This is a genomic window from Prevotella sp. P5-126 (assembly GCF_002251185.1).
In the GTDB taxonomy this organism is placed as follows: Bacteria; Bacteroidota; Bacteroidia; order Bacteroidales; family Bacteroidaceae; genus Prevotella.
Map to the genome: position 1 here is coordinate 1 of NZ_NPIZ01000054.1, position 57,671 is coordinate 57,671.

Annotated in this window: 42 protein-coding genes and 1 pseudogene; 21 read left to right on the forward strand and 22 right to left on the reverse strand. The window is 48.9% G+C overall.

Annotated features, from left to right (window positions below):
* Window positions 1-534: 534 nt before the first annotated feature.
* A pseudogene (locus CIK90_RS06225) lies at window positions 535-1,661 on the reverse strand (tryptophanase); the annotation flags it as partial.
* Window positions 1,662-1,819: 158 nt separating this feature from the next.
* On the opposite strand from CIK90_RS06225, the gene CIK90_RS06230 reads away from it, so the two are divergent.
* On the forward strand, window positions 1,820-2,413 hold the full coding sequence (locus CIK90_RS06230; RefSeq protein WP_094464644.1) for a uracil-DNA glycosylase family protein: 594 nt from the start codon (window positions 1,820-1,822) through the stop codon (window positions 2,411-2,413).
* A gap of 14 nt (window positions 2,414-2,427) precedes the next feature.
* On the opposite strand, the gene CIK90_RS06235 is transcribed toward CIK90_RS06230, so the two are convergent.
* The 4 genes from CIK90_RS06235 to CIK90_RS06250 all read right to left on the reverse strand — a co-directional run bounded on the left by CIK90_RS06235 (window position 2,428) and on the right by CIK90_RS06250 (window position 6,288).
* A complete protein-coding gene (locus CIK90_RS06235) occupies window positions 2,428-3,894 on the reverse strand; it encodes a PD40 domain-containing protein (RefSeq protein ID WP_094434308.1) in 1,467 nt (488 codons plus the stop codon).
* A gap of 18 nt (window positions 3,895-3,912) precedes the next feature.
* Window positions 3,913-4,500 (reverse strand): DUF6057 family protein, encoded by a 588-nt coding sequence (locus CIK90_RS06240; RefSeq protein WP_144007232.1) that lies wholly within the window; start codon window positions 4,498-4,500, stop codon window positions 3,913-3,915.
* On the reverse strand, window positions 4,445-5,137 hold the full coding sequence (locus CIK90_RS06245; RefSeq protein WP_094464609.1) for a DUF6057 family protein: 693 nt from the start codon (window positions 5,135-5,137) through the stop codon (window positions 4,445-4,447). The genes CIK90_RS06240 and CIK90_RS06245 overlap by 56 nt, the downstream gene beginning before the upstream one ends.
* Before the next feature lie 137 nt (window positions 5,138-5,274).
* Complete coding sequence (locus CIK90_RS06250; RefSeq protein ID WP_094464610.1) at window positions 5,275-6,288, reverse strand: aspartate-semialdehyde dehydrogenase; 1,014 nt, start codon at window positions 6,286-6,288, stop codon at window positions 5,275-5,277.
* A gap of 377 nt (window positions 6,289-6,665) precedes the next feature.
* Here CIK90_RS06250 and CIK90_RS06255 point away from each other — a divergent pair, with 377 nt between their 5' ends.
* From CIK90_RS06255 to CIK90_RS06265, 3 genes are read left to right on the forward strand one after another with little or no spacing between them, the layout of a single operon-like run.
* On the forward strand, window positions 6,666-8,810 hold the full coding sequence (locus CIK90_RS06255; RefSeq protein WP_094464611.1) for a cation:proton antiporter: 2,145 nt from the start codon (window positions 6,666-6,668) through the stop codon (window positions 8,808-8,810).
* Window positions 8,807-9,586, forward strand: a complete 780-nt coding sequence (locus tag CIK90_RS06260) for an ABC transporter ATP-binding protein (RefSeq protein ID WP_094440250.1) — start codon at window positions 8,807-8,809, stop codon at window positions 9,584-9,586. Before CIK90_RS06255 ends, CIK90_RS06260 begins: the two co-directional genes overlap by 4 nt.
* Window positions 9,567-10,424 (forward strand): S1 RNA-binding domain-containing protein, encoded by an 858-nt coding sequence (locus CIK90_RS06265; RefSeq protein ID WP_094464612.1) that lies wholly within the window; start codon window positions 9,567-9,569, stop codon window positions 10,422-10,424. The genes CIK90_RS06260 and CIK90_RS06265 overlap by 20 nt, the downstream gene beginning before the upstream one ends.
* Window positions 10,425-10,526: 102 nt before the next feature.
* Here CIK90_RS06265 and CIK90_RS06270 read toward each other — a convergent pair whose 3' ends face one another.
* Window positions 10,527-11,348 carry a hypothetical protein gene (locus tag CIK90_RS06270; protein ID WP_094391393.1) on the reverse strand — a complete coding sequence of 274 codons (822 nt, stop codon included), beginning with the start codon at window positions 11,346-11,348 and terminating at the stop codon, window positions 10,527-10,529.
* A gap of 113 nt (window positions 11,349-11,461) precedes the next feature.
* Here CIK90_RS06270 and CIK90_RS06275 point away from each other — a divergent pair, with 113 nt between their 5' ends.
* Window positions 11,462-12,427: an aldo/keto reductase gene (locus tag CIK90_RS06275; protein WP_094464645.1), complete on the forward strand. Its 966-nt coding sequence runs from the start codon at window positions 11,462-11,464 to the stop codon at window positions 12,425-12,427.
* A gap of 693 nt (window positions 12,428-13,120) precedes the next feature.
* Here CIK90_RS06275 and asnS read toward each other — a convergent pair.
* The 7 genes from asnS to CIK90_RS06315 all read right to left on the reverse strand — a co-directional run bounded on the left by asnS (window position 13,121) and on the right by CIK90_RS06315 (window position 21,035).
* Window positions 13,121-14,524, reverse strand: a complete 1,404-nt coding sequence (asnS, locus tag CIK90_RS06285) for an asparagine--tRNA ligase (RefSeq protein ID WP_094440247.1) — start codon at window positions 14,522-14,524, stop codon at window positions 13,121-13,123.
* A gap of 33 nt (window positions 14,525-14,557) precedes the next feature.
* Complete coding sequence (locus tag CIK90_RS06290; protein ID WP_094464614.1) at window positions 14,558-16,042, reverse strand: pseudouridine synthase; 1,485 nt, start codon at window positions 16,040-16,042, stop codon at window positions 14,558-14,560.
* Between the two features lie 58 nt (window positions 16,043-16,100).
* On the reverse strand, window positions 16,101-17,447 hold the full coding sequence (gene purB, locus CIK90_RS06295) for an adenylosuccinate lyase (protein ID WP_094391390.1): 1,347 nt from the start codon (window positions 17,445-17,447) through the stop codon (window positions 16,101-16,103).
* 259 nt (window positions 17,448-17,706) lie between these two features.
* Window positions 17,707-19,131 (reverse strand): glycoside hydrolase family 28 protein, encoded by a 1,425-nt coding sequence (locus tag CIK90_RS06300; RefSeq protein WP_094464615.1) that lies wholly within the window; start codon window positions 19,129-19,131, stop codon window positions 17,707-17,709.
* A gap of 27 nt (window positions 19,132-19,158) precedes the next feature.
* The gene (locus tag CIK90_RS06305) at window positions 19,159-19,485 is read right to left on the reverse strand and encodes an ATP-binding protein (protein ID WP_256387352.1); all 327 of its coding nucleotides are present in this window, start codon (window positions 19,483-19,485) and stop codon (window positions 19,159-19,161) included.
* 133 nt (window positions 19,486-19,618) lie between these two features.
* On the reverse strand, window positions 19,619-20,050 hold the full coding sequence (locus CIK90_RS06310) for a Fur family transcriptional regulator (protein ID WP_094391387.1): 432 nt from the start codon (window positions 20,048-20,050) through the stop codon (window positions 19,619-19,621).
* 85 nt (window positions 20,051-20,135) lie between these two features.
* A complete protein-coding gene (locus CIK90_RS06315) occupies window positions 20,136-21,035 on the reverse strand; it encodes a diaminopimelate dehydrogenase (RefSeq protein ID WP_094391386.1) in 900 nt (299 codons plus the stop codon).
* Between the two features lie 199 nt (window positions 21,036-21,234).
* Here CIK90_RS06315 and ruvA point away from each other — a divergent pair, with 199 nt between their 5' ends.
* Both ruvA and sprA read left to right on the forward strand, forming a co-directional pair.
* Entirely contained in the window at window positions 21,235-21,837 is a 603-nt protein-coding gene (gene ruvA / locus CIK90_RS06320; RefSeq protein ID WP_094464617.1) for a Holliday junction branch migration protein RuvA, read from the forward strand.
* Window positions 21,838-21,886: 49 nt separating this feature from the next.
* Window positions 21,887-29,200: a cell surface protein SprA gene (sprA, locus tag CIK90_RS06325; protein ID WP_371595954.1), complete on the forward strand. Its 7,314-nt coding sequence runs from the start codon at window positions 21,887-21,889 to the stop codon at window positions 29,198-29,200.
* A gap of 819 nt (window positions 29,201-30,019) precedes the next feature.
* On the opposite strand, the gene dacB is transcribed toward sprA, so the two are convergent.
* Entirely contained in the window at window positions 30,020-31,237 is a 1,218-nt protein-coding gene (gene dacB, locus CIK90_RS06330; RefSeq protein ID WP_094464619.1) for a D-alanyl-D-alanine carboxypeptidase/D-alanyl-D-alanine-endopeptidase, read from the reverse strand.
* A 92-nt stretch (window positions 31,238-31,329) separates the two neighbouring features.
* Between dacB and nadB the strand changes: the two genes are divergently transcribed.
* From nadB to CIK90_RS06365, 7 genes are all read left to right on the forward strand, one after another.
* The gene (gene nadB, locus CIK90_RS06335) at window positions 31,330-32,916 is read left to right on the forward strand and encodes an L-aspartate oxidase (RefSeq protein ID WP_094464620.1); all 1,587 of its coding nucleotides are present in this window, start codon (window positions 31,330-31,332) and stop codon (window positions 32,914-32,916) included.
* Window positions 32,917-32,989: 73 nt separating this feature from the next.
* A complete protein-coding gene (locus CIK90_RS06340) occupies window positions 32,990-33,961 on the forward strand; it encodes a lipoate protein ligase C-terminal domain-containing protein (RefSeq protein ID WP_094464621.1) in 972 nt (323 codons plus the stop codon).
* A 51-nt stretch (window positions 33,962-34,012) separates the two neighbouring features.
* Window positions 34,013-35,089 carry a glycine cleavage system aminomethyltransferase GcvT gene (gcvT, locus tag CIK90_RS06345; RefSeq protein WP_094391380.1) on the forward strand — a complete coding sequence of 359 codons (1,077 nt, stop codon included), beginning with the start codon at window positions 34,013-34,015 and terminating at the stop codon, window positions 35,087-35,089.
* Between the two features lie 37 nt (window positions 35,090-35,126).
* Window positions 35,127-35,507 (forward strand): glycine cleavage system protein GcvH, encoded by a 381-nt coding sequence (gene gcvH, locus CIK90_RS06350; protein ID WP_094391379.1) that lies wholly within the window; start codon window positions 35,127-35,129, stop codon window positions 35,505-35,507.
* Window positions 35,508-35,531: 24 nt separating this feature from the next.
* Window positions 35,532-36,851, forward strand: coding sequence for an aminomethyl-transferring glycine dehydrogenase subunit GcvPA (gene gcvPA, locus CIK90_RS06355; RefSeq protein WP_094464646.1), 1,320 nt, complete (start codon window positions 35,532-35,534; stop codon window positions 36,849-36,851).
* A 16-nt stretch (window positions 36,852-36,867) separates the two neighbouring features.
* Complete coding sequence (gene gcvPB, locus CIK90_RS06360) at window positions 36,868-38,280, forward strand: aminomethyl-transferring glycine dehydrogenase subunit GcvPB (protein WP_094464622.1); 1,413 nt, start codon at window positions 36,868-36,870, stop codon at window positions 38,278-38,280.
* The gene (locus CIK90_RS06365) at window positions 38,267-39,502 is read left to right on the forward strand and encodes an NAD(P)/FAD-dependent oxidoreductase (RefSeq protein ID WP_094464623.1); all 1,236 of its coding nucleotides are present in this window, start codon (window positions 38,267-38,269) and stop codon (window positions 39,500-39,502) included. The genes gcvPB and CIK90_RS06365 overlap by 14 nt, the downstream gene beginning before the upstream one ends.
* 121 nt (window positions 39,503-39,623) lie before the next feature.
* Here the strand turns inward: CIK90_RS06365 and kduI are convergent, their stop codons facing one another.
* A complete protein-coding gene (gene kduI, locus CIK90_RS06370) occupies window positions 39,624-40,592 on the reverse strand; it encodes a 5-dehydro-4-deoxy-D-glucuronate isomerase (protein ID WP_094391376.1) in 969 nt (322 codons plus the stop codon).
* Window positions 40,593-40,607: 15 nt separating this feature from the next.
* The gene (locus tag CIK90_RS06375) at window positions 40,608-42,050 is read right to left on the reverse strand and encodes a PTS galactitol transporter subunit IIC (RefSeq protein ID WP_094391375.1); all 1,443 of its coding nucleotides are present in this window, start codon (window positions 42,048-42,050) and stop codon (window positions 40,608-40,610) included.
* A gap of 514 nt (window positions 42,051-42,564) precedes the next feature.
* Between CIK90_RS06375 and CIK90_RS06380 the strand changes: the two genes are divergently transcribed.
* The 6 genes from CIK90_RS06380 (at window position 42,565) to CIK90_RS06405 (ending at window position 48,626) form a co-directional block, all read left to right on the forward strand.
* Window positions 42,565-43,365 (forward strand): GIN domain-containing protein, encoded by an 801-nt coding sequence (locus tag CIK90_RS06380; RefSeq protein ID WP_094464624.1) that lies wholly within the window; start codon window positions 42,565-42,567, stop codon window positions 43,363-43,365.
* Between the two features lie 35 nt (window positions 43,366-43,400).
* Window positions 43,401-43,913: an RNA polymerase sigma factor gene (locus CIK90_RS06385; protein ID WP_158216038.1), complete on the forward strand. Its 513-nt coding sequence runs from the start codon at window positions 43,401-43,403 to the stop codon at window positions 43,911-43,913.
* Window positions 43,910-44,605 carry a hypothetical protein gene (locus CIK90_RS06390; RefSeq protein ID WP_094391372.1) on the forward strand — a complete coding sequence of 232 codons (696 nt, stop codon included), beginning with the start codon at window positions 43,910-43,912 and terminating at the stop codon, window positions 44,603-44,605. Before CIK90_RS06385 ends, CIK90_RS06390 begins: the two co-directional genes overlap by 4 nt.
* Window positions 44,606-44,623: 18 nt before the next feature.
* Window positions 44,624-45,598 carry a hypothetical protein gene (locus CIK90_RS06395; protein ID WP_094464626.1) on the forward strand — a complete coding sequence of 325 codons (975 nt, stop codon included), beginning with the start codon at window positions 44,624-44,626 and terminating at the stop codon, window positions 45,596-45,598.
* A gap of 25 nt (window positions 45,599-45,623) precedes the next feature.
* Window positions 45,624-47,804 carry a TonB-dependent receptor domain-containing protein gene (locus CIK90_RS06400; protein WP_094464627.1) on the forward strand — a complete coding sequence of 727 codons (2,181 nt, stop codon included), beginning with the start codon at window positions 45,624-45,626 and terminating at the stop codon, window positions 47,802-47,804.
* 210 nt (window positions 47,805-48,014) lie between these two features.
* Window positions 48,015-48,626, forward strand: coding sequence for a hypothetical protein (locus CIK90_RS06405; protein ID WP_371595953.1), 612 nt, complete (start codon window positions 48,015-48,017; stop codon window positions 48,624-48,626).
* A gap of 127 nt (window positions 48,627-48,753) precedes the next feature.
* Here the strand turns inward: CIK90_RS06405 and CIK90_RS06410 are convergent, their stop codons facing one another.
* From CIK90_RS06410 to CIK90_RS06435, 6 genes are all read right to left on the reverse strand, one after another.
* Window positions 48,754-50,520 carry a hypothetical protein gene (locus CIK90_RS06410; protein ID WP_094464628.1) on the reverse strand — a complete coding sequence of 589 codons (1,767 nt, stop codon included), beginning with the start codon at window positions 50,518-50,520 and terminating at the stop codon, window positions 48,754-48,756.
* 106 nt (window positions 50,521-50,626) lie between these two features.
* The gene (locus CIK90_RS06415; RefSeq protein ID WP_094434271.1) at window positions 50,627-51,253 is read right to left on the reverse strand and encodes a hypothetical protein; all 627 of its coding nucleotides are present in this window, start codon (window positions 51,251-51,253) and stop codon (window positions 50,627-50,629) included.
* A 51-nt stretch (window positions 51,254-51,304) separates the two neighbouring features.
* Window positions 51,305-52,621: a plethodontid receptivity factor PRF gene (locus CIK90_RS06420; protein ID WP_094464629.1), complete on the reverse strand. Its 1,317-nt coding sequence runs from the start codon at window positions 52,619-52,621 to the stop codon at window positions 51,305-51,307.
* Between the two features lie 29 nt (window positions 52,622-52,650).
* The gene (locus CIK90_RS06425) at window positions 52,651-53,769 is read right to left on the reverse strand and encodes a hypothetical protein (protein WP_094391366.1); all 1,119 of its coding nucleotides are present in this window, start codon (window positions 53,767-53,769) and stop codon (window positions 52,651-52,653) included.
* Window positions 53,770-53,807: 38 nt separating this feature from the next.
* A complete protein-coding gene (locus CIK90_RS06430) occupies window positions 53,808-55,100 on the reverse strand; it encodes a DUF6175 family protein (protein WP_094464630.1) in 1,293 nt (430 codons plus the stop codon).
* 93 nt (window positions 55,101-55,193) lie between these two features.
* Window positions 55,194-56,084, reverse strand: a complete 891-nt coding sequence (locus CIK90_RS06435; protein ID WP_094464631.1) for a hypothetical protein — start codon at window positions 56,082-56,084, stop codon at window positions 55,194-55,196.
* A 446-nt stretch (window positions 56,085-56,530) separates the two neighbouring features.
* On the opposite strand from CIK90_RS06435, the gene CIK90_RS06440 reads away from it, so the two are divergent.
* Entirely contained in the window at window positions 56,531-57,211 is a 681-nt protein-coding gene (locus tag CIK90_RS06440) for an outer membrane beta-barrel protein (RefSeq protein ID WP_158216039.1), read from the forward strand.
* The last annotated feature ends 460 nt before the right edge of the window (window positions 57,212-57,671 follow it).

The following is a 57,671-nucleotide window of genomic DNA, read 5'->3' on the forward strand; positions in this document are numbered from 1 at the left end:
ACGGGGGGTGTGATATTGTATCTTTGCACGCGAACCCAAGGTTGATTTCCAAAACAAGGATGAGGCCTTTGCAATAAACCACAAGTCTTATCAATTAAAAATTCTCAATTATATTTACAAATGCAACTCTAAACACCTCAAACTGGTTACAACAGAAGGACCATGGTTCTTCGATTTACACCCGACCAGTTCTCGATAGTTTTTCGTTCGGTTCTCGTTGGGTTCTCGTTAGGTCCTCGTTCGTCTCTCGTTCGTCTCTCGTTGCTTATTCGTTAGTCTATCGAAGACCGAACGAGGACCGAACGAGGATCGGACGAATTTCGAACGAGAGAAGAACGAGAGAAGGACGAAAGAAGATCGAGAAAATGACGAGAAACTATCGAAGGCGCAACGAGAAACTGCCAAACCTGATGGGGAAATGGCAGCCTTCTGTTTTCGTTAAGCCAAATGAGCAGGATTGAACTTTCCGAACGTGGTGGAAAGTCAACGTAGTTCGCCTCGGTTAAGTTGTGCCTCAAGGAGAACGCTAAGTGGTCAGTCTGTGATTCTCTCAAGCTGCACGGTGAAATGGCGCATCAGAGGTGCTTCCCATTTAATACGCACACCGTGGGTAATCTGCTGGCGGCGGTCATACACATTCTTCAGAGCTGCTGCGATGACAGCCATGTGGTTGTCGGTATATACACGGCGCGGTATGGCAAGACGCAGAAGGTCAAGACCGTTGAAGCGATTTTCGCGTGTCACAGGATCACGGTCTGCCAACAGATAACCAATCTCGCACCCACGAATACCTGCTTCAAGATAGAGTTCTACCGTGAGTGTCTGAGCCGGAAATTCTTCCTTCGGCACGTGGGTGAGCACCTTTGGTGCATCAACGAAAATAGCGTGTCCACCGGCAGGACGCTGATAAGGAATGCCATACTCATCGAGCAAAGATGCCAGATATTCTACCTGATGAATACGAGTTTGCAGATTGTCAAACTCTGTGTTCTCGTCAAGACCAACTGCCAGAGCATTCATATCGCGACCATTCATGCCACCATAGGTCAGATAACCTTCAAACTGTACACAGAAGCCTTTGGCTCCTTCATACCAGTCTTGGCGTCTTGTGGCGATGAATCCACCCATATTGACGATACCATCCTTCTTGGCACTCATGGTCATTCCATCAGCAAGTGCAAACATTTCTTTTGTAATTTTCTTGATGGTCTTGTCCTGATAATCCTCTTCGCGCGTTTTGATAAAGTATGCGTTTTCGGCAAAACGAGCAGAGTCGAATAGCACCGGTTTGCCGTATTTGTCGGCAATGGCACGAACTGCTCTTAGGTTTTCCATGGATACGGGTTGACCGCCTGCGGTATTGTTGGTGATGGTCACAATGATAAATGGAACTTTATCGCCGTATTGCTCAAGTGCTGCCTCAAGTTTCTTAGGATCGACATTGCCCTTGAAGGGAACTTCGAGTTGCGTGTCCTTCGCATCGTCCACGGTACAGTCGAGCGCCGTTGCTCTACGGCCTTCAATATGTCCTTGGTGGTGTCGAAGTGAGAGTTGCCAGGTATCACATCCCCCTCATGCACAAGGTATGAGAAAAGTACGTTTTCTGCAGCCCTGCCTTGATGGGTGGGGATTACATACTCAAAACCAGTAAGTTTAACAAGTGACTATTACTTAACTTGTTCAAGATAGACCACAACTTGGAAATAAAAGGAAAACTCGGTTTCCTTTTGTATTTCGCTCGGTTTGTACTACCTTTGCATAAAAATAAAGACGAATGGCAAAGGAAGACTCTTGGCTTGATAGCGCACATCTGGCGCGGATGGATAGTACGGATGACAATGTGGAGTGGCATCCGTTGAAACCTTTTCTGCCGAAACAGGGAGAAATATTATTCTTGGGCAGCTTTCCTCCCCAACGTAAAAGGTGGTGTATGGACTTCTATTATCCCAACTTCATCAACGACCATTGGCGCATAGAGGGGGAGGTGTTCTATGGTGACAAACAGCATTTTGTGGATCAAAAGCGCAAGACATTCCGATTGGATGATATTGTCAGCCATTGCGAGAAGTATGGCATCGGTTTCTTTGATACGGCAACAGCCGTGAGACGGTTGAAGGATAATGCCAGCGATAAGTATCTTGAAGTGGTGGAGCAGACTGACGTTGCGGCACTTGTGGCACAGATGCCGATGCTGAAAGCTATTGTGGTGACGGGCGAGAAAGCTGCTGAGACCATATGCCAGCGTATGGGTATAGCCCATGTGCCGAAGGTCAATAGCCATATCATGCTCCCTCTGCAGGTGGAACTATATAGGCTGCCATCTTCTTCGCGTGCCTATCCTTTGGCTTTTGAGAAGAAGGCAGCAGCCTATAGAATGATGTTTCAACGCTATCTGTCGAAGCCTCTGCTATAATACGATGTGGTAATCTACTGATTGATTTGTGTTGAAATCCGGTGTTCACTCTCGATATCGTGTTGTAGCTTGAAAGCATCGGAATCTACAGGACGGAGGGTGAAATCGGGCGTGTTATAGGAATAAAGCAACAGTCGATAATATTCTTTTGGATGACGTTGGGGAAGCATGAAAGGTTTGGTGGCTCTTCCTTGGCGGTCGATGGAGGATAGGTAGATACGCGTATAGAGTCCGTCGTCGCGCCGTGAGGTGAAGAGAAACCATTTGCTGTTCTTTGTCCAGGCATGAAGACTCTCGGTGCGCTTGCTGTTAGCTGCTGTGAGCGGATAGGTCTGCATGGTCTTCAGATTAAGTATCCAGAGGTCGCTTTCGGGATGCCATACGGAGAAGTAGCCATAGTCAATCTGAGTATATAGGAGATAGCGGCCGTCATAGGAAGGACGAGGCCATGTGACACTTTTGCCCATTGTCCTAGCGTTGATGAGTGTATCTACTTGCGTTCCGAAACGTCCCGACATACTGTCGAAAGCCACGCGACAGAGGCTGTAACGTTCTTTATTGTAGTCGGCAGGATAGTTTTGTCGACGCGCTGTGATAAAATATAACCATTTGCCATCAGGAGAAAACACAGGCGTGTTCTCTGCCCATTCCTTTCTCATTAGCAGTGTGTCGCGAAGGATAGAATGTCTCTGAGTGTCATAGACAAAGATGTCCGATTCGGAATCATAGACCTCGATGCGCTTGCTTTTAGCTGCAGCATGAAACATCTGTAAGGTCTTGTTGGTGGAGAAGGCACAGAAACGCCCTTTCGGATGCCAATAGGGATAGACCATCGAACCACCCAACAGTTCGTTTTTTGCCTTCAAAAGTTCAATCTTCCCATTTCTCCTAATGACTGTAGCTCCATGTTCTCCACGTACATGAAAGACATATTGGTCTGGATTGGTTTGGTTGGGTGTATGACAGTTGACGCATTGGTTGGGGATGGCTGTGTTGACGATAAGAGGCGTCTCTTCAAAATTGGAAAGGTCGCGCTGGTAGATTCCCATCTTGCTGTACATGGCATAGCTAGGTGGGATGAGGCGGTAGGTTAGTCCCCATTCATCGAGCGGCTGGTTGCTGACGTGGATACGGAAATCACGATAACGGGTCCACCTACCGTCACGTTCGGCACATACTTCCACGTAGAGGTCTGCACCCTTATTCTGTGTGAGCAACTGATGCCATTCTTTGATGTTGAAGTCGGCATCCTTGCCATTGGCATGCAGTTTGCCACCATGGGCACCTCTTACCACTACGTCAACTGTGGTTACCTGCGGATCGGCTATGGCAAAGTTGAGGGGAGCGATACCGACAGGGATGGTGACGTCAATATAGTCGGGATAGATCTTAGGCAGACGATTGCTCTCCTGCACATCGTGAGGTGTGGAGGAGCACGCTAAGACGAGCAATAGGAAGGCTGATAGAAGATATTTGTTCATTTGCGGTATGCTTGGAAGTTAGAAAAATGCATCTGGAGTGGCATTATAGACCAGTTGCAGTTCATGATAGAACACATGATTCCGGATGCGTTGTGGATGTTCCACCAGACGGCGCATCTTATTTGCCCAGGAACGATACATGAGTGTATGTTCAAGTATAGTGATGTATTTTAGCGCCACTTCATATTGCCCAGTAATCAGGTTAGTCTCTACCAGTCGATACAGTGAACGGGCACTCTTGTTGCAGTTGGGAATGCCCTCCATGGCTTCAAAGGCATTGCGTTGTGACATGGTGATGAATCCCACACGAAGATATACCTCGCTAATCATTTGCATGGCCGGGATGGAGTTCTGGGATCGGAAAGAGGGAGCAAGGCCCTGAAGAAGTTCTTGCCGTTCAATCATCCCTTCATGATAAAGGGCATATTTCGCCACAGCCAGAATGGCAGGATTGTCGGATGGGTGGGTATTATAGCGGTTGGCTATCGTTGCCCAGCGGTGACGTCTGGACAGCATGTCGTAAATCATTTCCTCCTCATCGCCCATCAACTCAGGAGCCCAATGGTAGTCGATGCCTTGGACGAGCATGCGGAGCGGATAAGCCACGACGCGACTGCTGCGCCACTACGGAACCTGCCAACAACAGCAAAGTGCCAAGCACTACCGTAACGATGTGAAATCGCTGTGCTCTATGCAGGAAGCGTAGATGGTAGAGAGGTAATAGAACGATGGCTGGTCCTAACAGCCAGTAGCCCGCAGGGACGAGGACAATAGTCAGCCACATACTACTGCGAGGGTTGTCGGGTAGTATTGCCATTAGGGTTATGGTCAGCAACAATGCTACGGGAACTGTCATCGGTATGGTGGGCACCGTAGTAATATACCACAAGACAAGCGGAGGCAGGAGCGTAAGCCAAGACCAGCGTACTTTGTCGGTTATAACCGAACTCAGAAGACGGGCAGAAATGATCTTGGTCATGACAGCCATCAAGGCGTAGCAACCAGCGCCGATGGCAGGATTGAGAAACAACTGCACGATGCACTCACCAAGATACTGTGCAAATCCACCCGGCACGGCAAGGCGTTCGCTCAGATAGTCTTCTGTCCAAAGAAAAAGCTGCATGCTTTCGCGGAAAAATAAGAGATGAGGAGCTATCCACATCCAATAACAGAACACTGCCACTGCCAATAAAGCATTCTGCAGAGTTGGAAGAAGTTGCAAGTGCTTTTCTTTTATGTGCATCTTCGTTCTTTATTTAGCGTATAATCGATACGAGATGAAAATCTATAAAATGACCCGCCATCAATGAAAAACCGACCACAATGTCACATCATTATTGAGTGACGGAGTGGTCGGGATGGTTTCGGGATGCCTTCGGGTTATTTTATGTTGCCCACCTTGATAAGGTATTCGGCAATCTGTACTGCATTGAGGGCGGCACCTTTGCGAATCTGGTCGCCGGTGAGCCACAAGGTGTTGCCATTATCATCGGCAAGATCCTTGCGGATGCGTCCTACATAGATATCGTCTTTGCCTGCACTCTCCAAAGGCATGGGATATACGTAGTTTTGGGCATCGTCCTTAACGGTTACGCCGGGAGCAGCTTCAAGTGCTGTGCGAATCTGTTCGACGGTAAGCGGACTCTCGGTTTCAAACCATACGCTCTCAGAGTGAGAACGAAGAGATGATACACGTACACAGGTGGCACTTGTGCGTACATCCGAGTGCATGATTTTACGAGTTTCGTTGAACATCTTCATTTCCTCCTTGGTATAGTCGTTGGGTGTCATCTTGTCAATCTGTGGAATGACGTTGTATGCCAACTGGTGGGGGAACTTACTGATGTGATCGGTCTTTCCTGTCTCGATGAGGTCTTTGTACTGCTGTTGCAGTTCTGCCATAGCAGCAGCTCCAGCACCCGATGCACTCTGGTAGGAAGCGATGTGAATCTTCTTGATATGGCTCAGATCGTCGATGGGCTTGAGCACAACAACCATCATGATAGTGGTGCAGTTGGGGTTGGCAATAATGCCACGTGGACGGTTGAGGGCATCCTCGGCATTCACTTCGGGAACTACCAAGGGTACATCGTCGCACATACGGAATGCACTCGAGTTGTCGATCATCACGGCACCATACTTGGTGATGGTTTCGGCAAACTCCTCAGAGGTGCCGCCGCCTGCCGATGTAAAGGCGATGTCGATGTCTTTGAAATCGTCGTTATGCTGAAGCAATTTGACGGTCAGTTCTTTTCCACGAAATGTGTAAGTGGTACCTGCACTGCGCTTTGAGCCGAACAACACCAACTCGTCCATAGGGAAGTTGCGCTGGTCGAGTATTCGAAGAAATTCCTGTCCTACGGCGCCACTGGCGCCAACGATTGCTACTTTCATAATTTATCTTTTTCTTTGGTTATGTTGAATATCCGGGTGCAAAGTTACGATTATGTGAGCAGAATGCAAAGAAAAAGTGTTTTTTTCTTTTGTTTTTGTTGGTTAAAATCCTGTTTGTGGTTACATTCTTGTACTTTTTGTCATGTAAAAGCTTGAATCTATTTGAATTGGAAACGGTTTTTCGCTCGCTTATTCGTACCTTTAATCCTGCGGATTTTAGGTACTCCCGCTCGGAAAAGCTCAAATATATTTGGTTTTTCGCTCGCTTATTCGTACCTTTAATCCTATGGATTTTAGGTACTCCCGCTCGGAAAAGCTCAAATATATTTGGTTTTTCGCTCGCTTATTCGTACCTTTGAACCCTTGTAAAGACAAATATGCAGATGCTGTTATCATATTTCCCCATTACTGATCCCACGCTGATATTCTGCGTGGTGCTGCTCATCATTCTGTTTGCCCCTATCATTATGAGCAAACTGCGCATTCCACACATCATCGGTATGGTGTTGGCGGGAATGATTGTGGGTAAATACGGATTCAATATCCTACAACGCGACGATTCGTTTGAACTGTTTGGCAAGGTCGGATTGCTCTATATTATGTTTCTCGCAGGCCTTGAGATGGACATGGAGAGTGTGAAACGCAATAGCAACCGATTCTTGATATTCGGACTGCTGACCTGTTTCGTCCCTCTATCACTTACGTGGATTATGGCAGAGCATATTTTAGGGTACTCCTCGCAAGCCTCTTTCCTGCTGGGATGTATCATGGCATCGAACACACTAATAGCCTATCCTATAATCGGACGCTACGGACTGCAACGTGAGTCGAGTGTCATGCTGTCTGTCGGTTCATCGATGATCTCACTCTTTCTGGCACTCCTTATGTTGGCAGCCTTGGCAGCTTCCTATGGAGAAGATGTGGGGGTAGGGTTCTGGCTGTTGTTTCTTACTAAGTTTGTGTGCTATTGTGGTGTCAGCGTATGGCTTATTCCAAAACTGACCCGCTTCTTCCTGCGTCGCTATAGTGATGCCGTCATGCAGTTCATCTTTGTATTGGCTATATTGTTTCTAAGTGCTGCGGCTTCAGAAGCCGTAGGAGTGGAAGGTATTGTTGGCGCATTTTTCTCAGGACTGATACTTAACCGATATATTCCCCACGTATCGCCTCTGATGAACCGCATAGAGTTTATCGGTAATGCATTGTTTATTCCCTATTTCCTGATTGGAGTGGGTATGCTTATCGATGTGAGCAGTCTGTTTGAAGGACCACACATGCTGTTTATCGTGACGATGATAGCATTCTTCGGAACCTTCGGTAAGGCAGTGGCAGCCTATCTGTCGAGTCTGCTGTTCCGCTTGCCACAGGTTGCAGGCCGTATGATGTTTGGTCTGACCAGCGCCCATGCGGCTGGTGCCATCGCCATGGTATTGGTTGGCATGCGTTTGGAGATAAGTCCTGGTGTGTATTTGGTCAACAACGAGATACTCAACGGCGTAGTTATCATGATACTCGTCACTTGTCTGATCAGTACGATGACCACCGAACAGGCAGCCCGACAAATCGTGTTGTGCGATAAGTCACATCTGCCTGTGACCAATCAGCAGCGCGATGATGAGCGCATCTTCCTTTGTGTGAAGTATCCAGAGATTGCACCGCAACTTCTCGAACTTGCGGTGATGATGCGCAACCAGAAGTTGAATCGTGAATTGGTGGCGCTCAATGTAGTGTATGATGACCAAAAAGCAGCCATCAATAGGGAACACGGATTGCAATTGTTAGAGAAACTGGAACAACGTGCCAGCGGTTATGATGTGAAGATGCAGACCCAAGTGCGCCTTGCCACCAATATTGCCAATGGCATCAAACATGCCTTCCGTGAGTTTGCAGCCTCAGAAATTATCATGGGTATGCACGTTCATACCGATAACAATCCCAAATTCTGGGGCGATTTCATACAGAGCTTGTATAATGGACTGAGCCGGCAGATTGTGCTCACACGATTCATAGAACCCCTCAATACGCTGCGTCGCATAGAAGTGGTCGTCCCGTCGCGAGCAGAATTTGAACCCGGATTCCATCGCTGGCTTGAACGCTTGTGCCGAATGGCAGGAAATCTTGATTGCCGTATAGAGTTTCATGGACGTCAAGAGTCGTTGGCACTCATCAGAGAATACATCACCAACTGGCATCCCAGTGTGCGCAGCGAATATACCTACATGGCACATTGGAACGAACTGCCCCGATTGGCAGAGACCATACGCAGCGACCACATGTTTGTAGTGGTTACTGCCCGTAAAGGAACCATCTCTTATAAATCTGCACTTGAACGCCTGCCCAATGAGCTTATGCAACATTTTTCGGGCAAGAATCTAATGATAATCTTCCCCGATCAGTATGGTGACATCAAGGAGGAGAATATGACCTTTACTGAGGCCCAGCACCATGAGGAAAGCAGTATCTATGACGCTGTCCTGCGCTGGATCAACAAACAACGAACAAAGAAATTTCTGAAGAAATGATAGCTATCAACAACATCACCAAGAGTTTTGGCAAACTGCAAGTGCTCAAAGGCATAGACCTCACCATAGGAAAAGGTGAGGTGGTCAGTATTGTAGGACCAAGCGGAGCCGGCAAGACAACCTTGTTGCAGATTATAGGAACGCTCGACCGGCCCAATACTGGTTCGGTACATATAGATGGAATCGACGTGACGAGTTTGTCTAACAAAAAACTGGCAGACTTCCGCAACCGTCATATCGGTTTCGTGTTTCAGTTTCATCAACTGCTGCCCGAATTTACAGCGCTGGAAAATATTATGATACCAGCCTATATCGCAGGCACATCAAGTAGCGAAGCCAAACAGCGAGCTTCTGAACTTCTACAGTTTATGGGACTGGCAGACAGAGCCAACCACAAGCCTAACGAACTTAGTGGCGGTGAGAAACAACGTGTGGCGGTGGCACGTGCATTGATCAACAATCCTACGGTCATACTGGCAGATGAACCCAGTGGATCGCTTGATTCGAAAAACAAGGCAGAACTGCATCAGCTGTTTTTCGATTTGCGCGACAAGTACGGACAGACCTTTGTCATTGTTACCCACGACGAACAACTTGCCACGCTTACCGACCGTACCATACATCTGCGTGACGGAGAGTTGGAACAGCCCGAAACTGTTGAACCGTCGGAGCAACCAGTGGAAGGTGAAGACGCTGTAGCAGATCAACACAGCGCAGCAGAACAAACAATAGAACAACCACAAAACGAAGAAATAAATGAAGATAAAACTCGGTGACTATAATACGCTGACGATTGTCAAGGCCGTTGATTTCGGCCTGTATCTTGATGGAGGTGATGAAGGTGAGATACTTCTCCCTGCACGCTATGTGCCTAAAGATGCCAAGATAGGAGACCAACTCGAAGTGTTTATCTATCTCGATCAGGACGAACGCCCAGTAGCTACAACCCAAAAACCGATAGCCAAGGTAGGCGATTTCGCATGGCTTGAAGTGGCATGGGTCAACGAATATGGTGCTTTCCTCAACTGGGGATTGATGAAAGATTTGTTTTGCCCATTCCGCGAGCAGAAGATGCGCATGCAGAAAGGACAATATTATCTGGTCTATATCACCATCGATGAAGAGAGCTACCGACTGATGGCTACAGCCAAGGTTGACAAGTATCTTTTCCCGACCAATGATGAAATCAAACAGACTCCCTATCATATCTATAAACATGGTGACGAGGTGGAAGTGCTGGTGTGGCAAAAGACAGATCTCGGTTTCAAGGTCATTGTAGATAACAAGTATCAGGGTCTTATCTACGAGGGACAGATTTTCCAACCCCTTCATTCGGGCGATCGCCTTAAAGCGTATATCGACCATGTGCGCCAAGACAATAAGATTGATCTGACGTTGCAACCTACTGGACGACGCCAGACCGAAGAGTTCTCCGACGTGCTTCTCCATTATCTACAGGAGAATGGCGGACATTGTGATTTGGGCGATAAGAGTCCTTCGGAACTCATCCAAGATCGATTCAAAGTGAGCAAGAAGGTGTATAAGAAAGCCATCGGCGACTTGTATCGCCGCCGGCTGATTACTGTTGCCGATGATGGTATCACGCTGGTTTGACGTCATCACACATATCCAACGGCAATAACGCAACATCATCAATAGAAACAAAGGTAGGCAGCACCCATGTGCTGCCTACACCTTATTAATAGATATGCCTCATTAGAGAATGCGACCTACGAAGCGGACGTTGAGCGAAGGATAAACAGAAATCTTACTGATAACCTTCAATACCTCGCCAGCATCGCTATTGGTTGTGGTCTTCTCCAGTTTGTTGTCGCGCAGATAAACTTCAGGTGTGCCCCAAAACTGTACACCGAGGTCGAAATTGCAAGTGAAGCGATGCTTCATCGGTACGGGACGTCCAAAGCCTAAACCCACATAGGGGCGAAACTTGCTCACCTTCAGCGTGGCATCTACATTACCATTCTGATCGGGAGTCAGGAAGAAATCGCCCAAATCCAAACCAATCATGTTTTCGTGGGTATTAGGGTTTGCTATTCCCTCGTTGATCAATATCTGGTTGGCCTGATTGATGACTTTCAGCGCACCATCTTCTTTGTTGTAGAGGCTGACCACCTTGTCTTTACCGAAATAAGCACCGGCAGTCAAGTGGAAACTGCTCTGTTTGAAGGGGAAGAAATCAAACAGGACGTGGGCATTGCCACCTATCATGTCGGTCTTGCCCTCTACCTTCACATCTTTAGGGATAGTAAAGCCGCTGATATAATGTTCGTACTGCTGATCTACATTTACATCAATATCCAAATCGGTCTTCACCTTAATGTTAGGGAAGATATCAACACCAGCGCGTACGGCTACATAGGGGGTGACGGGCGCAGCAAGGTCGATAGTGATACCGGTGGTACCCACTCCCGCACCAATGCTAAGGTGGTTGAAAATTCCAAGATCATCGACATCCTGTGCCGAAACATGGGTAAGGCCCAACAGAGCCATGGCAACTAATAGAAGAGTCTTTTTCATTTTTTATAGGTTAATAATGTCTTTACTTTGCAAAAATAGTAAAAAAGTTTGTGATATACAACATATCTTCGGAAAATATGTGTAACTTTATCGACACAAATACATCAAACATTATGGAACTGAAAGAAATCTATACGGCAGACAATAGCCGTTACGCCGATGCAGAGGCACTCTATCAGCGCTGTGGACGCAGTGGAGTGATGCTTCCAAAAGTCAGTTTAGGATTCTGGCATAATTTCGGAGGCAACGACTCTTATGAGCGCAGTCGTGCCATCACTCACTACGCTTTCGACCATGGTATCACCCATTTCGATCTTGCCAACAACTATGGACCGCCATACGGTTCGGCAGAAGAAACTATGGGCAGACTCATGGACGATGACTTCAAGCGCTACCGCGATGAACTGTTCATATCGACCAAAGCTGGTTACGATATGTGGCCTGGACCTTATGGAGAGTGGGGCTCGCGTAAGTATCTTATGGCGAGTATCGACCAGAGCCTCAAGCGCATGCACATAGACTATGTCGATTTGTTTTATAGCCATCGCTTCGATCCCAACACCCCGATAGAGGAAACACTACAAGCCATGGTGGATATTGTGCGCCAAGGCAAAGCACTCTATTTGGGTATCAGCCGTTGGCCACTGGATGCATTGAAGAAAGCGGTGGACTATCTGAAAGCACACGACACACCATTGTTGATATTCCAAGACAAACTCAACATGTTGGACCGCACACCGCAGGAGAATGGCACGCTCGACTATTGTACAGCAGAGGGTATCGGTTTCATATCGTTCTCACCGTTGGCGCAAGGATTGCTTACCGACCGTTATCTCAACGGAGTGCCTGCCGATAGTCGCATGGCTCAAGAGCGTTTCTTGAAACATTCGGCATTAACGCCAGAACTCCTGGCACAGTTGCAACAACTCAATCAAGAGGCTGCTGATCGTGGAGAAACATTGGCAGAAATGGCATTGGCATGGATTCTCCAACAGCATGGCGTGACAAGTGTATTGGTTGGTGCAAGTAGTGTTAAGCAGTTGGCTACCAATATGAAATGTGTGCATGCAGCAGGTTGATCCTCCTATTACAGGTTACCTGCAAACTGTGACAATATTGCACAGCATGACTGTGCACACCTAAATTTTAGTTTTCAGAAAATTTCGACCACTCGACCACCACTATAGTGTAAGGTGTTATTACACAATACTTTAAGTGGTGGTCGATTGCCTTCGTTTCGACCACCACTCGACCACCGACCAACGTTTTTACTATCGACAACCCAAACTACCAAGTGTGAGTCAGCGAATACATTAGGAAACGTTGTATAGCGATGTTGTGTAATATTGTATAAGAGTGCATAATAGATCAAAGTATTATCCAACGTTTGATAAAGGTATTATCCAACGTTTGATAAAAGTATTATCCAACGTTTGATAAAGGTATTATCCAACGTTTGATAAAAGTGTTTTCAACGTTTGATAAAAGTGTTTTCAACGTTTGATAAAAGTGTTTTCAACGTTTGATAAAGGTGTTGCCACTGTTTGAAAACTATCCTGTCATCATCGAACACCCACGTAAGTCGATGTTCTATAGGATATTATGCAGTTGGGTGTTTGATGTTAACAAAATCATAACGTCGCGTGTGCGTGCGCGTACGTACATTATATATATGGTGCATTCGATAGCATCGAAACATTCTTCTTTTGTCTATCAACGAAAAAGACGGCAACCCGTGAAGGATGCCGTCTTTCCAGTATGCTATGTGTGATTTAGAAATCAGCTGTCTTTGGAGTACGTGGGAAAGGAATCACGTCGCGGATATTCTGCATGCCGGTGACAAACAGGATGAGGCGTTCGAAACCGAGACCGAAACCGCCGTGAGGACAACTGCCATAGCGACGGGTGTCGAGATACCACCACATATCCTTCATAGGAATCTGGCGACGCTCGATTTCAGCCATCAGTTTGTCGTAACTCTCCTCACGAACAGAACCACCAATGATTTCGCCAATCTGTGGGAACAGCACATCGGTGCCCTGAACGGTACGGCGTTCTTCGCTGTCGTTGTTCTGCTTCATATAGAAAGCCTTGATGTCGCGTGGGTAGTCGGTCATGATGACTGGCTTCTTGAAGTGTTCCTCCACAAGGAAACGCTCATGCTCGGAAGCGAGGTCCATACCCCATGATACGGGGAATTCAAACTTCTTACCGTTCTTCACAGCCTCTTCCAGAATCTCAATACCCTTGGTGTAGGGCAGACGCACGAAGCTATCTTTCAATATGCCCTCCAAGCGCTCAATCAGCGTCTTGTCGATCATCTTGTTGAGGAAAGCAAGGTCATCCTTACAGTTTTCCAATGCCCAACGCACGCAATACTTGATGAAGTCTTCCTCAAGGTCCATCAGATCGTTGAGGTCGATGAAGGCGACTTCTGGCTCAATCATCCAAAACTCAGCCAAGTGGCGTGGAGTATTGGAATTCTCAGCACGGAAGGTTGGGCCGAAAGTATAGATGGCACCCAGTGCGGTGGCACCGAGCTCACCCTCCAACTGTCCGCTGACGGTCAGTGAAGTTTGCTTGCCAAAGAAGTCATCGTCATAGATGATGCTACCGTTCTCGTCCTTTTTCAGGTCGTAGAGATTCTTGGTGGTCACCTGGAACATCTGTCCGGCACCTTCGCAGTCGCTGGCAGTAATCAGTGGTGTGTGGAAATAGAAGAAGCCATGCTCATGGAAGTATTGGTGGATGGCAATAGCCATGTTGTGGCGTATGCGCATCACAGCACCGAAAGTATTGGTACGCAGACGGAGGTGTGCATTCTTGCGCATCACCTCAAACGACTGGCCTTTCTTCTGCATGGGATAAGTGTTATCGCAGAGACCATAGATTTCCAAGGTCTTGGCCTGAATCTCACTGCTCTGACCAGCACCCTGACTCTCTACCAAAATACCAGTGGCACAGATACATGCACCAGTGGTAATCTGCTTGAGCATTTCTTCATCAAACTGTGAAGGGTTAACAACGATTTGTACGTTGTTGATGGTGCTTCCGTCGTTGAGGGCAATGAATTCAACGGCCTTCGAACTACGGTGGGTACGCACCCATCCCTTTACACAAACATCTTTTCCAAAGTCTGTACTCTTCAGTACATCTACTATCTTAGTTCTTTTCATCACTTGTTATATTTTCAGTGAGTCGTTGTTGGTTTATTCGTAAGCACCCATGCGCAGACGATCTACCTCTTCCTCTGTCAGGTAGCGCCAGTCACCACGACGCAGGTTCTTCTTGGTAAGTCCGGCAAACTGTACACGGTCGAGCTTGGTTACTTTATAGCCGAGGCTCTCGAAGATACGGCGTACAATGCGGTTTTTACCAGAGTGGATCTCGATGCCCACCTGCTTCTTGTCAACAGGGTCTGCATACTGGATGTCGTCGGCTTTGATGTCACCGTCGTCGAGGGTGATACCTTCGGCAATCTGCTGCATATCATGGGCAGTCACGTTCCTATCGAGATAAACGTGATAAATCTTTTTCTTGAGGAACTTAGGATGGGTCAGTTTCGATGCCAAGTCACCATCGTTGGTGAGCAGAAGCACACCGGTGGTGTTGCGGTCGAGACGACCTACAGGATAGATGCGCTCAGGACAAGCATCCTTGACGAGATCCATCACAGTCTTACGCTGTTGAGGATCGTCGCTGGTGGTCACGTAGTCTTTGGGCTTGTTGAGCAGCACATAGACTTTCTTCTCTGGAGTGACAGGAGTGTCGTGGAACTTCACTTCGTCGGTGCGCAATACCTTGGTGCCCAATTCGGTTATCACTTCTCCGTTGACGGTCACTACACCTGCCTGGATGAAATCATCAGCTTCACGACGGCTGCAAACACCGGCGTTGGCAAGGAATTTGTTCAAACGGATGGGCTCGTTGGGATCGTAGTTCTCCTCTTTATATTCTATACGCTTCTTGAAGCTGTACTTTGCATTGGGATCATAGTCTGCAGTGCGCTGACGATTATATCCGCGTTTGTTGTTATATCCGCCACGCTGCTGGTAACCACCCTGCTGCTGGTATCCGCCGCGGTTGTTGTAACCGCCACGCTGCTGATATCCACCCTGCTGCTGGTATCCACCGCGGTTGTTGTAACCGCCGCGCTGTTGGTAACCGCCGCGCTGCTGATATCCGCCTTGCTGCTGATAACCTCCCTGCTGGAAGTCGCCTTGCTGGCGTGATTGGTAGCCGCCCTGTTCACCGTCCTGCTGATTGTTGTTGTATCCGCGATTATATCCACGGTTGTTGTTGTAACCGCCGCGCTGCTGATATCCGCCACGCTGCTGGTAACCACCGCGGTTGTTGTTATATCCTCCACGCTGCTGGTATCCACCTTGCTGACGTGGCTGGTATCCGCCCTGTTCACCATCCTGCTGATTGTTGTAGCGGGGACGATAGGAACGCTGGGCGTTATTGTTCTGAAGTCCGGCACCGAATCCTTCTGGACGGAAACCGCCTTCATCATCGTTCTGACTGCGGTTGTAGCCGCCCTGGTTATAGGTGCGTGTCTGTTGATGAATACGGGGACGTGGTGAACGCCCCTGTCGATAAGTGTTCTGTTGGTTGGAGTAACCCTCTCGGTTGCTGGCGCCCTGCTGGTTTGCAGATTGTTCTTCTGTCTTCTTCTCGTTTTCGAAATCCATAATTGTTGTTTCCTTTCTTTTTCGGGAACCTCACGGTTCCTCTTTGGGGGTTAATACTTTAAATGCCTGTATAATTCATTGGCGTAATAGCCATAAGTTCCTCTTTTACCTCATCGCTGACATCCAGACCTGCAATGAATTCGTGAATCAGTTCTGGGGTCATCTTCTGGTTAGTACGAGTCAATGCCTTCAGAGCCTCGTAGGGGTGGGGGTATGCTTCGCGGCGCAGGATAGTTTGGATGGCTTCTGCTACCACAGCCCATGTGTTGTCGAGGTCTGCCTCTATCTTCTCTTCGTTGAGAATGAGTTTACGCAAGCCTTTCAGTGTGCTTTGTATGGCAATGACAGCATGTCCCATAGGCACGCCGACGTTGCGCAATACAGTAGAGTCGGTCAGGTCGCGCTGCAGGCGGCTGACGGGCAATTTCTGGGCTAAGAATTGCAGAATGGCATTGGCAATGCCGAGGTTGCCTTCTGAATTTTCATAGTCGATGGGGTTCACTTTATGAGGCATAGCGCTCGAACCAACCTCTCCAGCCTTGATCTTCTGCTTGAAGTATTCCATAGAGATATACATCCAGAAGTCGCGATCGAGATCGATGATGATGGTGTTGATGCGGCGCATGGCATCAAAGATAGCGCCCATCCAGTCGTAGTTAGAAATCTGAGTGGTCCACTGTTCACGCTCTAATCCGAGTTTCTCAGCCACAAACTTGTTACCGAATTCGCGCCAGTCGTATTGTGGGTAAGCCACATGGTGGGCGTTGTAATTACCGGTTGCACCACCGAATTTGGCGGTAATGGGAGTGTCTTTCAATCCACGCAACTGTTCTTCAAGGCGATAGACATATACCATAACCTCTTTACCCAAACGTGTGGGAGAAGCGGGCTGTCCGTGTGTCTTGGCGAGCATAGGAACGTTTTTCCATTGTTCGGCATAGTCGTTGAGCTGTTCGATGAGCTCTTCTACCATAGGATAATACACCTGTTCGAGTGCTTCCTTGATAGAGAGGGGAACGCTGGTGTTGTTGATGTCCTGTGAAGTCAGTCCGAAATGAATAAACTCCTTATACTTGTCGAAATTGCCAATCTTGTCGAGCTCTTCCTTGATGAAATACTCCACAGCTTTCACGTCGTGGTTGGTTGTCTTCTCGATTTCCTTTACGCGTCCGGCATTCTCTTCTGAGAAATTGCGGTAGATGTTGCGGAGTGTTTCGAATAGGTTATGGTCAAAATCCTCCAATTGTGGCAAGGGTAGCTCGCAGAGTGTGATGAAATATTCAATCTCTACGCGCACTCTGTATTTGATGAGTGCATACTCTGAGAAAAATCCTGCCAACTGTTCTGTTTTGTTTCTGTAACGTCCGTCAATAGGCGAGATGGCGGTCAATGTGTCTAATTTCATTAGTGTGTTACGCTTAGTTGTTTATATAGCTATATTACAATATATTGTCTCTATTAGGCTGCAAAGTTACGAAAAAATGTGCTAACTGATGCATGGCTTCGTGTGATATTTGCGGTCTGTGGCTGGTTTTTGTGATATTTTAGCAATTTTGAATGAAATAATAATGGGCAGAACTGAATTTCTGCCCATTAACCTTTGGTTTTGTATGATAACTGATAGGTTTTTTATCTACTATCAATCATTGGAGTTTTATGCCATGTTATTGTTTCTTATCGCTAAGCAGGCGCACATTGGTCAGTTTTACGGATGCACTGGCTGTATCAATGTCTTCTCCCTTTTTGCTATAGACGAAGGTGGAGTTGCTGATATTGATATCGCGTACGCATTGCATGCCTTCTATACCATGGGCTTTGATGGCTGTCTCTGCACCACGGCAGATGATATTGTCGATATGGATATCTTGGAAATGGGGCACAAATTGTGCTTCATCACCCTTTGGAGCCAATGCTTTGGCATCGGATGCTCCTGCTGGCCGATTGACATAGTCGCACTGGAAAACAACGGCTTCGTCTTTGATGTCTGTCATGACGATATTGCTGATGTAGAGTTGGCTGGTCTCACCGCCACGGCCTACACCGCTCTTGAAGCGCAAACCGGTATCTGTTCCGGCAAAACGGCAGTTGCGTGCCACTACACGACGCACACCGGCTGCTGTCTCACTACCCAGTACAAAAGCTCCATGTGCGTGATATACTGTGTTGTTCTCTACCAGAATGTCTTCACATCCTGATACAGCAGAAGCTTTGGGACGTCCGCTCTTCAGGCAGATACCGTCGTCACCCACATTGACTGTGGAATTGACAACCAGCACACGTTGACAGTCGGAGAGGTCGATGCCGTCGCCATTCTGTGCATTCCAAGGGCAACGCACGGTGATGCCGTCGATGATGATGTCTGAAGAATAGCATGGATGTACGTGGAATCGGGGCGAGTTTTGGAAGGTAACGCCTTGGAACAAAACTCTTTTGCATTTTTCAAATCTCACAAGGTCGTTGCGCATCTGCTCCTGTGCTACGGGCGATTTGGCAATGTCAGGATAGCTGTTGCGCATCTGCCAAGGATACCAGAGTGTGCCATCTTTCATCTCCTGTCCGCCCATACTCTTAAACTGGCTCCATTCTGTATCGCTTACTTTTGATCGCTTTACGGGACGCCATTGGGCACCGTTGCCGTCAATGATACCTTCTCCGGTAATGGCAATGTCAGTACGTTTCTCAGCACGGATGCAGGGATATACTCTCCGGGCTTTGGTGTCTGCATCGCGATAGATGCTTTTGTCAGGTGAGAAATAGATGATGGCATTCTTTTCCAAATGCAGATCGATGTGGTCTTTCAGTTCGATAGGACCAGTCAGCCAAACGCCTGTTGGTACTATGAGGTGTCCACCGCCTTGTTGTGCCAACTTGTCGATGGCATCCTGGATGGCTTTGGTGCAGAGGGTAACACCGTCGCCTATTCCGCCTGCCTCTGTCAGCGTGATGCTTCGGCTGGGGATGTTGACCTGTTGTGGTTGGTTTAACGTGACTGGAGTCTGGTTGTAATACTTCTGATAGTCTTGCGCTGACAATAGTACTGGCATGCAGAGTGCCAACAAAGTCAGCATAGATGTGATAGTTTTTTTCATACTTTTTTTATTTGTTTATAGTAGTGCTTATTTTCTTATTGTTGTTCTTCTAACGTTGTAGCTGTTTGTGATTGATCCGCCCAGTTTGGTAGCAATGGTATGGCAGATGTAGAGTCCCAATCCGGCACCTTGTTTGTTGGAATCGAGTTTGACGAATCTTTCAAACAACGTTTTATGATGTTTGTGGGCAATACCACATCCTGTATCGGTGACGCAGAAAGCGATACTGTCTGTTCCTTGGTCATTTTTTATCTTGCGACAATCCAAAAGGATACTTCCCTTCGTGGTATTCTTAATAGCGTTGGCAAGCATTTCATTGATGGCCTGTAAAGTGCGGTGACGGTCAGTCTCTATAGTGTCGGTGTCCTGCTATTGCCTTTTCGCATAGTTCGTTTACGTTGGTCTCTTCTATCTTCAAATACAGAATAGGTGTGTGGTATGTCGGCTCCTAATTGGTGAATGGCAGATCACCGCATAGTAAAAAATGTTATTTCCCCGCTTTAGCACATTCGGCACAGATGCCTTTTACGATATATTCCGCCTCTTCCATTACAAAGCCATCGGGTAGTGGAACATGGGGTATGCGTATGCTTGTCAGACAATAGGTGCGGTTGCATTTGCGACAGGTCAGATGAACATGGCCGTCACACTGTCGGGTATCGTCAAAATGGCAGACACAGTATTTCTGCATGCCCGTTCCATCGTCAATATCATGGAGCAGATGCACACTGGCAAAGAGGGTGAGTGTGCGAAACAGGGTGGAGCGATCAACTGTAGGCAGTGCCTTTTCAACATCTGCCAGACTAAAAGCATCACTGAAACCATGGCGTATGGTGCGCCATACCATCAAGCGTACGGCTGTGACACGGATGCCGGCATTGTCGAGTGACTGTTCGTCGGAGATTTCAAGGTGGTGCATACAGTTGTGATGAATAAAGAATAACGGAAGCCTAAGCTGTCAGCTGCTATGAAAATAGCTGTGACTCAGGCTTCCGTTTATAGAGTTATACTAAATGTTCGATAAGGTCTGCGCGTTCACCGGGCAGCATGTCAATGACCGGCAGTTCAACCATGGTGTAGCAACCGGGTTGCTGACGCATGGAGGCACGAGCCACATTGACCAATACCTGAGCAGTGAGCGCAGGGTTGTTGATGCTCATGTCGAATTCAAAACGCTGGTTCTGAGTCTTTCCACTTACACCTTTGCGCACAAGATGTACGCCATGACCCATATCGCGAACAGCATCCACTGATTCAACGGCAAAGACGTGTGTCTCATCGTTGGCAAAGTATGGATCGGCTTTAATGGCAGCTGTCACCTCATCAAGCTTGGCACCGTCTTCCAATTCTACATATACCATGCGGCGATGTATGCCCTCGCCCAAAGGAATAGTCATAGAGAGTGCATTCTTTACACCCGCTTTCGAACGAACGCATACAGAGTGTCCCATAGACATTCCTGGTCCGAAATTGGTATAGGTCAGACCTTTTGGTGCGAGGCTCTGCATGAGCGTACGTACGATAGAGTCTGATCCTGGATCCCATCCCGCAGCAATCACACTGACGGTACCGGTTTTCTTGTTAACCTCCATCAGTCTTTCGCGATAACCACGGATATTGGTATGTATATCAAACGAATCGACGGTGTTGATGCCCAGAGGCAGAATCTGCATGGCATGTTCTTCACATGATCGAGTAGGAGTGGCAAGAATGGCTACATCTACATCTTTCAGTTCCTTGATATCCTTGACCACAGGGTATGCAGCCAGTTCTGCGGGTTTGTTGTCTGCTCCGTTTCTGCGGACGATTCCTGCAATCTCGAAGTCTTCAGCGGCTTCAAGAGCTTCTACGGCGTATTTGCCGATGTTGCCGTAACCAACTACGGCAGCGCGAATTTTCTTCATGTTTGTATCTTGTTTTGAGTTGTCTTATTGTCTGTCTGTGTGCAAAATTACACTTTTTGCATGAGAATCGTTACAGTTTGGTGGAATATTTTCTTCTCTGACCTTCAATTCTGACAATTTGAAGATTTGTGGGCGTCTCACACAATAAATCGTCACCAACAAGCGTTATAACTATTGTATTAATACAAAATTATAAGTTATGATAGATTATATTAAAGGCGAACTGGCAGAGCTCAGTCCTGCCTCAGCCACTGTTGAGGCTGCCGGTGTGGGCTATGCCATGAGCATATCGCTCACCACGTATAGTGCGATACAGGGAAAGAACACCGTGAAACTCTATGTCTATGAGGCTATCCGCGAAGATGCTTATGTGCTCTATGGATTTTCAGGTAAGAAGGAGCGCGAGATGTTTCAACTGCTTATTACTGTTAGCGGTGTGGGGGCAAATACAGCCCGAATGGTGCTGTCATCGATGAGTGTGGCAGAATTGTGTGCTGCGATCTCCACCGGTGATGAGCAACTTATCAAGAGCATCAAGGGTATCGGACTGAAAACTGCCCAACGTATCATTGTTGATCTGAAAGATAAGATAGTAGCCTTGGGCATTGCCGACGAACTGCCTGCTGGCGGATCGGTAGCTGTCGCTGTTGATACTGCTGTCAAAGACGAAGCAGTGGCAGCCCTTACTATGTTGGGATTCTCGCCTGCTCCTACACAGAAAGTCGTGGTGCAGATATTGAAGGATCAGCCCGATGCGCCAGTGGAGCAGGTTGTGAAACTGGCATTAAAACAAATCAAATAAACAAAACAAGAAGCGATTGGCGTTTAGGGTAGGTCATATCGCCATGGTGATGCTGAGCATTGGTGCTTTTGCCATGGCTCAACAGCACAAGCAGGCACCGTTGGAAGTACCGACGGTGCCGTTGCCCGTTGTTGCCGACAGCGTGGTCGATAGTGTGGTAAAGCCCCGTTGGACTCCGCAGCGCACCGCCCCCAGGTTTGTTGCCGACCTCGACACCATCCCCCTTGACCTTCGTATGCCGCGCAATATTGCGCTCCAGGTGGACTATGACGACACCGCCAATACTTATGTTGTAGGCCAGAAGATGGGAGGGCGCTATCTGACTACTCCCCTGCTGATGTCCCCTGATGAGTATGGACAGTGGTCGCTCAAACGAAGGATGGGCACCTTCTTTCGCCAGAAGAATGCCGAAAATGTGGCAACCAAGGGGAAGAACAAGTTTGATTTTGCCGACATGCATTTTGATCTCGGTCCAGCCGACAAGATATTTGGTCCCGGTGGTGTGCGCATCAAGATGATGGGAACGGCAGAACTGAAACTGGGTGGCAATATCAAGAATATCGACAATCCGTCGTTGCCAGTACGCAATCGCCGAACAAAATCCATAGACTTTGACGAGAAGATCAACCTTAATGTGACGGGAAAGGTAGGTGATAAGTTGAATATGAACCTCAACTACAACACCGATGCCACCTTCGACTTCGATACCAAGAATATCAAGTTGCGTTATGAGGGAAAGGAAGATGAGATCATCAAACTCATTGAGGCAGGCAATATCACCTTCCCTTCGCAAAACTCACTGATCAAGGGTGCATCGAGCCTCTTCGGTGTACGTACCGATATGCAGTTTGGACGGTTGAAACTGCAGACCGTCTTTTCGCAGAAGAAATCATCAACCACCAGTGTCTCATCAAAGGGAGGCGTACAGCTGACACCTTTTGAAATCAATGTGGCAGATTATGAAGAGAATCGTCACTTCTTCCTTGCCCAGTATTTTCGTGAACACTATGATGCCGCCATGCAACAGTTGCCCAATCTCACTACAGGCATCCAGATTACAAGAGTGGAGGTGTGGGTGACCAACAAGACGGGTACTACCGCCAATACTCGCAATATCATAGCCCTTGCCGATCTTGGTGAGAGTCGTTCGACGCGCTGGGGCAGTGGCGGAACCGTTTCTTCTGTTCCTGCCAATACCGCCAATGGCGAATATCAAGCCATGACCACTGACTATGTCGCAGCACGTCAGTCGGAACAAACGACGACGGTGCTTGATGGAGTGCCTCAGTTTACGGGCGGTAGCGATTACGAGAAACTCTCTTCCGCCCGTCTGCTCAATAGTTCGGAATATACAGTCAACAGTGCCCTTGGCTATATATCGCTCCATACCACCTTACAACCCGATCAGGTGCTTGCCGTAGCTTTCGAATATACCTCAGGCGGTCGGGTTTACCAAGTGGGTGAATTCGCATCCGATCATACCAATACTTCAGAAGCAATATTCGTTAAATCGCTGAAGAATACCAGCAACCATCCGATGCAGCCCAACTGGCGGTTGATGATGAAGAATGTGTATTATCTGGCATCTCAGGTGGAGCGTACTAAGTTTCGTCTCGATATCAAGTATCAAAGCGATACTACTGGTGTATGGCTCAACTACATCCCCGTGCAGCAGGTTAAAGATACTCCCCTGTTGCGGGTATTGGGATGCGACCGTCTTGACAACAACAATCGCCCCAATAGTAATGGTTATTTCGATTATGTTGAGGACTACACCGTCGGCGACGGCCGTGTATTCCTGCCAGCAGTCGAACCCTTCGGCCAGACCTTGCGTCGCTATCTCACCTCTCATGGTGTCAGTGCCGATGAGGCTGAACGCTATGTGTTTGCCGAACTCTATGACACCACCCGAACGGCAGCACGGCAGATGGCAGAGAAGAATAAGTATATGCTTGTCGGTCAGTATCGGGGAACGTCAGCCAATGTCATCTCGCTCGGTGCCTATAATGTGCCGCAAGGGTCGGTGGTGGTGACTGCCGGCGGTGTGGTACTGACTGAAGGATCAGACTATAGTGTTGACTATGCTGTGGGTGAGGTGACCATTCTCAACCAGAACATTATCGATGCCGGCACCAATGTCAATGTATCGCTGGAGAGCGATACCGACTATGGCATGCAGCGCAAAACCATGTTAGGACTCAACTGGCAGTATGACGTCAGTAAGGCATTGCAGTTGGGCGGCACATTACAGTATCTGACCGAGCAACCGCTGACCTCGAAGGTGACCATGGGTAGCGAACCGCTGCGCAACATGTTGTGGGGACTCAACATCAACTGGCGACAGGAGAGTCAATGGCTCACCAATATGCTCAACCGTCTGCCCTTCCTCCATTGCACAAAACCCTCGCAACTCTCTTTTACTGGCGAGTTCGCCCAACTCTTGGCAGGTCAGGCAGGCGGCACGCAGAGCCATGCCTCGTATATTGATGATTTCGAGAATGCCAAAAACGGCATTGACGTCAGCGACCCCAAGGCATGGGTGATATCGAGCGTGCCGAGCATGTTTCCCGAACATGCCGACCGCGACTCAGTGACAAGTGGTTTCAACCGTGCCTTGCTGGCATGGTATAATATCGATCCTATCTTCACCTATCGCTCGTCGTCGCTCACCCCCAGCCATATCAAGAGCGACCTCCAGCAGTTGTCAAACCACTATGTGAGATCAGTCTATGTTAGCGAACTCTATCCCAACCGTCAGCAGAGCACTTACAGTGGTGTGACAGCCACGCTGCCCATCCTCGATTTGGCTTATTATCCCGAAGAGCGCGGAGCCTACAACCTCACTACCGACCTCACCGCCGATGGACACTTGCGCAATCCGCAACAGCGATGGGGAGGCATGATGCGCCGCCTGGATACCAATGATTTCGAAACCGCCAATATCGAATATGTGGAATTTTGGTTGCTCGACCCCTTTATCTATGCCGACCGCGATGGCGGTGCTGCTGATTACGGTGGCGACCTCTACATCAATCTTGGTGAGGTGAGTGAGGACGTCTTGCGCGACGGCAAGAAATTCTCGGAGAGCAATATGCCTGTTGACGGACAGGGATCGTTCATCCGTACAGCATGGGGTAAGGTGCCCCAGCAGCCGACAGAGACCTACGCCTTTGCCACAACAGCCGGAGCACGCCTCAAACAAGATGTGGGACTCAACGGACTGACTGATGAAGAGGAACGCTCCCAACCAGCGTATGTCCGCTTCTTGGAAGGTGTGCAGGTCAATGACAGTGTGCGTGCCGCCATCCATGCCGATCCCGCAAACGACAACTACCACTATTACCGTGGTCGCGATTATGATGAGCGCAAGACCTCCATCCTTGAACGCTATAAGCGAATCAACATGCCGCAAGGCAATTCGCCCGATTCCGACAGTCAGACCGAAGGCTATGATACCAGCTATAAGACCACGCCCGATGTGGAGGATATCAATCAGGACTATACGCTCAACGAATACGAACGCTATTACCAGTATCGTGTCAGCATACGCCCAGAGGATATGCGCCTGGGATATAACCATATCACCGACATTCGCGAGGCAACGGTGCCGCTGCGCAACGGAACGAGTGAAACCGTCCGGTGGTATCAGTTTCGCATTCCCCTCAGCCAGTATGACCAGCGGGTGGGCAATATCAACGACTTCACCAGCATCCGCTTCATGCGCATGTTTCTCACCCAGTTTCGCCGCCCGGTGGTGTTGCGCTTCGGTTCTCTCGATTTGGTGCGTGGCGAATGGCGCATCTATCAGCAGCCCCTGACCAATGGCGCGACTACAGGAACCATCGAGGTCAGTGCGGTGAATATTGAGGAAAACAACGACAAGCGTCCCGTCAACTATGTCTTGCCGCCAGGCATCAGTCGTGTTACCGACCCCTCCCAACCGCAACTCGTGGAAGACAACGAGCAGGCGATGAACCTCGTGGTGCGTAATCTCGCACCCGCCGAGTCGAAGGCGGTCTATAAGAACACCATGCTCGACCTGCGCCGGTACAGGCATCTGCAGATGTTTGTCCATGCCAACCACCTCATCGATGATGCCACAGACTTGCAACATGGCGATTTGGCAGTATTCGTGCGGTTGGGTAGCGATTATAAAAACAACTATTATGAGTACGAGATACCGCTGACGCTGACTCCCGATCGCAACGACTACAACAAATACAGCATCGACGATCGCAGGGCTGTGTGGCCAGAGGCTAATATGCTTGATGTCAACCTCTCCGCCTTTACCCGTCTCAAGCGACAGCGCAACAAGTCAAGGGCACAGGGTGGGACTGTGTTCACGCAAATCTACTCAGAGCCCGATGCCAGCCATACCGGTTGCACGGTAAGCATCCTCGGCAATCCGTCGCTCGGTGAGGTCAGAACGCTGATGATCGGTGTGCGCAACAAGTCGGGCACGCAAAAGTCGGGAGAGGTGTGGGTCAATGAGCTCCGTCTGCGCGACTTCAACGACAATGGAGGCTGGGCTGTGAGTGGCGCCATGAATATGCAACTCTCCGATGTGGGGACGGTCAATGTCAGTGGAAGGATGATGACCAGCGGATTTGGCGGACTCGAAGAGAGCGTGTTACAGCGCTCCACTGACGATTACAAGACCTATTCAGTCACCGCCAGTATCGAACTGGGACGCTTCTTCCCCGACAAAGCCAAGGTGTCGGCACCGCTATACTATTCGGTGACGAAAGAGGAAACCCGTCCGAAATACAATCCGCTCGATACTGACCTGACCCTCGACGAGGCACTCGATGCCGCAGCCAACAAGCAGGAGCGCGATTCCATCGAGCGTATCGCCGTCACCCGCACCACCAATACCAATCTGTCGCTGTCTAATGTGCGTGTCGGCATCCGTTCAAGAAAAGCCCCCATGCCCTACGACCCTGCCAATTTCTCGTTCTCCTACAGCCACTCCCACCGCCAGACCAGTGGCGAGACCACGGTCTATGAGAAGGAAGATCAGTGGCGTGGTGCTTTCAACTATGTCTATGAACCCGTGGTGAAGCCCTGGGTACCGTTCCGTAAGATCAAGGGCCGCTCCCAATGGACGCAATATCCCAGACAGTTAGGAGTGAACTGGCTACCGCAGAGCATCTCGTTCAATACCGAGATGCTGCGCAACTACTACGAACTGCAAGAGCGCGACATGGAGAGCATAGGCGGTCAACAGCTACCCCTAACCTTCAGTCAGCAGTTTCTGTGGAATCGCGAGTTTGCCGTACGCTGGGATCTCACCCAGCGCCTCCACCTCGATTTCCAGTCTGCCACCCACGCACAGATAGAAGAACCCTACACCCCCGTCAACAAAGACCTCTATCCCGAACAGTATCAGGCATGGAAAGACTCGGTATGGCAGAGCATCCGCCGCTTTGGCGAACCGCTCGACTATCAGCAGCGCTTCTCAGCTACCCTGCAGTGGCCACTCAGCCTGTTGCCCGTCTTCGACTGGGTGACCGGCACTGCCAAGTACGACGCCCACTATAGTTGGCTGCGCGGCACAGAACTCGACGACGGTACCAGTCTGGGACATACCATCACCACCAACCGGCAGGTCAGCCTCTCTGCCACATTCAATATGGAGACCCTCTATAACCACGTGCCCTTTCTGCGCCGCCTCAATCAGCAGCGTGCCAAATGGCAGACTGTCGGCAGACAGCCGACAGTGCGTGGCAGAACTGCGGCAAAGAGGTCGCAGCCGAAGAGCAGAGAAGAGCGCATCCTGCCCAAAAACCAAGGTACGTGGCAACGCGAAGTCAGACTGTCGGCAGACACCGTTACCATAGTGACCCACGACAAGGCCACGCGCCGACTCATTGTCACCGCACGCACTCGCGACGGGCGCACCTACCCCCTGCGCTATAAGTTGCTTGACCGCCGCCAGTTGCGCATCGACTCTCGCGACACCGCCACTATCCTGCTGTCGGTAGCCGAGCGCCCACCCTTAGACCGCCAGTGGTGGTATCGCTCCCTGCAGTCAGCCACCCAGGTACTCATGATGGTGCGCTCCGCCAGTCTCACCTATCGAGACGACTACTCGCTGTCGGTACCCGGCTTCCTTCCCACCATAGGTGATGTTTTCGGACAGCGAGGCGGCCATCTGATGGCACCTGGTCTCGCCTTCGCCTTCGGCACGGTAGATGATGCCTATGTCAGTCGAGCCCTCGACCGCGGATGGCTGCTCACAGCAGACAGCATCGCATCGCCAGCCACTGCCAACCACACCACCGACTTGCAGTTGCGCGCCGTGCTGGAACCCCTGCGCGGGTTGCGCATCGACCTCCATGCCAGTCGCACGCACACACGTGCGCGTACCATACAATATATGTATTCCGGCATGCCCACCACGCTGAGCGGATCATTCTCTATGACCACCCTGTCGCTCAAGTCGGCACTGGAATCCACGGGCAGTGCCACAGGCGGATACCGCTCCGCTTCGTTCAGCCGCTTCTGTCGGTCGCTCGAAGGCTATCGGCAGCGAGCCGCCGCGGCCTACGGTAGTGTGCCCGATGCCTATCATGCCACCGTCATGATACCCGCCTTCCTCTCCGCCTATACCAGCAGTGGAGGTAGTGGCAGCTTCTTCCCCTCGCTGGCATCGATGCTGCCCAATTGGACCGTACGCTATACGGGGCTCTCTGCGCTGTCATGGGTGGCAGACCATTTCAAGAGCATCACGCTGTCACACGCCTATCGGAGCATCTATGCCGTAGGTAGCTACTCCGCCACCAATGCTGCCACGCTTGCCGACTATAGTGTACCGACTGTCAGTCTGAACGAAGCTTTCTCGCCATTGCTCGGCATCGATGTGTCGCTGCACAACGACCTCAGTGTGAAACTCGAATACCGCACCACGCGCATTGTCAGCCTATCCACTACGAGTGTGCAGATCAACGAGAGCCGTTCCAACGACTGGGTGCTGGGCATGGCATATACCATCAGCGACTTCAACCTCTTCGGCACCGCCGGCAATCGTAGGGTGAGCCGCGCCCAGCGCAGCCAGCGCCAACAGCCCGACAGTCAGAAGAGTGTCAAGACAGGTGTCAACCACGACCTCTCGTTGCGTCTCGACCTCTCGTTGCGTCGTCAGGCATCCCTCTCTCGCGATATTGCTACCGCTACGAGTGCCGCCAACAGCGGCAATACCGCCCTCCGCCTGTCTTTTGTGGCAGACTATACTTTGTCGCGCCTGCTCACCCTCAGCGCCTACTACGATCGGCAGACCAACACCCCCTTGCTGTCATCAGCAAGCTATCCAACCACTACCCACGATTTCGGACTGTCGCTTAAAGTCAGTCTGTCGAGGTGAGGGCGAATGGCAACTCCGCTTTCGCGTACAGTTATTTTAGTTTTCAAGAAATTTCGACCACACGACCACGGATATTTGCAATGTTTTATCTGTTAGTGTCTTATGGTGTGGTCGAAAACCTAAATCATGGGATTACGACCACACTTCGACCACAGAATGGCGTAAGCATATCTGCGATGCTCATATCTATCCATAAAAATAACAATTGTCATTCAGAAATAAAACTGATCGGTATTTGGAAATAACGTTTAATAGAGGTCCTGTCCAATGTTTGATAAAGGTATTTTCAACGTTTGATAAAGGTGTTTTCAATGTTCGAAAAAGGTGTTATCCAACGTTTGACAATGGTGTTATCCAACGTTTGACAATGGTGTTATCTAACGTTTGACAATGGTATTGTCCAACGTTTGACAATGGTATTGTCTAACGTTGGATAAAAATATTATCAAGGTTTGAAAAAGCGCTGACAAACTCAAATACCCCACTTAGACATAGATATATATGCTTGTTCAGAGATTTATGATGCTGATAGATGGCAATCCGCGTGGTTGAAGAGCTGTTGAAGTGTGGTCGAAGCGGTGGTCGAAGTGTGGTCGAAATTTAAGGATTCGACCACCACTTAAAGTTCTAAACCACTGCGTGTTAGGTTGACGTGGTGGTCGAGTGGTCGAAATTTTTTGAAAACTAAAATAACTGTATCTGAAAGCGGTGCTGTTGATTCACCGCTCTCTTTCATCAACTAACCGAGGAACAACAGCGTGAATAGTCGTTTACCGACGACAGTCTTTCGTGTACGCGTATGTATCGCGCTGTGTATCATCAAGGTGCACAAAGTGCATTGCAGACTCGGTCTTGGAATCGTCGTGCGTTGCTGGTGTGCATGACACCTTGGTTGATGATGGAGAAACACAGGCGATGGTCGTTGGCAGCGGTGCAATAGCCAGCCAGTGCCGATACGCCTTCGAGTGTTCCGGTCTTTGCCTTGACATTGTCGGCGGCAAACGAGCCGCGCATGCGGTTGCGCAAGGTGCCATCGCTGCCCGCCACAGGGAGCGAGGGCAGAAGATGGAGATAGACCGTGCTGTTGCGGTAGGCATAGCGCAGGAGGCGCACCTCAAGGTCTGCAGAGAGATAGTTGTAGAGCGATAGTCCACTGCCGTCGGCTATGCGGTAGGGACGATGGCCCAGTCCTACCTTGGAAATCAACCGCTTGACAATGGCGGCGGCATCCTTGGCGCGCGCAGGGCGGTGGCCCTGATGGGCTGCCAACTGGTAGAACATGGCTTCGGCATAGAAATTGTCGCTCTGCTTCATCATGCGTAACAGTATCTGGTCGATGCTGTGGAAACGTGAACAGAGGTGGAAGGCGCTGTCGGGCAGTGTGCCGTCGGATATGCGCACATCGAGCACCACTCCGTCGTCAACGAGCTGGCGGATGAAGCGATCGACAAACTGCGTGTTGCGACCGATGGTCAGTGGCGACAGCGGCGGATTGTCGTCGTCCCAACACCATCCCTCGCCCAAGAGGTCGGCATCCTTCATGCTGCGGTCTGCCACGATGCTGCCGCGGATCGTGTCTACGCCCATGCGGCGGATACTCTCCACGAAGGCATTCATGTCGTCGATGTTGAAACGCGGATCGAAACCGCCCACGCAGTAGAGATCGCCCGTCAGGGTGTGGTCTTCTACCTTTCCGGTATAATAGAGTTGGGTGCGAAATTGGTAGGAGCCGCCCAACTTGTCGATGGCGGTGATGGCGGTGAGAAGCTTCATGGTCGATGCCGGACGCAACATCTGGTGCTCGTTCACCTTATATAATATAGAGTCGGCTGTCAGGTCATAGACCTCCAGACCCACAGTGCTGGTTTCAAACATAGGGTGGCGGAGCAGCGAGTCGAGGCGATACTGGATGTTCCGCGGCCATGGCAGTGCCACATCGATGGTATCGACCTGAAAGGTATCGGGCTCCTCTGTTTCCTGGGCAGAAGCAGCCACTGCTGCCCACAATAATAACAGTATAATCTTAATCTTACTCATAATATGGGTGCAAAATTACAAAATAATATGGTTTGATGGTCGATTTTCCATAAGAAATTAGTATTTTTGCACCAATATTATAACGAAACGTTATGGTTTATAAGTACGATTATCTCATAATAGGTGCAGGTGTGGCCGGTATGAGCTACGCCCTGAAGATAGCACGTGCCAATAAGGGACGCGTCTGTATGATTTGCAAAAGTTCGCTCGATGAGGCCAATACCTCGTTTGCGCAAGGTGGTGTTGCCTCTGTCACTAATCTGAAAGTGGATAACTTTGAAAAGCACATTGAAGATACAATGATAGCCGGCGACTACATCTCCGACCCTAAGGCCGTGGAACAAGTGGTGCGTAATGCACCGTCACAGATTGAAGAACTCGTCAACTGGGGAGTCAATTTCGACAAGAAAGACGGGCACTTTGACCTGCACCGCGAGGGAGGCCACTCTGAATTCCGTATTCTCCACCATGCCGACGATACCGGTGCGGAGATACAGCGAGGACTGATGGAGGCGGTGCGCAACAATCCGAACATCGATATCAAAGAGCACCATTTCGCCGTGGAGATCATCACCCAGCATCATCTTGGTGTGCGCGTCACCCGACGGTCACCACACATCCAGTGTTACGGAGCATACGTGCTCAATCCCGACACAGAGAAGGTAGATACCTATTTGGCGAAAATCACCGTGATGTGTACCGGTGGATGCGGAGCGGTATATCTCACCACGTCGAACCCCGTGATAGCCACTGGCGATGGTATCGCCATGGTCTATCGCGCCAAAGGTACGGTGGCAGATATGGAGTTCGTGCAGTTTCATCCCACCGTACTGCATAATCCGAAAGAGACACACCCTGCCTACCTCATCACCGAGGCGATGCGAGGCTATGGCGGCATACTGAAACTGCCCAACGGCGAGACCTTCATGGAGAAATACGACGAAAGGCTGTCGCTCGCACCACGTGACATCGTGGCACGCGCCATAGACAAGGAGATGAAGATACACGGACTGGACCACGTCTGTCTTGACGTGACCCATAAGTCCGCAGAAGAGACGCGCCACCATTTCCCCAATATCTATCAGAAGTGCCTGTCGATAGGTATCGACATCACCACCGACTACATCCCCGTGCGCCCTGCAGCACACTATATGTGTGGAGGCATCAAAGTAGATCTCAACGGACAGTCGAGCATTGAACGGCTCTATGCCCTTGGTGAGTGTTCATGCACCGGACTGCACGGCGGCAACCGACTGGCAAGCAACTCGCTCATCGAGGCGGTGGTCTATGCCGATGCCGCTGCCAGACACTCGCTGCAGCATATCGACGAATACGACTATAATACCAATGTGCCGGAGTGGAACGACGAGGGCACTATGACCAACGAAGAGAAAGTGCTCATCACGCAATCGGTCAAGGAAGTGACGCAGATCATGTCCAACTATGTGGGCATCGTGCGCTCTGACCTGCGCCTGCACCGGGCATGGGACCGACTCGACATGCTCTATGAGGAAACCGAACGGCTCTTCAAGCGCGTCAAGGCAAGTAGGGACATCTGCGAACTGCGCAACATGATCAATGTGGGATATCTCATCACACGATGGGCGTTGGAACGCAAGGAGTGCAGAGGTCTCCACTATACCACCGACTATCCGTTGCATGCCTACGACAAGAAATAATATGCAAATAATTTGCAGTATTCAAAATTTCTTGCTACATTTGCCTCTGATTACTAACTAAGAATGCTAAGACATGCTGCACATCGCACTGCCCGACAATAAGACAAGGAGACTGACCTTCTATCTGGCTATGGAAGAATACGTGGCCAGACACCTGAAGGCTGCCGACTGCTTCTTTATCTGGCAGGTGGAGCCCACCGTGATATTCGGCAGAAACCAGTTGATCGACAACGAGGTGAACCTTGTTTTCTGTCGCCGCCATAACATACAGACCTACCGCCGTAAGAGCGGTGGGGGCTGTGTGTATGCCGATATGAACAACCTGATGCTGTCGTATATCACCGACGACGAAGGGGTGGGATTCACCTTCAACAAGTATATGGGCATGCTGGTCACGATGCTCCATCGGTTGGGCGTCGATGCCAAAGCCAATGGACGCAACGATGTGATGCTGGGCAACAGAAAACTGTCGGGCAGCGCATTCTATCGCATACCGGGCCGGAGCATCCTGCATAGCACCCTGCTCTACGACACAGATATCGTCAACATGGTGGGGGCTATCACACCGGGAGGATTGAAACTACTCTCAAAGGGTGTGGAGAGCGTATGCCAGCGCATTGACTTGCTCAAAAACCATATCACTCTCAATGTTGACGAACTCAGAGAGTTTGCCATCAAGCACTTCTGCGACGAGACCTATTGCCTCGGAGAGAAAGAGATTGAAGAGATAGAACATATCGAAGAGGAATATCTCACCGACGATTTCATCTACGGCAACAACCCACGCTACACCGTGGTGAAGCACAAGAGGATAGAGGGCGTAGGAGAATTTGAGGTGAGAATCGATATGCGACATAATGTCATACACGATGTCAACCTGATGGGGGACTACTTCCTCATCGGCGATCTCGACAACGGACTGCTCAAAAAACTGCGGGGTGTTCCGCTTACCAGAGAGTCTATCAGATGTATTCTCCCTGACCGGATAGACGACATCATCTACAACCTTGAGAAAGAGGACTTCGTCAACCTACTGGCAGGTTGAGCAAAATACTAAAAACCCAATAACAACAATATATAAATATTCAAACAGCCTATGAACAACAAACGCACCTGTCTTTACGACAAACACGTGGCACTGGGCGCTCTCATTTCGCCCTTTGGTGGGTTCGACATGCCCATACAGTATTCCAACATCACTGACGAACACCAAGCTGTGCGTCAACATTGTGGTGTGTTCGACGTGAGCCACATGGGCGAAGTGCTCGTCAGCGGTACAGACGCTGAGCGCTACGTTAACCATATCTTCACCAATAATGTGGAAGGTCTTGCTGTCGGCAAAATCCTCTATGGCATGATGTGCTATGAGAATGGCGGAGTGGTCGATGACCTGTTGGTATATAAGATGGCGGACGACCGCTTTTTCCTGGTCATCAATGCTGCCAATATCGACAAAGACTGGGCTTGGATCCAGTTGCAAGCCGAGGGGTTCAACGTGACACTCGACAATCAGAGCGACTACTACGGACAGTTGGCAGTGCAGGGGCCGGAAGCGGAGCGCATCATGGAAGAGATACTCAATCTGCCATGCAGCGAACTGACTTTCTACACCTTCAAGACCATGGGCGACGTCATCGTGTCGCGCACCGGATATACCGGTGAGGATGGCTTTGAGATATATGCCACTCCCGATTATATCAACCAGTGTTGGGATAAACTGATGGCTGCCGGCGTGACACCTTGCGGACTGGGATGCCGCGACACCCTGCGCTTCGAAGTGGGACTGCCGCTCTACGGTGATGAACTGTCTGCCGAAATCACTCCTATCATGGCTGGACTGGGCATGTTTGTCAAACTCGATAAAGAGGAGTTTGTGGGACGTGACGCCCTTGCCAAACAGAAAGCTGAAGGTGTAGCCCAGAAACTCGTGGGTATAGAACTCCAAGACAAAGCGATTCCCCGTCATGGCTATACCGTGATGAAAGACGGACAGCCCATCGGTACTGTGACGACAGGATACCATACCATCTCTACCGACAAGAGCGTATGTATGGCACTTATCGACAGCCAGTATGCGCCACTCGGCACAGAACTGGAAGTGCAGATTCGCAAAAAGGTGTTCCCTGGAACTGTGGTCAAGAAGCGCTTCTACGACAAGCATTACAAGAAATGAGAAAATATATACAATAACTAAAAAGAACTATACGATTATGGCAAAAGTAATTGAAGGACTCTATTATAGCGAGTCACACGAGTATGTACGTGTTGAAGGTAACACCGGTTTTATCGGTATCACAGACTATGCACAGAACGCACTGGGCAATGTGGTCTATGTGGATATGCCCGATGTTGACGATGAGATAACAGCAGGTGAAGACTTCGGTGCGGTAGAGAGCGTGAAGGCTGCCAGCGATTTGCTGTCGCCCGTAAGCGGTACTGTACTGGAAGTGAACGAAGCACTCGAAGACCAGCCCGAACTCATCAATCAGGATGCTTTCGAAAACTGGATTATCAAAGTGGAACTCAGCGATACCGGAGAACTGGATCAGCTGATGGATGCCAAGGCTTACGAGGCTTTCTGCAATCAGTGATTCACGCAAAAAGCCTATATGCCTATGTCCTATAAGTATTTTCCACATACCGACGACGACCTGCAACAGATGATGCAGCGCGTCGGTATCAGCAGTCTCGATGACCTCTATGCAGAAGTGCCGGAGGCTATCCGTTTCCGTGGCGACTATGATCTGCCTGACGAAATGAGCGAGACCGAGGTGCGCCAGGTGTTTGAACAACTGGGCGCCATGAACCGTCCTATGATGTGTTTCGGCGGCGCAGGGGTCTATGACCATTATACACCGGCGGTGATTCCCAATCTGTTGAGCCGTTCTGAACTGCTGACCAGCTATACGCCGTATCAGGCGGAGATATCGCAGGGAACGCTCCACTACATCTTCGAATATCAGTCGATGATGGCTGAACTGACGGGCATGGATATCTCCAATGCTTCCATGTATGACGGCACGACTGCCTGCGCTGAAGCCATGATGATGGCGGCGGCATCGGGGAAGAAGCAAAACCGATTCTTGGTGAGCGATACAGTCAATCCCAAGACGCTGCAGGTGATGCAGACCTATGCACACTATCATGGCATCCAGCTCGGAACTGTTGCCTCACGAGACGGTGTTACCGACCGTGAAGATCTGGAACGACAGTTGGCGGAAGGTGGTGTGGCTGGTGTTCTCGTGCAACAGCCCAACTATTTCGGCATTGTGGAGGACTATAGCGGTTTTGCCGATCTCATCCATACCAATAAGGGTCTGTTTGTCATCGATAGCATTGCTGCCGACCTCGCCCTACTGAAAACACCAGGCGAATGGGGGGCTGACATCGCAGTAGGCGATGCACAGTCGTTGGGCATCCCAATGCAGTTTGGTGGTCCATACGTGGGATATCTGTGTTGCACGGAGAAACTGTTGCGTAAGATGCCGGGACGCATCGTCGGACTGACACAGGACAACAGAGGACAACGTGCTTTTGTGCTCACGCTGCAGGCACGCGAACAGCATATCCGCCGACAGAAAGCTACATCAAACATTTGTTCTAACCAGAGCCTGATGGCGCTCTTCGTCACCATATATCTATCGCTCATGGGCAAGGAGGGACTGCGCGAAGCTGCACAGCTGTCGTATGCCGGCGCCCATTATCTGTGTGACCAACTGATAGCAACAGGTCGTTTCCAATTTGTCTATCAACAGCCTTTCTTCAACGAATTTGTGGTACGCTACGACGGTGACCTCGACGGACTGCTCCAATGCCTTTCCGACGAAGGTATCTTCGGTGGTGTGAAAGTGGCAGACGACCAACTGATGATTGCCGTCACTGAGCAACGCACCAAGTCTGACATTGACCGTCTGGTCAGCCTTATCAACCTCTAATCCACAGCAAAGCCTTATGAACAACAAGTTATACGGAAATCTCATCTTCGAATTGTCGAAGCCTGGCAGAAAGGGCTATTCGCTGCCCAGAAACGAGTATGGCAACTATAACATGCCGGAAAGTATGCAACGACAACATCCTGCCGAACTGCCGGAATGTGACGAGCTGACCGTGGTACGTCACTATACCAATCTCTCGGCCAACAATTTCGGAGTGGATAACGGATTCTATCCTCTGGGGTCATGCACCATGAAGTATAACCCTAAAATCAATGAGGAAGTGTCTGCTATGCCACAGTTCACACGCTTGCATCCGCTACAACCCGCTGAAACGACACGGGGCGCAAAGGAAGTATGCCAACGGCTGAAGAAAGCGCTCTGTGCACTGACCGGACTGGCTGACTTTACACTCAAGCCTTTTGCTGGAGCGCACGGTGAACTGACAGGACTGATGGTAATCAGAGGGTATCATGAAAGTCGTGGTGATATGGCGCGTACCAAAGTCATCGTACCTGACTCGGCACATGGCACTAACCCAGCTTCGGCTGCTGTATGCGGACTGGAGATTGTGGAAGTGAAATCAACTGCCGACGGTCGTGTGTCACTCGATGATCTGAAAGCTATTGTAGAAGCGGAAGGCAACAATATTGCTGCCATGATGATGACCAATCCCAATACATTGGGACTTTTTGAAACTGATATCCCTGCTATTGCTAAACTCATCCACGACTGTGGCGGACTGATGTATTATGATGGCGCTAACCTCAACCCTATGCTCGGTGCATGTCGGCCGGGCGATATGGGCTTTGATGTGATGCATATCAATCTGCACAAGACATTCTCTACCCCTCACGGTGGTGGCGGTCCTGGCAGCGGTCCTGTCGGAGTGAGAAGCGGATTAGAACCTTTCCTTCCTTTTGTCAGTTCCTATGAAGCTGGCAATTTCGGAGTGGTTATGAAGGCTTATGCCTATATCCTCTCACTGGGTCGCCAACAGATCAAGATGGTTGGACCGTTGGCTACACTCAATGCCAACTATATCAAGGAATGTCTGAAGGATGTCTATCTGTTGCCTATCGACGGACTCTGCAAACATGAGTTTGTGTTCGACGGACTGAAAGACAAATCTACAGGGGTGACAACAATGGATGTGGCAAAGCGGTTGCTTGACTATGGGTATCACGCTCCGACCATCTATTTCCCATTGCTCTTCCACGAATCACTGATGATTGAACCTACGGAGAGTGAGTCGAAAGACACGATCGACGGATTCATCAGTGTGATGCGACAGATTGCAGAAGAAGCCAAGACTCAACCCGATACGGTCAAGTCGGCACCGCTCAAGACGCCTATCGGAAGAGTTGATGACGTATTGGCAGCCAAGCATCCTATTGTCAACTACAAACAGATGATTCATGACAACAACTGATCTTATCATCGTCGGTGCGGGACCTGGTGGTTACCGCGCCGCACATCTTGCCGCGCAACGAGGATTGCAGGTGGTTGTCATCGAAGCCGATCAGGTGGGTGGCACTTGCCTTAACCGTGGTTGCATACCTACCAAAACGTATGTCCACGCTCGTTCCTTCGACGAGGCTGTGGGCAGACAGCCGGAGGTGGTCACTGCATTGCGTAGCGGTGTGGAACAACTCATGGCTTCGCCAGGCATCACTCTCGTACGCGGTCGTGGTGAGTTCACCGGACCTCATACGGTTAAGGTTGGCGATGCGGAATATACCGCTCCACACATCATCATCGCTACGGGAAGTAGTAGCAAGATGATTCCTGTAGAAGGTATCGACCTTCCACAGGTGATGGACTCTACCAAACTCTTGCAGTGTCAGGAACAGCCTCGTCGCTTGTGTATCATCGGAGCTGGTGTAGTGGGCATGGAGTTTGCCAGTGTGTTCAACCGCTTCGGCACAGAGGTGACAGTCATCGACTACCTCAAGGAGTGTCTGCCTATGCTCGACAGCGATATTGCCAAACGACTCCGCAAATACCTGGAGCGCCAAGGCATCACCTTCCGCATGAAGACTACTGTCACCTCGCTCGCAGATATTGATGCTGATGCCATTCTCATTGCCACAGGTCGCAAACCCAATGTGTCGGCTGACTTTGCCGTTGCCGGCATCACCTACGACGAGCGTAAAGGCATCAGCGTAGATGAGCACTTTGAGACTAATGTCAGCGGTGTTTATGCTATTGGTGATGTCAATGGCAAACAGATGTTGGCTCATGCAGCAGAGATGCAAGGCATTCATGTGGTCAACCGACTGACGGGACATCAGGACAATATTCGTTTCGATATCATGCCTTCTGCCATCTTCACAAGTCCTGAAGCTGCGTGTGTGGGCTTGTCGGAAGATCAGTGTAAAGCCACATTGCCTGGCTACCGTTGTCGCAAAGCATTCTGGCGTGCCAACGGCAAGGCTCTGACGATGGATGCTGCCGAAGGCCTGTTGAAACTGTTGTCGGATGTTGACGACCGCATAGTGGGGTGTCATGCTTATGGTGCTCACGCTGCCGACCTGATACAGGAGGTAAGTAGTCTGATGTGTCTCAATGCTACTGTCGCTCAGTTGCGCGACATGGTACACATCCACCCAACGCTCTCTGAGGTGTTGCATGCCGCATCAGAACAGGAATAACATCATTTTACCCCAAATCAAAAGCCCCGTCAGCATGGACGGGGCTTTTGATTTGGGGTATGCTCGGCATGAGCATACAAAAAAGCTCTTATCCGGAGACAAGAGCTTTTATATGTGAATCTTATTTCAATTCTGTGATCTTCACCACCTGCATGTCGTTGTAGATGAGGTTCTCGCCAGCCATACCCCAGATGAAAGTATAGTTGGAAGTTCCTGCAGCGCAGTGCACACTCCACTCTGGATTGATAACAGCCTGTTCGTTGCCTGTCCAAATCAGACGAGTCTCCTGTGGTTCACCCATGATATGGCAAACGCTCTGTCCTTCTGGAACCTTGAAGTAGAAATACACCTCCATGCGCTTGAGGTGGGTATGAGCAGGCATTGTGTTCCATACCGATCCTGATTTGAGTTCGGTAATACCCATCTGCAACTGGCAGGTGCGCACACCAGCCACACCGTTGAGAATCATCTGATGGATAACGCGGTCGTTGCTCTCGGCAGCACTTCCTGCTATAATATTCTTCGCGTCTTTCAGACTCACCTTTTTGGTGGGATAGCTCTGATGGGCACATGCACTGTTCATATAGAACTTAGCAGGATTCTGTGCGTTCTTACTTGCCACGATGATTTCCTTTACACCCTTACCTACATAGATAGCCTCCTGGAAAGCGAGGTCATAGCGCTTGCCGTCAACCGTCACGCTACCGTCACCACCTACGTTGATGATACCAATTTCGCGATTGTCGAGCAGATTGCGACCATTGTCACTCTTGCTGAGATCCACATAGAGTGGTTCGATTGATGTGAGTTTCAGTGGAGTATCGGTTGGCATAGCACCTCCCACAAGGAAACGGTCGATGGTGGTGTAGGTCCAGTTTACTTCACCTGGTGCCATGATTTTCTCAATGAGATACTCGCTACGCAAACGCTGTGTGTCGTAGCTCTTGGCATCTCTGGGGTTTGAAGCCTGTCGCACACAATAGTTTGTGTAGCTGTTTTCTGCTTTTACTTCATAGCCTTTATACTTGCACTGTGCATTCACCGAAATGGCTGCCAGGCAAATGGCTGTAGTCATTAAAATCTTTTTCATTACTTTCTATAATTATTAGTTGTTTACTTTCTTTTTCTCGTCAGCGATAATGCGCTTGCGGTTGATCAGCATCATGGCGAGGGTGATGACTACCAATACGGCAGCACCTATATATTTGAAATACTTCACCAGAGCATAGATGACATAACTAAACAGGGCGGAAACGAAATCCATACTACCTGCAAGGAATCCTTCTGGAACATGAGCGGCATTATCTTGGGTCTGCGCATATACCGAAGCGGCTGCCTTGGTAAAATCGGGAGCCATATCGGTGATAAACCAAAGTCCTATGAGTAATGCTATAAGTCCTATGATGAAACTCTTCACCACATTACCCTTGGTATAGGGAAGCATCATGGGGAAAATATAAAACAGGCCTGCCAACGATGCAAGGGGCAGAAACTGGTTGCCTGGCAGAATTACTGCTATAACGATATAGGTAGGAATCAGAAACAAAGTACCTACCAACGCGGTGGGGTGACCGATAACGAGTGCAGGACTCATACCGATGTGGATGGTCTTGCCCTTCATCTTTTTGTTGACCACCTCTTTGGTCTTCTCTGAGATAGGCATCAGTCCGTCGATAAACAGTTTGGTGATACGGGGTATCAGTTCCATCACGGCTCCCATCGTTACGCCAAGGAAGAGAATATGCTTCACAATGCGCATCACACCATCGGTAGCGGTAGAACCTGCGGGCATGGTTGCCATAAACTGATCGAACTGGGTGATGTCGCCCCAATGGGCTACAGTGGCTATCAATGCGCCTACTACCACACCGAGTACAAGGGGTTCGCCAATAACACCGAACTTTGACTTTAATCCCTCGGCATCGATATTGAGTTTTGAGAATCCCGGTATTTTGTCGAGCAGCCATCCAATAGCAATGGCAAACGGTGTGAAACTCTGACAGAAAGGCTGTGGCACGGAGATGCCTGGAAGGTTGTAGTATTCCTGAAAGCGCTCTGCCGTAAGGTCTGCCATCACGAGTGTGATGATGTAGCACACGATAGCTGCAAAATACCCCCATACAAGACTCTCGCCGCACACAAAATATACCACAGCACCTATGAAAGCGAAGTGCCAGTAGTTCCATAGGTCGATATTGACAGTACGTGTGGTTTTGGTGATTACCATGAGGAAGTTAACACCGAGGCACACAGGGATGATGAGTGCACCGACAGCTGTATTGTATGCTACAGCAGCGGCAGCAGGCCATCCCATATCAAATACACTCAGGTTGAGGTTGAAGATATCCTCAACAGCCTGCAGCGGATCCTTGAAATTATTGGTAAGCAAAGCTGTAACAATACCGAGGCCCACAAATCCTACGCCCACATACAGACCAGATTTGAGTGCCTTGCCAAATTTCATGCCGATACACAGACCGATAATCGTGAAAAGAATGGGCATCATCACCGATGCACCCATTTGGATGATGTAGTTGAAAATATTCATTACTTTACTTTTTTGTTTGTTTCTAATTATAATGTACCGTGACTGGCTCATGCCACGATATTTGATTTGTGATAGTAGTATGACTGCGTGACCGATATCGTGTGCCATCTTTCATCAGCGAAGAAGCATGCCACGGGATATTATCGTATCACGAATTTTATATGCACCTGCAAAATTACTTAATCTTTTTGTAAAACTCACCTTTTATCGTTTTTAAATGCGTTTTTTCGCTTACCATACCTCTTTTTCACCCGAAATCATGCTTGCCAAAGACAAATGTCATGCCAAAAGTGTTGTGTTACACAACGTGGCTTTTTCGTTCTTGTGCGCAAGTGTCTTAAATTCCGATTGGCTCTTTGCGTTAACGCGAGGTTAAATTCCAAAAGTTTATATGATGTTAAAATAGTGTTAAATCGCGTTGCCTGTCATTGAGTCTGCTGTTTTTTCTCGTTATTTGTATAAAAGACGCAGGGAAAAGCCCCAAATCGTTATCAGCAAAAACAGAATAAAGACAATGACTATGAACAAAAGATGTATCACAACAACACTGGCACTACTGCTGACAGTATTGACTGTCGCAGCAGGAACGAAGATTGTGGAAACCAAGCCACTCCAACCTTTTACTGTTCTGAATATCCTTGGTAGTGCCAAAGTGGTTTATATCCAAGGTAGCGGACATAGTGTGCGTATGGAGGGTGACAAAGAAGAAATCGATCGCCTCGAAATCAAACAAACAGATAAGCACCTCAATATCGGTTACAAGACCACCAAGATTGGCGGCATTTATTATATGGGCAATGGATCAAACAACGGTTCGGTTACCATCTATGTCACTTCGCCTGCAATCAATGTGATCAATGTGACAGGCAGCGCAGAGGTTGAAGTCGATAAGTATAAAGTTCAAACATCCATGCTGACCATGAATGTGACAGGGTCTGGATCCATACATGTGAAAAATGCCAGCGTAGGAACTGCCACATGCAATGTAGCAGGGTCAGGTTGCATAAGTGTTGATGAGCTGCAAGCTGTCAATGCTTCTCTTGTAGTGAGTGGAAGTGGTATGGTCAAGGCACAAGTGGATTGCAGTGATAAACTGTATTGCGTAGTGGCAGGATCAGGAGACGTTAGTGTATCGGGAAGAACTGCTAACTATAGTAAATCGGTCATGGGATCAGGAAGTGTTAGTGACAAGAAACTGAAATATACCAATCTCAGCAATGCCACAAGATATGACGGAAAACAGACGTATGTGATTGACAGAACAGGAAGAAACCAAGGCAATGATACGGTGAACGGCATCGTGGCAAATCCTTAAAACTATACGGCATAAGACAAGGAAGGATACTGAAGGTGAACCAACAGCAGTTTGAACATACGGCAAAACAATTGCGCATGAAGGCCTGGCAAACGGCATCGCGCATGCTGAACGATAGCGATGATGCCGACGATGTGGCGAGCGAAACAATGCTTAGGCTATGGGCTGTGCATGATACGCTACACGACGAAACACATGCCGTCAGACTGGCTGTTGTCGTGGCTCGACATACTGCCATTGACCACCAACGACGACGGCGACCATCGGTCAGTATAGACAGCGGGACAAGAGTCATTCCTCTCGATATTCCCACCACCGATACACCTGACCGGAAGATGGAGTGGGAGGAAAGCGAACAATGGCTGCGACAACGCATCGAACAACTGCCACCCAGAGAAATGCAGGTGTTGAGACTCAGACAGACTGAACGACGCACCAACGCTGAGATTGCAGCACTACTGGGAATAGGCGAAGCATCTGTGGCAACCATGCTATCGGCAGCACGCCGAAAAGTGTTTAATGATATCAAAGAAAGGAACCGACAATGACAAACCAACAACTCATCAATCTGCTCGAAAGCTTCATGGATGGACAAACGACAGTTGAACAGGAAACACAACTGGCTGACTTCTTCCGTCAAGCAACAGATGCCGACCGTCCCGAAGGAATCTCGAACGACGATTGGCAGGCCTATTGCGAGATGTTCCGCATGTTTGAAAACGGAATGGAAGATCATACGGCAACCATTCGTCCTGTAGGAACAGACGCTTCTGAGAAGAAACATCGCATCTTGCCACTGCGCTGGATGACGGCGGCTGCCTCGGTGGCTGTGTTGCTGGTTGGCGCACTGACACTTTGGAACCATACTACTGACCAACCGCAGCCGATAGCACAAAGTCAACCGGCCATCACTCCCGTTGAAACCGATACCGTGGCAGTGGATCGACGTCAAATACCATTAGACAGTATCACACCGCCCGCCAAAACCACTAAGCGGAAGATACGTCGACTACACAGCGTTCCACCGCCTCCTAAAGAATATCTGGCTGAGACTGGAACTACCAAGACGGTGGACAAGGCCATCAGTCAGGCTGACCTCGATGAAGCCGTGGCACAGGCAGAACTCTTGCTCCAAGCCATGCAACTGCAACAGATGGTTGAACTCAACGATAGTAAGATGCAATACCTCCAGGCTATGGATGCCCTTGATGCCGAAGAGGAAGAATATGTAGAACAATAAGCAAATAACTATACAACAATGAAACAAATAATACTTACCATGGTTGCCATGTGGGCAACTGTAAGTGCCTCGGCACAGGAAACAATCCAGAATGCCTATCAAAAGGTTATTGGAAACTCGACGGTTGAACTGTTGTCGCGTTCCGATTATCAGGATCGAACCGACTCGCCAACCACTTACTGTAAGTTTACGGAGTTTAAAATACCGGAGAGCAATAAAAACCTCATTAAACAAATGGAACAAGCCATGTTAAAGGATCAGGACCGTGCTTATTCCTTTTTTATAAGAAAACCTGATGCAAAGATGAACACACTCAACACCAAGAAAGTGGTGTATGGGCCAAACAATGAGTATGGGGTGACATTGGGAAGCAATAAGTCACACTATTACTATTCTACCTTTTTCAAGGAACCGTCTGACTCTACTCGCCGCCATGCCTATGCCTTCGTGTGGTTTAAGGAAGGAATGGATTTCCACTGCTACTACTATCATATCTATGGTATGACTCCAGAAGCTGCTAAAAGCGTAACGATGAACAGCCTGTCGAGTCTCGCCAAGGGAAATCGCATACGTAGCACTCTTTCTGGCAATACGCTCATCATCGAGCGCTATGACGAACAGGGCAATAAAACCCTGCAACAGGTTAGTGTGTCAGACGACAGCAAAACAGCTGACGATCTGTCGGTAGATGATGTGACTGCTAAACCGTCGAAGGTCACCAATGATGTGGAGTTTATGACTCAGTTCGGACTACTCAGAGTGGCTTTCCTCGATGCCATCAAAGACCCTAGCCAGAAAATGCTGCAGGTGGGGCTCGCTACTAAGATAGTGGCACTGTGTAAAGATCACAGCAGTCTCTTGACCTATGGCGAACGGACAACATGTAAGAATACTATTTTGGATATGACTAATATCATGAATAAAACCGTTCGCGGAGATATCTATCTTGAGGGAATGCTCAAGCAAGCCATAGATTATCTCGGAAAGAAATAAACATACACAACATAAACACAAAACAATGATGAAAAGATATGTATGGGCAGCCATACTGCTACTCCTATGCCCTGTAGCGAAGGCGCAGAGCGACTCTGCTGCAGTAGCCACCGACACTACTGATGTCTATAAAAATGTGGGTTTGGGCGAACTGACCGTTAAGGCACAGCGACAAATGGTGAAGACTAAAGACGACCGCGTCAGCTATGATGTGGCTTCCGACCCTGAGGCAAAGACCAATCCGCTGATAGAGATGCTTAAGAAAGTGCCGTTTGTTACCGTCGATGCTGATGGTACGATCAAGGTCAAGGGTTCGAGTGATTTCAAAATATTCAAGAATGGCAGACCTGACCAGTCTTTTACCAACAATGCCAAGGAACTTTTCAAAGGACTGCCGGCAAGTATGGTGAAACGAATCGAGGTCATCACCGAGCCTGGAGCTAAATATGATGCGGAAGGACTGGTGGGCATCCTCAATATCGTGATGGACCGACAGAGCCAGATGAAAGGACTGACGGGTACTGTCAGTTCGAACGGGACATTTGGAGATAGTGGCAATCCATATAATGGCAATCTCTTTCTTACGGCACAGACGGGCAAACTCACCATCGCGCCGTATTTCGGTATGGCATTTCAGAAATGGCATCAGACAGAAACAACCGACTATGTCTATACCGACACCAACAATCGGTACCACGATGAACGGAGAACATACAATCCGGGAAGAAACATGTGGTATGGCATGGATGCCAGTCTGGAACTCGACTCCTGCAACCTCTTGACTCTGGCGGCAAGTGGATTTGCCTATCGGGTGAAAGATGATGCAATAAAAAACACCCGACTGACCGATGCTGCTGGAAATCCAATCTATAGCATGCAGATGGATAGTAGAGATGTGTTGGCGCGCTATTTCGATATCGACTTGCAACTGTCCTATCAGCATAATTTCAGCAGAAAGGGCGAACTCCTTGCCATCGACTATCTGTTTTCTACCACCCGTTCTCATAGTGACGGAAGCTTAGACCTGTCACAGTGTTTGAATTATGGGGAATATGACAGCCAGTCTTTTGACAATCATACTACCTTCAGCGAACATACCCTGCAGATTGACTATGAACGTCCGTTTGGCAAGCATCATTCATTAGATGTGGGTGGTAAGTATGTGATGCGATTCAATAATAGTGATAACCTCAGGAGGGAATACCTCAACAGCGAACTCCTACGCTCGCCAGCTACTAAGTTTGACCATAAGACCGATGTGGGGGCTGCCTATGCTGAATATAAATATCGTCTCGGTGGATTTACCCTTGCTACCGGACTGCGCTACGAGACATCACGCATGAAGGGATCATGGCCAGACGGTTCACAAGATGATTTCAGCAGACGTTTCAACGATATCGTTCCGTCTATTCGCACGACATGGCGCATCAATGATCAAAACTCGCTGAAACTCGCTTACACCATGCGATTGTCAAGACCGGGCATCAGTTATCTGAACCCGTATCATAACGAAACACCAATTTCCGTCAGCTACGGAAATCCGCATTTGGGCACGTCGAAAGCTAATAATTTCACGTTGGGATACAACCTCATGACCACTAAACTGACCATCGGTCTCAATGCTTCATTCAGCCTCTGCGATGATGCTATTGCCGGAGTGAAATGGGTGGAAGACAATCGCTTCATGTCGAGTTACGACAACAGTGGTAAGGTTAACTACTTCCAGGTCGTGCCTTATATCCAGTGGCAGATTACTCCAACCACTAAACTCGTGAGCAATAGCACCGTCACTTGGGTGGACAAAGCCAATACTTCACTTGGACTTGCCATGCATAGATGGAACTTCGATTCCTATAATCAACTGACACAGGAGCTGCCTGCCAAACTGGCTTTGACCCTGTCTGCATATTTCGATTATGGCACTCCGACAACGCTTTACAGTTATGACTGTGCATGGCAGAACTTCTCCGTGTCGCTCCGTCGCTCCTTCCTTAAAGAAGATCGACTTACCACCTTTGTGCGTTGCAGTTATCGCAATGATATCAAAACCCATTACGTGAAAGGTGACTACATCGGCAGTCAGCGTGTTGATGGTCCTAACTGGAATCGGCAGTTTGGAGTGTCTTATCGCTTCGGAAGTCTGAAAGCATCGGTCAAGAAGACTGCCAAACAAGTGAGCAACGACGATTTGATGGGACGCAAATAATAGCATAAACACGCTCAATTACCCTGATGACTGATTATGAATAAACACTCTCAAACAATATGATGCTTCCATGCTATGTCTGTGAAGATTTGCGGAATGCATCCTTTTTCTACTCCCATGTCGGATGACATGGGAGCTTTTTTATCTGAAAAACGATAGGAAAACCAACGAAATGTTGTATCTTTGTAGATTGAATGATGATGATTAAGTATGGACAAGGTACTGTCGCCAGGCGATGTAGCCATTGTCCGCCAACGTATGAATACTAATAGACAAGATATGGAAAAAACTTTTGAACAGCGGTTGCACGATGACCTGCACCGTTATCTGCTGGGAATGAAAGTGGTGGATGAGCGTCTGCCTGAATGTCCTGATGTAGAAGGACGATGGAAACAACTGATAGAGGCTTATCTCCCTGATGGCATCAGGGAGTTTGCTGCCTATCCTACCGTTTCGCTGGGATGGATGATGTTTATCGGCATGGCTATCGCATACATGTGGGACAAAGACTGGATGCGCTATAATGCTGATCCACAGCTTTACGAACTGTTGCGCGATGCGCGTGGCTACGATGCGATGGATGATCATATCATGGAGGATGTGCTCAGACTCGATGAGAATGGACGCAGAAAAACACAGGACATCGTGGCGGAGTGTGCCTCGCGCACCGATAATATGTTGCGTCACGAACATATACAGCCAGGCACCAAAGAGGCTTTTCAGGCCTATACACAATGTCTCCACCAACTCTATCTCATGGGAATGGCCATGCAACTCTCTGCCATGGGCTACCACATGACACCGCTGAATCCTGTAAACTGATGCGGAGATTTTTAGTATAAGAATCTTGCAAAGCACAATAACCCTTGAAAACAATAATGACCGACATCGTACCATGTCGGTCATTATTATTACTAGTGATGGCTAATCCCCAACTCGGACAGGAGGGTTAATAGCGAAGGATGGAAACGCCTGCTGAACGCAGATTGGGCATGGTCATACCGATGGAAGCTCCAATATAGGTGGGGTCGCATACGGTGTAACGCTTGCCATCGACGGTCAGAAAATCGCCTTTCACATCGCCTTTAAACTGTACGGCGGTGGCGATATGGTTGGGATAGTCGAGGTAAACGACATCAAGGCCAAGCAGTTCGCGAACCAACCAACCGAAGAGTACTGAACGGTCTTCGCAGTCGCAGGCAGGATAATAGAACAGTTCTTCAACGAAGAAGGGCTTCTCAAAACCAAACTGTTCTTCATCCGTAGCATATTTGAAACCAGTCTGCACAAAGTTCAATAGCAGATTGGCAGCATCAACTTCACTCTTTCCCTGTACAAGGGGACGTAATGTGCCGAGCACCTCTTGGGCTAAACTGCCTGCTACGGGTGCCTTGGCATAGACGCCATAGTCGCATTGGGGCATGGAGGCATAGAAGTCCATCAACGATTTGGAAACATTAACGCTGACACTGACATTGCCGGCTTTGTTGGTGCGCAGCCTACTGACCACGCCGCTGTTGAGGGCTGGAACATTGTTGAGGCGCATGGCAACGGGAGTCTTGGCTTTCTTCGAATCCTGATTACACATATAGAATGTGCAGGCCTCCGTGCCGTTGATGTTATAATAGTTCAATCCCTCTTTGGTGAAATAGGGGTGACCATAGACCATGCAGTCGGTGGCAACAAACAATAACAACTGGTTGCGATCGCCACGACGTGCCATCTTCGCACGGTAACCCAGTTCGTTGAGCAAGAACTGTTGCATGACAATACAGCTGTTTTCATCGTTGCATAAGGCTTCGGCTGCGGTTTTCACAAAGAGGAATACTCCCCAGTCGTTGAGGCGGAAGTCTTTCTGTGCCTGCTGGCAGTTGGCAATAAGAGGCTTGTAGTTGGAACGGCATAATGCTTCGTAACCGTCGGCAACGGCACATTCCTGACTGCTGGTGATATTGATAACGCCTTTCATTGATGCGTCAATATAGAGTTTGGTGTTGCAATAGTTGATGGCTACACTGGGGTAGAATTCCTTTTGCAACGAACTCTGCATAGCAGGTTTGGCTTTTGGCTTGGGTTGTGGCTTAACCGGTGTCGCCTGTGGTTTCGCCGGTGTTGTCGGTTCTGCTTTAGGTGCCACGGGTTGTGGCTTGACTGGTGTTGCCTGTGGCTTCGCAGGTGTTGTCGGTTCTGCTTTAGGTGCCACGGGTTGCGGCTTAACTGGTGTAGCCTGTGGTTTCGCAGGTTCTACTTTTGGTGTATTACCTCCAATGATCGTGGGTGTATTTTGCTTAGCCACGATCACAGTAGGTTTTGGAGTTGGCTTGGGTTGTGGTTTTGGTGTTGGTTTGTCGAAGGTCAACTGATCCACATTCTTCACCTCTACCGTAGGACGTTGCTGTCCTTCGATAGTGGTCTGATTGAGAATATCCTTGATGGTCAGTTCTACTGGTGGAGTATCTTCAGGATGTTTTTGCTCGTCGTAGATGACAGGTTTCGGAGGTTCGGGTTTGGTATGTCGCTCCACGGGTTTCTTGGCTTCTGCCTTTTTCCATGGGTGGCGCAGAAACTCGATAAACTCCTTGTTGGCATCGTCGATGAATTTGTCGAACGAGGCATTCTCTTCTTGGATGAATTTGTCAAAATCGTCAGTAACGACTTGAGCAGACAAGGGAATACTTGCCAACGCTGTTACGGCGAGAATAACGAGTCTTTTCATTGTTGAAGGTGTTAATGGTGAACAGTCTGTGAATAATGAAAAAATCGACAATCCGAAGCATACGACTGCCTTGCGGTCGGCTTTCGGATTGTCGATATGTGGTCGGTTAATCCTGAGCTACAGGTTCACCGATAAAGTCTTCTACTTCCTTGCTCAGATCCTTGAGAGCGGCTTTCTGCTTGGCTTCGCGTGCTGCGGCCTCGCGGGCTTTCTTGGCCTGTGTCTCGTCGATAGAAAGGAATACCTGGAATTCTTTCTTACCATCCACGTTGCGAACCATGGCGAAGTGTTCTTTTACCAAACCGGCAATCTTGGTGTTGACAGCCATTTCGTAAGCCTGACCGAATTTATCAATTTCCTCGGTGGTCATGCTGCTATTGTCTGAAGAGGCAATGCTCTTGGCTTTACCTACTACCTGAGCTTTCGCACGCATAGCATAGTTGGAAACGGCACTCATTGTAGCATTGTCGCGACCAATCTTGGGATTAGAACCTATTGCAATGCCGATGAGACTGATACGGTTTTCCTCGTCTCCTTCAATATAGGTACGATACTTGGTCAGAGCATAATCCATGGTTGAGGCTGATGCAAGCATGGTCCAGCCAGCCTTCTTCCATTCCTTGGTGGTTTTCTTGATGTCCTTTGCCAGGGCTTTCGACTGTGCCGAAACCATGGTTGAACCACACAGAATCATGGCTGCAAGGAGCAGCAGGTTGAAAATACGCTGTTTCATAATCTTCTTGTTTTTTGAGTTATTATTTAATAGTTTATAAACGGTTGCGGGTTATTCTTCCCAGTTGGTGGTGTAGGGGAGTGACACCTTGATGCGCTCCACGCCATTGGTGGTGGGGTTCACCACGGTGATGGTGCCTTTGACGAAAGCGAAGTGCGACTTCTTGGTGGTGCGGGCTTTCATCGTGCCTTCTGCCAGTGCTTTGACCTGGATAATGCCTTTAGAACCGAAGATGGCGTCGATGTCGTCGAATACCAACGGGGCGGTCAGTTCGGGCACTTCAAGTTCGATGCTCTTCAGACCGAAGGTAATGCCTTGACGGTTGTTGAGAGTCATGCGGATATTGATGTCGGTCAGGGTGCGGTCTTGCTTGTTGACAGCATTGGCGGTGAGGATGATCTTGCCTTCGGGCACTACGGCTTGCGCAATATTAATGGTAGCATCGGCATCCACACCGATGATGGCACGCTGTTGCAGCTTCTTGTTTTCTATGCGCAACTGTATGTCGAGGAAGTTTTCTTCTTCGGGCAAACAGTCGGTGGCGTCAAAACTGATGAGGAAGGCACCGTCCTGTGGCTCTACGCTGATTTGTCCGGCGCAGTTTGATTTAACGGTGGGCACCTTGGCAACGCGCACGGGTTTGCCTTTCAGCAATACTTGTACCAGATAGGTATTGTCATCGGCGAAGCGTCCGGTGATGGCGAGAGCGTCATAGAGTTGGCGGTAGCGCAACATGAGCCCTTCCGTTTGTTTCACGCGGACATCATCAAAGAAGTACTCCTTCAATGCTGCCAACTGGGTGATAGCGGCTTTGATGTCTGCCACATCGGCAATATCGTCAATACCGTCTTCCAGGGCTTGGTATTGTGCCACTTTCTCAGCATCAATCTTCTCAAACTGACTTTGTAGCGTGCGCTGTTCGGCACGGGAGTAGGGGTAGAGCACCGAATACTCGTAAAACTCCTTCTTGGTTTGCTTGTCGCGCATGCGACGCCAATAGACCTCTTCCACCTTGGCTTGCGAGATACCTTTGAGGAATGGCAGGTTGGCAGACTTCATCTTAGCGATGCGGTTGTATTCGTCGCGCGATTCCACACCGTCGTTGGTCACGGTTTCGCTGGCCACGTTGCGTTGTGTCACGCTGACATTGCTGGCCACCGAGAGGATGATGCGCTCAGTCACTTCGTTCATCGCCTTGACCTGTGCCTGGGCTAAGGTGGGGGCTGTCACGCTGACCACGAGTTTGCCTTCTACGGCTGTGCCGAGCCATGCGGGCACTTTCTTGGCACTACTCTCCACCACCTTGTTTTGTGCATAGATCGTCACGATGGCGAGCATCATGCATGCGAGGGTTATCAGTCGTTTCATAATGGTCTGTATTTATAATAGGTGTTATGCTACCATTCTACTGGCAGATTGCGAATCTCAATGATGGCATCGCGCACTTTCAGTTTGATGTATGAAATCTTGGGGATGAAATGGTCTGCCTTGATGAGGTAGAAGTCTTGCTTCATAGCCAGTTTCGGAGGCATATTGCGCCAGTCGTAACTGCTGTCGTTTTCGTTGACGGAGAAGTTGTAGCGCTCCAACTCCTTGGCATTCTCGTCGAAGGCTGATTTGATTTCAATATCACCTTTTTCCGTGTTCATGCGGCGGTTGCAGAATTCTGTTTCGATGGTGATGCGGTTCTGTTCTTTATTGCCGTAGCAACGCAATATGCGGAAATCGAGGTCGTTCACCGAGATCGTCAGTTCGTAAGGAGGCATCTGGGGTGCCTTCTGGTCGATGACGGGAGTGGCGGGCTGTGGCTTTTCCACTTCCACGATGACGGGTTTCTCCACTTCCACGATGACGGGTTTCTCCACTTCCTTCTCTACGATGACGGTATCTGGACCGGCAGGGATATTGGCGGCAATCTCTTGCTGAAGGGCATAAGCCTGATCGTAGCAGGGAATGTTGCCTGTCACAGCCGACAGATAAATGACAGCCTCTTGATAGCGGCGTTGGTTATACAGCGCTTGTGCCTTCTGCAGGATGATGGCGCAGTTGGCGGCATAGTAGTCGGCTATCTTCTGACGGGTGGTACGTATGAATCGGGTGAAGGCGGGGTTGGTCACCTTGATATTCTGCACCAGCTTCATCAGCGCCTTGTCTTTATCGCCTACGGCATCAGCCTCCACGGGGATGGTCAGACTGTAGTACTCCGTGCCGTCAATGATATTCTTGGCGATGAGCACCAGTTCGCCTTTGGCAACTGATACGTTGCGCACCATTCCCTCGGTAGAGAGCACATCGCCCAGCGAGAGGGCTGGTTCAATGGCAAACACATTATACACGTCGGCTGCTGCTGCGCTGTTGCGGTTGAGCACCTGGTGCATCTTGAGGTCGAGTGCATCAATGACTTCTGCAGGCAAATTCTTATCCGTTGCTTTCACGGTTGAGAAATGGATGTCGCTCTGCGCATATCCTACGATGGCAAGCGTCATCATTGCTATTTGTGTGAACAGTCTTTTCATACTCTTGGTAATTATTGTTGATACTCAGTCCCTGGAATTTATTCAATGACAATCTCCAGTTTCTGTCCCTGTGCGGTAATGGTGGCTTTGTAGTTGTCACCAAACTGTGTGCGGAAGAATTTGCGGAGGTCGCTGCTGAAATTAGAGATGGTGTATGAACGTCCGCGCTCTGCATTCCACAAGGGGATGTTGAGGGCGATGTGTACAAACTTATCGGTACTGTTGCTCATGTCATAGACACTCTGCTGGGCATGTTCGCGCAACCAGTCGTCGAGGGCGTCTTTGAAGTTGTTACCCGATTCAGGACTGTCTTGGTCGAAGTCCCAGTCGCTGATGCTCTGTGAGAGGGTCAGGTCAATATAGATTTCACGTCCGTCGGCTACCATCTTCTCAAACGAGCTCTTGATCTGCTCGAAGAAGTCGGCAGTAATCTTTTTCATAGAATACTCCACGAGTTCGGTATTGCCTGTACTTCCCTTGTAGTATTTGCCACTGGGGAAGGTGGCTGCAGCGAGGTTGCCGTTGGTCTGATTCTCCACAGCACTCAGGTTGAGGTTACACTCGATGTGGTTCTGGTTGTCTGCCAGTACTTTGGCATCAACCTTGACAACGATGTCGCCTGGCAACTGTTGCACAATCTTGGTCTTCAAGTCCGACTTGCTGCCCATGCGCATCATCTCATCTCTCTTGGAGTTCTGCAGCTGAGTGATGAAATTGCGGGTCTTGTAACCGTGCTTGGCAAATTCAGCAGTGACACGGGTGAGGGCATATTTCAACGCCTCATTATTCTCTGCTGCTTTGCGCATCGCCTCAAAGTCGGTACCATTGCTGCTGTTCACTTCTGGCACAATGACGATGGTGGGATTGAGGGCGGCGGTAGCTTTCACCTGCTTCTTACCATCCACCCATGTGGGCGAAACAGCAATGCTGTTGTGCTGTAGGTCAGCAATCAGCGACTTCGTATTGATGGTCACCGTCACAACCACTTTCTTTTTCTTCGTCACCTTCATATCATCAACCTCCTTGGGTTCGTCGGTGAGATAGTTGATGTATCGTGACTCAGAGAAGAAACGGTAGTCGTAGTCCTTGCGGGGTACGGCTATCATGGGAGTACCACCTTTCAGTCCTGCCACACCAGAGTGAAACAGCGTGTTGAATGCAGACTTGATGGCGAGGGCGGTAGCTTCCTTTTTCTTGTCGGCAGTGCCCGATGATCGTAATGTTACATTACCATTTTCCTCCGACACCAGTTCGGCATCGTTGGAATATACTTGTGCGAAAAGGTTGGGGCAGAGTATCAGTCCCAACAGGAAACAGATAATCTTTTTCATATCTATACTTCGTGGTTTATTGGCTTAAAACCCTCATCGGTCAGCAGGCCGACGAGGGGTGATGGCTGCATAAATCAATTTTCCTCGTTGGTCTTAGATACGGATACCGAAGAGGGTGCTGACGAATTTTGACTGAAGGGTAATGGTGACCCCCTGATCCATAGCCGCTTTGAGCTCTTTACCACCCTTCTTTACCTTGCAGAGCGAGATGTCTTCACCCTCTACCGAGCTGACTTTCAAAAGACCGATTTCCTTGTTGGCTGTACGTCCGGCAATCTGGCGACTTACCTTGATGCTAAACCAAGTTTCGGTGTCGATACCGTGTAATGTGCCCAAATCGATATAAACCTCTTTGGCTTCATCCTTCTTCAATTTGCTGATTTCGAGGATGTGACCGTATAGGGGAGCTATGTTTTCGAGCAATCTGTCGATAGCATTCGAGGTACTAACGCTTGTCACTGCACTCAGAATGGCTTTTTCCTCCGATGCATCGTGGCCGGAATTTTCGTTGGTCTCACTGGCAACGATGGTACCGTTTTGTGGATTCACAAATTTAAGGGTGTAGCTACAGGTGGCAGTATAAGTGCGCTTACCTTCTTTATCAGTTTCAGATTTAGTGGCAATCGAGTTGATTCTACCTTGAAGGATGAGGTTGGCACCAATGGTCACCATGGTCTTCATACGATCCATATCGCCTTCTGCAGAGGCTTCAGGACTCTCGCGTCGTGATTGCTCCAGTTTGAGCGATTTGTCAGAATCCACGTCAATCAGAATAATGCGCTTGCGATACTGAATGTGTTCAATCACTTTGTTGCGCAAAGCTTCAGCTTGTGAAAAACTGAGGTTCTGTGGACGGTTGAAATACTCGATGTAAACAGTCTTCTTTGCTTCCGACTGTTCGTTCTGTGCGCATACGTTGGCGCAGAATCCTAAGAGAAGAATTACTGTGAAAACGAAAGAGTTGCGCAAGGTGTACTTTTCCATATTTATATATCCTTTAAAATTGTTATTGATTCTTAGAAAAAAAATTATTGGTGGTGCAAATATACGTTTTTTTTATTGATTAATAAAATTTAAGTCTTTAAAAATTACTCCTCAACATGATTTTTATACGCAATGAATATGTTTTTTACCGTATGATAATTGTTTTGTGGCGTTTCTCATGCGGTTGCAATCCTGTCTGAAACGGTCTCATTTTCCATCGCATGACGATGACCCCTATATAAAAAGATGTAGTGTAGAAATCCTGTGGATAAGTGTTATATTTGATGTAAACTACTGATTGTTCATCTGTTATCATGCGCGTGTAACATGGAGTAGGGCATCCCTTCTTTCTTTGTAGTAACATGCAATCCCATTTTCTTTTCGCCCACTTTGATATTTTTCCCTTTCTTCTTTTTCCTGATGTGATGATGCGAGCCTACGAGATCATGAAGGCCCCTGTGCCTGCAGAACTGCTTGGCAAGTGGGAACCCATCCACTATACGCACATGATCAATGGCGAGAATGTTACCGATATTGATATTCTCAATGGCGATGAATGGAACAAGCAGTTTTACCACACATTAGCTTTTTCAGAAAATCACAAAATAAACAAATGGGATAGATTTGGAAGCCAACTCTACGACCAATGCTTCATGTTGAAGGGTGACAATATCACTATTGCAGGAAACTTGACCGATCTCCTTTTCCCACAATACAATTTCTCCGTGCCGCTGCAAATCAAGACATATTTCTCTGGTGTGAAAGGTTTGGCTGCACATATTGGTGTGCAGGCTGGCATACTCCTCTCGGCAAAAGATAAGATGACTATACACAGCATACGCACGATGAACCTCGGCAACGACGTATCATCAATGTACCTATGGGAATCGTACAAAGAGAAGAAATCGGAGAATGTGAGCAGCAAATTCCGCAATGTCGTTATTGGCATTCCCCTTGGAGTGAGCTACGAATGGCGACACATCACCCTCGATGCCTCCTATTGTTTCGAACTGCGACAAGCTATCAATCTGAAGACAGACAACCCCGGTGGCTGGGACTTCAACAACTCTCGCACCGCACGCAACCATGCCATCTATATCACAGCAGGATATAAGTTCACGCTATAAGCAGAACCACAATATCTAATGTCCCACACGGATTTTTAATGCCGCACACGGACGACACGGATTATAGTTAAAGATTATTTTTAAGATTCTATTTAAGATTTACCATAGGTTATTTTTCTCGCGACTCGGCAAAGAATAAATTCTTGGATTTATTCTCTGCTCTCACTGCTCCAAAAATTCGAGCCTGTAAGGCGATCCCCATAAAAACCCTTCCAAGAAGCGAGGAACTCGAGCGCATTTTGGTCAAGGATTTTTATTTAAAGATTATTATTTCTGGCCAAAGGCCATATTTCATTAAAGATTTCCTCCAAAGATTTCTTGCGCTCGCGCAACCCCCCAAAAACATCCGTATAAATTCCGTCTAAGATCCGATGATTTCCTTCAAAGATTTACCTATGGTTTGTTTTGTCGTGACTCAGCATAGTGAAAGCGAACGTTTTCGTTAAGCCAGATGAGCAGA

Excerpts from the sequence above, each read along its gene's own strand:
- CIK90_RS06230 (WP_094464644.1), top strand. The coding sequence starts at position 1,820 with ATGGATAGTACGGATGACAATGTGGAGTGGCATCCGTTGAAACCTTTT.
- CIK90_RS06235 (WP_094434308.1), bottom strand. The coding sequence starts at position 3,894 with ATGAACAAATATCTTCTATCAGCCTTCCTATTGCTCGTCTTAGCGTGC.
- CIK90_RS06245 (WP_094464609.1), bottom strand. The coding sequence starts at position 5,137 with ATGCACATAAAAGAAAAGCACTTGCAACTTCTTCCAACTCTGCAGAAT.
- CIK90_RS06250 (WP_094464610.1), bottom strand. The coding sequence starts at position 6,288 with ATGAAAGTAGCAATCGTTGGCGCCAGTGGCGCCGTAGGACAGGAATTT.
- CIK90_RS06255 (WP_094464611.1), top strand. The coding sequence starts at position 6,666 with ATGCAGATGCTGTTATCATATTTCCCCATTACTGATCCCACGCTGATA.
- CIK90_RS06260 (WP_094440250.1), top strand. The coding sequence starts at position 8,807 with ATGATAGCTATCAACAACATCACCAAGAGTTTTGGCAAACTGCAAGTG.
- CIK90_RS06265 (WP_094464612.1), top strand. The coding sequence starts at position 9,567 with ATGAAGATAAAACTCGGTGACTATAATACGCTGACGATTGTCAAGGCC.
- CIK90_RS06270 (WP_094391393.1), bottom strand. The coding sequence starts at position 11,348 with ATGAAAAAGACTCTTCTATTAGTTGCCATGGCTCTGTTGGGCCTTACC.
- CIK90_RS06275 (WP_094464645.1), top strand. The coding sequence starts at position 11,462 with ATGGAACTGAAAGAAATCTATACGGCAGACAATAGCCGTTACGCCGAT.
- asnS (WP_094440247.1), bottom strand. The coding sequence starts at position 14,524 with ATGAAAAGAACTAAGATAGTAGATGTACTGAAGAGTACAGACTTTGGA.
- CIK90_RS06290 (WP_094464614.1), bottom strand. The coding sequence starts at position 16,042 with ATGGATTTCGAAAACGAGAAGAAGACAGAAGAACAATCTGCAAACCAG.
- purB (WP_094391390.1), bottom strand. The coding sequence starts at position 17,447 with ATGAAATTAGACACATTGACCGCCATCTCGCCTATTGACGGACGTTAC.
- CIK90_RS06300 (WP_094464615.1), bottom strand. The coding sequence starts at position 19,131 with ATGAAAAAAACTATCACATCTATGCTGACTTTGTTGGCACTCTGCATG.
- CIK90_RS06310 (WP_094391387.1), bottom strand. The coding sequence starts at position 20,050 with ATGCACCACCTTGAAATCTCCGACGAACAGTCACTCGACAATGCCGGC.
- CIK90_RS06315 (WP_094391386.1), bottom strand. The coding sequence starts at position 21,035 with ATGAAGAAAATTCGCGCTGCCGTAGTTGGTTACGGCAACATCGGCAAA.
- ruvA (WP_094464617.1), top strand. The coding sequence starts at position 21,235 with ATGATAGATTATATTAAAGGCGAACTGGCAGAGCTCAGTCCTGCCTCA.
- sprA (WP_371595954.1), top strand. The coding sequence starts at position 21,887 with ATGCTGAGCATTGGTGCTTTTGCCATGGCTCAACAGCACAAGCAGGCA.
- dacB (WP_094464619.1), bottom strand. The coding sequence starts at position 31,237 with ATGAGTAAGATTAAGATTATACTGTTATTATTGTGGGCAGCAGTGGCT.
- nadB (WP_094464620.1), top strand. The coding sequence starts at position 31,330 with ATGGTTTATAAGTACGATTATCTCATAATAGGTGCAGGTGTGGCCGGT.
- CIK90_RS06340 (WP_094464621.1), top strand. The coding sequence starts at position 32,990 with ATGCTGCACATCGCACTGCCCGACAATAAGACAAGGAGACTGACCTTC.
- gcvT (WP_094391380.1), top strand. The coding sequence starts at position 34,013 with ATGAACAACAAACGCACCTGTCTTTACGACAAACACGTGGCACTGGGC.
- gcvH (WP_094391379.1), top strand. The coding sequence starts at position 35,127 with ATGGCAAAAGTAATTGAAGGACTCTATTATAGCGAGTCACACGAGTAT.
- gcvPA (WP_094464646.1), top strand. The coding sequence starts at position 35,532 with ATGTCCTATAAGTATTTTCCACATACCGACGACGACCTGCAACAGATG.
- gcvPB (WP_094464622.1), top strand. The coding sequence starts at position 36,868 with ATGAACAACAAGTTATACGGAAATCTCATCTTCGAATTGTCGAAGCCT.
- CIK90_RS06365 (WP_094464623.1), top strand. The coding sequence starts at position 38,267 with ATGACAACAACTGATCTTATCATCGTCGGTGCGGGACCTGGTGGTTAC.
- kduI (WP_094391376.1), bottom strand. The coding sequence starts at position 40,592 with ATGAAAAAGATTTTAATGACTACAGCCATTTGCCTGGCAGCCATTTCG.
- CIK90_RS06375 (WP_094391375.1), bottom strand. The coding sequence starts at position 42,050 with ATGAATATTTTCAACTACATCATCCAAATGGGTGCATCGGTGATGATG.
- CIK90_RS06380 (WP_094464624.1), top strand. The coding sequence starts at position 42,565 with ATGACTATGAACAAAAGATGTATCACAACAACACTGGCACTACTGCTG.
- CIK90_RS06390 (WP_094391372.1), top strand. The coding sequence starts at position 43,910 with ATGACAAACCAACAACTCATCAATCTGCTCGAAAGCTTCATGGATGGA.
- CIK90_RS06395 (WP_094464626.1), top strand. The coding sequence starts at position 44,624 with ATGAAACAAATAATACTTACCATGGTTGCCATGTGGGCAACTGTAAGT.
- CIK90_RS06400 (WP_094464627.1), top strand. The coding sequence starts at position 45,624 with ATGATGAAAAGATATGTATGGGCAGCCATACTGCTACTCCTATGCCCT.
- CIK90_RS06405 (WP_371595953.1), top strand. The coding sequence starts at position 48,015 with ATGGACAAGGTACTGTCGCCAGGCGATGTAGCCATTGTCCGCCAACGT.
- CIK90_RS06410 (WP_094464628.1), bottom strand. The coding sequence starts at position 50,520 with ATGAAAAGACTCGTTATTCTCGCCGTAACAGCGTTGGCAAGTATTCCC.
- CIK90_RS06415 (WP_094434271.1), bottom strand. The coding sequence starts at position 51,253 with ATGAAACAGCGTATTTTCAACCTGCTGCTCCTTGCAGCCATGATTCTG.
- CIK90_RS06420 (WP_094464629.1), bottom strand. The coding sequence starts at position 52,621 with ATGAAACGACTGATAACCCTCGCATGCATGATGCTCGCCATCGTGACG.
- CIK90_RS06425 (WP_094391366.1), bottom strand. The coding sequence starts at position 53,769 with ATGAAAAGACTGTTCACACAAATAGCAATGATGACGCTTGCCATCGTA.
- CIK90_RS06430 (WP_094464630.1), bottom strand. The coding sequence starts at position 55,100 with ATGAAAAAGATTATCTGTTTCCTGTTGGGACTGATACTCTGCCCCAAC.
- CIK90_RS06435 (WP_094464631.1), bottom strand. The coding sequence starts at position 56,084 with ATGGAAAAGTACACCTTGCGCAACTCTTTCGTTTTCACAGTAATTCTT.
- CIK90_RS06440 (WP_158216039.1), top strand. The coding sequence starts at position 56,531 with ATGAAGGCCCCTGTGCCTGCAGAACTGCTTGGCAAGTGGGAACCCATC.